The following is a 44,895-nucleotide window of genomic DNA, read 5'->3' as shown; positions in this document are numbered from 1 at the left end:
ACCAAAAAGGCGCACGGGGGCGAAGCCCCTTACTTGCCTTCTGGACGCGTCAGGAATGCCAGAACGGACGCGACCCAGGCGTCACGGGCTTCGATCATCGTCCAGTGTCCGCAGTTGGGGAAGATGTGAACTTCGCCGTTGGGGATGTCGCGCATCGGCAGTATCGCCATGTCCACGGGGCTGACGCGGTCGTCGCGTCCCCAGGTCAACAGCGTCGGCGCCTTGATCTTGTTCAGCTGCGCCCAGTACGGCACGGCGGTCGACGCAGCGGCAGCCGCGCCCATGGCGGCCATGGCCTTGCTGCTGTACATCCGTCGGGCGATCTCGAGCGTCATCGGCTCGGTGGCCAGAGCCCAGCGCTCTTCGATCAACTGCTCGGTGACGACCGCGCGGTCGAAGACCATCGAGTGCAGCCACCGGACCAGAGCTTCGCGGGTGGGGTTGTCGGTGAACTCCATGAGAAGTTTGATGCCTTCACCAGGGCCGGGAGAGAAGGTGTTCTTGCCCATGCCGCCGATGGTGACGAGCTTGCTCACCCGGTGCGGTTCGTCGATCGCGACCTTGGTGGCGACGATGCCGCCCATGGAGTTGCCGATCATGTGGACAGGTCCGAGGCCGAGGCCGTCGAGGAACATCCCCACCGATGCCTGCGCCATCATCATCGGGTGGTCGGGGCCGGGATCGCTGACGCCGAATCCGGGGAACTCGAGAACGTAGCAGTGGAAGTGCTCCGCGAAGTCGGCGAGAACGCCGCGGTAATTGCGCCAACCGGTGACACCGGGGCCCGAACCGTGCAGCAGCAGGAGCGGCGGGCCGTCGCCGGCTTCGTGGTACCGGAGCACACCGAGATCGGTCTGCAGTTCCTTCAGGGTTCCCTCGTAGCTCAGTTCAGTCGTCATGGTCCGAACGGTGCCATCAGTACCGCTGAGCTGCTATGACTCGTCCCGATCAGCGAGACAAGTCGATCAAAATACGTCAGATCCAGTGGTCGGACGACGCTGCCAGCAGGCGATCCATCGTCTCCGCCGAGAACGTATTGGTCGGAACGGGAGGCGTCTTGCGGCCGCGTCGAGGAGCACCCAGTTCGGGGTACAACGTCCGCGAGACCTCGCGAGCCGCGTCGACGACCAGCGGAGCAACTCGCTCGAGCTGAGCGGTCCGCATGTCACCACACAACGCGATGCTGCCGACTGGACCCTCGTGTCCGCGAATTGCCGAAGCCACACATGCGACTCCACGCGCCGACTCCCCGCGTTCGAAGGCCAGTCCCCGACGCTGACGGATGCGGTTCAGTTCCTGATGGAGCACGGCGACGTCGGTGATGGTGTTCTCGGTGCAGCGGGGAAGAGCCGACCCGAACAGAGCGTCGACGCGCTCGGGGTCGATCCATGCCAGCATCGCCTTGCCGCCGGCCGTCGAATGAGCGAGCACTCTGCCGCCGACGCGGGACGGCAGCGCCGCGGCGAATCGTCCGCCGACCTTGTCGAGGTAGACGCTCTCGCGTCCGTCGAGCACCGACAGGTGAACGACCATGCCGGTCTGCAGGTGCAGTTCGTGCAGAAGCGGTGCTGCGGCTTCGCGGATCTGGCTGTGGCCGCCGTCGCCACCACCGAGGCCGAGCGCGCGGCGCCCGAGGCAGTAGCCGAACGATGCGTGATCGACCCAGTCCAGCTTGACGAGCTGATCGAGAATGCGGTGGACGGTGGACCGCGGCAACTGAGTGCGGCACGCGACTTCTTCCAGCGTCAGCCGCGCGGCGCGGCCGTCGAAGGCGTCGAGAATCAATGTCATCCGCTCGACCATCGACGGCGGCAGATCCTTCTTGGGGTGCCCGGCGGCGTTCTGGACGGTGGACAGTGTGTCGTTCATGTCAACGATGGTCATGGACGCCTCCCGAAAACTGGAATTGATTCTACCGACTATAACCCAGGTCACAGTTTCTGGAAAGTGAATCGGTCGTTTCGATCCCGATCAGCGGTAATTCACCCGCCGCCGCGTCGGTGGGAGCGCTATAAACGCCCGATGCACCTGGGAATCGTCACGCCGGTCCTGATTCAGCACCCGAGCACGCGTTCGGAGTGGGAGGCGAGTGCTGACATCGGCGAGATCGCCACAGTGGCTGCCACGGCGGATCGACTCGGTTTCCATCATCTGACCTGCAGTGAACACGTGGCGGTTCCCGAAGAAATTGCCACCGAACGCGGCGGAACCTATTGGGATCCGCTCGCCACGCTGGGTTACCTGGCCGCACGCACGTCGCGGATCCTCCTGGCGACGCAGGTGCTGGTACTGGGTTATCACCACCCCCTCGAGATCGCCAAGCGCTACGGAACGCTTGATCGCGTCAGCAACGGACGCCTGATACTCGGTCTCGGAGTGGGGACTCTGAAACAAGAATTCGATCTCATAAATGCTCCGTTCGTCGACCGAGGAGCACGTGCCGACGACGCTCTGGCAGCACTTCGAGCATCACTGTCGACTCCGACTCCGGAGTATCACGGCGAGTTCTACGACTACTCCGGATTTGTCGTCGAACCCCATGCCGTCCAGAAACGTGTGCCCCTCTGGATCGGCGGCCGGACCAAGAGATCGTTGCGCCGGGCCACCACACACGGCGACGGGTGGGTGCCGTTCGGGCTGCGATTCTCCGAACTGAAGGAAATGCTCGACGCCACGACGCTCCCCGACGGATTCGACGTAGTGCTTCCCGCCGGTGCTCCGCTCGACCCCCTCGGCAATCGCGAATCCGCCCTTCGCGCCTTGACACGCGTCCGTGACGCCGGGGCGACCATAGCCAGTTGCTCGGTCGGCGCTCGAAGCGTCCAGCACTACTGCGAACAACTCGAAGAACTTCACCGAATCGCCCTCGCCGAGGGCTTCGCTTTCACCACCCCATGATTCGTCAACCTTCCTATACAAAGGACGTACCGATGACCGACTCGACCGCCCTGATCGAATCTCTGCTCGCCCGAGTGGAATTGCTCGAGGACAAACTCGCGATCACCGAACTGCTGACCACGTACAGCCCTGCCGTCGACAGTGGATCAGCCGACGAGGTCGCGAACCTGTGGCTCGAGGACGGTGTCTACGACGTCGACACCGGCGCGATGCACGGCCGCGGCGAACTGCGCGCGATGGTTCACAGCGCCTCTCACCAGAACTGGATCATGAACGGCGCGGCTCACATGATGACGCCCGCGCACATCCGCATCGACGGCAACAAGGCCGTCGCGACCTGCCATTCGCAGTTGGTCATCAAGGACCCCGAGAACCCGACGGGGTTCAAGGTCCTCCGCATCACCGCGAACCGCTGGGAACTGATCAAGACCGACGGCGAGTGGAAGGTCGAACTGCGTACCAACGCCCTCCTCGACGGCCGACCCGAGGCCCGCGCTCTCCTGGCCGCCGGGGTGACTGCCTAACCCCTGTGCGCGGTTAGGGACCCTCTGCGGTCGCTGACCGCACACAGCTGTTGAAAGTTCGGCTCCCCGAACTCTATAGTTCACATATTCGAACCAACAGGTCCGAGCACGTGTGACCAGGAGACCGATGAGCACCAGTACGCAAGAGCCGACGACTCCGCGCCGACGACCCACGGGAAGATCCATCGCCCTGCTCGGTCCGGCGTTCGTCGCGGCAATCGCGTACGTCGATCCGGGTAACGTCGCCGCCAACCTGACCGCCGGCGCGAAGTACGGCTACCTCCTCATCTGGGTGCTGGTACTCGCCAATGCAATGGCCGTCCTGGTGCAGTACCTGTCCGCGAAACTCGGGCTGGTCTCCGGCAGATCCTTGCCCGAAATGCTGGGTCAGCGCCTGCGTAAGAACAACCGCCGCGCCTTCTGGCTCCAGGCCGAGATGATGGCGATCGCGACCGACGTGGCCGAGGTCATCGGCGGCGCCATCGCACTCAACCTGCTCTTCAACATCCCGCTCTTCCTCGGCGGGTTGATCACCGGATGCGTGTCGATGGTGATCCTGACGATCCAAAGTCGGCGCGGACAGCGCACTTTCGAGTTCGTGGTCATGGGATTGCTGGCCATCATCACCATCGGCTTCCTGACCGGGCTCGCCTTCACCGACGTCTCCGGCAGCGAAGCGGTCGCCGGACTGGTCCCCCGCTTCGAAGGAACCGAGACCGTACTGCTCGCCGCCAGCATGCTCGGAGCAACGGTCATGCCGCACGCGATCTACCTTCACTCCGCATTGGCACGTGATCGCCACGGCCACATCAAACCCGGGCCACGGTTGCAGCGACTACTCAAAGTCACCCGTTGGGATGTCGTAGTCGCGTTGATCATCGCCGGTGGCGTGAACATCGGCATGCTGCTTCTGGCCGCTTCGGCGCTGCGCGGAGTACCCGGCACCGACACCATCGACGGCGCGCATGCCGCGATCGAGAATTCACTCGGTCCGGGTGTAGCCGTGGTGTTTGCGATCGGACTCCTCGCCTCCGGACTCGCGTCGACCTCCGTGGGGTGCGCGGCCGGCGCCGAGATCATGCATGGTCTTCTGGCCATTCGCATTCCGGTGATCACACGCCGAATCGTCACTCTCATCCCGGCACTGATCGTGCTCGGACTCGGCGTCGACCCGACGCTGGCACTCGTGCTCAGCCAAGTGGTCTTGAGCCTGTGCATCCCCTTCGCGATCATCCCGCTGGTGCGAATGACCTCGGACCCCGAACTCATGGGCGACGCGCGCAATGCCCCGTTCACGACCGTCGCGGCATGGATTGCGGCCGGCTTGATCGTTGCACTCAACGTCGCTCTGCTGGTTCTGACGGTGACAGGCTAGAGCACCAGAGCCACCCAACGCGTCCCTCACAAACGCGCTGGATGGCTCCGGCCGGACTAGGAAACTTGCTCGGCGAGAGTGGCCTTGGCCCAGCGATAGTCGGCCTTTCCGCTGGGAGAACGCCTGATCGACGGAACGTTCATGACGGTGCGCGGCACTTTGTACCGAGCGACCTGCGACGCGCAATGCTCACCGATCTCGGCAGCGTCCGGGACGTCGAAGCCTTCGCGGGTCGTGATGACCGCAGCGACGCGCTCACCGAACTTCGCATCCGGAATTCCCGCGACCAGAGCGTCGAGCACCGCCGGGTGACTCTTGAGTGCCTGCTCGACCTCTTCGGGGTACACCTTCTCCCCGCCGGTGTTGATGCACTGAGAACCACGCCCCAGCAGGACGATCGAGCCGTCGGCTTCCACGCGCCCGACGTCGCCGAGCACCGACATCCGCACCCCGTCGATCACCGGGAACGTAGCCGCGGTCTTGACCGGATCGTTGAAGTAACCGACCGGCACGTGACCACTGCGAGCGATGTAACCGGTCTCGGGCGATCCCGGCTCCAGCGGCCGCATCCTTTCGTCCACGACGCGGGTCTCGTCGCGAGCGGCGATGCGCATCAGGCCGTCTTCGCCGATCTCGAGATTGCCGTCGACGCCCGACTCCGAGGAGCCGAATCCGTCGCGGATCACCAGGTTCGGAAGTATCGACTTGAGCTGCTCCCGCAGTGAGAGCGAGAACAAGGCCCCGCCGGACGAGACCATGCCGACCGTACTGAGGTCGTAATCTGCTGCGTTTGCTGCCAATTCGTCTGCGAGCGGACGGGCCATCGCGTCTCCGACGACGGTGATCGAGACGGCCTTCTCACTCCCGGCGAGCTGCAGGGTCGTCTTCGCGTCGAACCGCGCCATGAGAATTGCGTTGGCGCCCATGAAGAATCCGGTGAACAGCGAGTACGACGCCGCACCGTGCATCAGGGGTGCGGTACTGAGCATGTTCATCGCGGGAACGTTCGGCACCGCGGCGAACAGAGCCTGTGCGGTCGTGTGCGGCGGACCGAACGGATTTCCGCCGGTGAGCGCCGCGAAGTAGAAGTCTTCATGACGCCACATGACACCCTTGGGCATCCCCGTCGTGCCGCCGGTGTAAATGACAAAGAGGTCGTCGTTGCTGCGGGGCGCGAAGTCACGAGTGGCGGGCTGCTCCGCGGCGGCGTCGGCAAATCGAACGACGTCGACGCCTTCGATATCGCGGACGGCTGACTCGCCGACGACAACGACGTGCTTGATGCCGGGCGCGGCCGGGAGAACCGTCTCCACGACGGAAACGAACTCCTCGTCCACGATCAGTGCCACCGACTGCGAATCGTTGTACAGGTAGGTCAGTTCGGCGTCGACGTAGCGATAGTTGACGTTGATCGGGACCGCACGAATCTTGAGGCAGCCGAGCAAACTCTCGACGAACTCGACGCTGTTGCGCATGTGCAGAGCGACGTGATCGCCCGGCCCGACACCGACACTCGCCAAGTGGCGGGCAATGCGGTTCGATCCCTCGTCCAGTTCGACGTAGGTGCGACGACGGCCATCGCACACGAGCGCCGTGCGGTCCGGAATCAGATCCGAAATGCCCTCGTACAGATCTGCCAAATTCAGTGACACTGCTGGTGCCTTCCTTGATGTCCGGCCCGGTGAATTCGGGGCCGACCGTACTGCGTTTTCGGTGAGAACTATCCGACCCTGGAGCCGACGAATGCGGCCGAGAACTGAGCGGATCGGTGGTGACGCAAACGCGTACGCGGTGGGATCGCCGCGTCGACCCAAGGTGGCATGCAGCGCTCGTGACCCAGATCACCGCTCCCGCTGAGTGAGACTGCTCCTCAGTTGGTCAAACTTCTGCTCAAAACTAGAACTAATTCTGATTTCGCTCGAATGATTTTTTCGGAAAGACTGCCGAACTCTCGACTTCAAATTAGAATGAATACTAATTTTGCTGTACCTACCCGGCAGACCGGATCGAAGGAGCACGACATGACGCAATCACTGAGCTTGGAAGGCAAAGTTGCCGCCGTCACCGGCGCCGGCGCCGGCCTGGGTCGCGCCGAAGCACTCGGACTCGCGGCTGCCGGTGCAGCCGTCATCGTCAACGACATGGGTGCAGCGGCCAACGACGTGGTCGACGAGATCAAGGCCGCAGGTGGACAGGCACTCGCCATCACCGGCGACGTCTCCGACTGGTCGCTCGGCGGGCGCATCATCGAAGAGGCTGTCAAGAACTTCGGATCCTTCGACATCCTCGTCAACAATGCAGGCATCCTGCGCGACAAGATGATCTTCAACCTGACCGAATCCGATTGGGACGACGTCATCCGCGTGCACCTCAAGGGCCACGCCGCCACCTCGCACGCAGCCGCAGTCCACTGGCGCGCAGCCAGCAAGGCAGCCGACGCACCGGTCTACGGCCGCATCATCAACACCTCTTCCGAGGCCTTCCTCTTCGGCAGCGCCGGACAGCCCAACTACTCGGCAGCCAAGGCCGGCATCACCGCTCTGACGCTCTCGAGCGCAGCAGGTCTCTCCCGCTACGGCGTCCGCACGAACGCGATCTGCCCCCGTGCCCGCACCGCCATGACGGCAGAAGCCTTCGGCGAGAACAACACCGGCGTCGTCGGCCTCGATCCGCTTGCACCCGAGCGCGTCGCGACCCTGGTCAGCTACCTCGCATCCCCCGATTCCGACGAGATCAACGGACAGGTCTTCGTCGTCTACGGCAAGATGGTGGCGTTGATGGAAGCACCCAAGGTCGAGAACCGTTTCGACGCAGCCGGATCCGCGTTCACCGTCGAAGAACTCGGTGGCCAGCTCTCGTCTTACTTCTCCGGCCGTGGGCCGTACGAAACCTACGCTGCCTACAGCATCGCCGGCCTCGAAAAGATCGCACTTGCAGTCGACGAGACCGCAACAGTTTAAGCAGCACTTACGAAGAGGAGCGTTTTCATGAGGTTGAACGGCAAGGTAGCGATCGTCACCGGCGGCGCCGGTGGAATCGGTCGCGCTATCACCCGAGTCTTCGCCCGTGAAGGCGCGAAGGTCCTGTTCGTCGACATCAACGACGAGCAGGGCCAGGCCCTCGAACAAGAACTGGCCGGCTCCGGCAAGTTCCTGAACGTCGACCTTGCTGCCGCCGGTTCGGCCGAGCAGATCCGTGACGCCGCGCTCGAGGCTTTCGGCAAGCTCGACATCCTGGTGAACAACGCTCACGCGTCCCGTCAGGCTCCGTTGCTCGAAACCACGCAGGACATGTTCGACCTGTCCTTCAACACCGGTTTCTACCCCGTTGTCCACCTCATGCAGGCGTGCCACGACGAACTCGCGAAGACCAAGGGTTCGGTCGTCAACTTCGCATCGGGTTCAGGTTTGGACGGAATGCCCACCCAGACGTCCTACGCTGCGGCCAAGGAAGCTGTGCGAGGCCTGACGCGCGTCGTCGCCAACGAGTGGGCGCCGGAAGGCATTCGGGTCAACGTGGTCTGCCCGTTCGCCGCCACCGAAGGCGTCGTCAAGTGGCAGGAAGCCTTCCCCGAGCGCGCAGCCGCATCGGTTGCCAAGGTACCTCTCGGACGCATCGGTGATCCCGAAACCGACATCGCTCCCGTCGTGGTATTCCTGGCAAGCGAGGATTCCAAGTACATGACCGGACAGACGTTGATGGCCGACGGCGGCAGCATCAAATTGCGCTGAGCGAAATACTTCTCGGTGGGCTCAGCTCACCGAGAAGAGTTTCGCAGCGTTGTCGTGCACGACGGCTCGCAGCCATTCGTCTCCGAGATCGAAGCGCGTAACCGCTTGCAAGGCTGTGAGATACGGGTACGGAATGTTCGGGAAGTCGCTACCGAACAGAATCCGGTCCTGCATGTCGACGAGCCGTGAAACGTCTGCCTTCGGGAAGGCGCACTGCTCTTCCGTGAAATCGGTGAACGCCATGGTCGTATCCAGGCGGACGTTGCCGTAAGCCTCTGCCAGATCGAGGAATTCGCTGTACTCGGGCATCCCCATGTGGGCGACGATCAAAGACAGGCGCGGGTACCGTGCGAGCAGCGAAGCAATGCGATCGGGTCCCGTGTACTCCCCCGGCGCCGGTCCCGATCCACAGTGAATCACGATGGGCGTCTCGGAGTCCTCGAGCTGACCCCAGACCTTGTCGAGCAGAGGGTCGTTCGGATCGTAGTTTCCGACCTGGATGTGGGACTTGAAGATTCGCGCGCCCGACTCCAGGGACTTTCCGACGTACGACGCCGCCGACTCCTCGGGATAGAACGTGGCCGTGTGCAGGCAATCAGGTGTTTGCGCGGCAAATTCGACGGCCCACTGATTGAGCCACTCGGCCATCGCGTGCTTGTGCGGGYAGATCATCGACGTGAAAGCCCGGACACCGAACTCGCGGAGACGGTGTACCCGCTCCTCCTCGGCAAGTCGGTACGCGATCGGCCATGGTCGACCGATCATCGGTCCCGCTGAATCGAAGTAGCCCCACACCTTGTCCATGACGCTCTTCGGCATGAAATGGGTATGGACGTCGATCACGCCAGGAACACCCAACTCGCGCCAGAAAGCCCGAACCTCGGCGATCTCCTCCGGTCCGGTCGATGGGACCTCTTCGGTACACACGTCTGACACCCCTTTCGTTCGCTCGACCATACCGAGTGCCGTCGCGCTCACCGGGACAGGTCGTTGACGGCCCGCGCTGAGCACCCGAATGTGAACCCATCTTGCCGATCACCGTTGGAGGTTGAATGTCTCAGGCCGAGTCCGAAGTGGGATCGATCAGTGCCGTCGAGGAACTGCTCGCAATCGAGGAAATCAAACGTGTCTTCGCCGCGCGCCTACGCTGCATGGACACCAAGCAGTGGCACGTCTACCCAACCCTGCACACCGCAGACGTCGTCAGCGAGACGTGGGGCGGACTCCCGACAGACAAGCAACCCAAGACCGGTGACACCTCGAACCAGGTAGTGGGCATCGACAAACTCACCGCGGCAATTCGGAACATGCTCGACGGCGACATCCCCCTCACCACGGCGCACCACGCACACACTCCCGAAATCGTGCTGACGTCACCCACCACCGCAACCGGTATCTGGGCGATGGAAGACATGCTGTGGTGGAACGACGGCGAGAAAGAACTACACCTGCACGGCTACGGCCACTACCACGAGGAATACCGCAAAGAAGACGGCAAGTGGCTGATCAGCTACCGAACCCTCACCCGGCTCCGTGTCGACCAGGACCCCGGATTCTTCCGATTCATGAAAGCGCTGTGACGAAGTGACCAACCCGCTGTTCCAACCGCTCCGCATCCGTTCGCTCGAATTGTCCAACCGCATAGTCATGTCGCCGATGACGCGCACGTACTCCATCGAGGGCGTGCCTGGCCGCGACGTCGCCGACTATTACCGCCGACGCGCCGAGGGCGGTACCGGACTGATCGTCACCGAAGGCGTCGCGATCGATCACGAGACTGCTGTCGACCACGCCAACGTCCCCAACCTCCACACTCCCGCTGCTCAGGCCGGATGGCGCAAGGTAGTCGACGACGTGCACGCTGCTGGCGGCAAGATCGTGCCTCAGCTCTGGCACGTCGGGCCTCTGTGGGGCGCGATGACGCAGATGGACCCTTCGCTCAAGCCGATGCGTCCCTCGGGCGAGTGGGGTCCGCTCGGCGTCACCTCGTACTCCGCGGCCTACGTCGAACGCGCGCAGGCGAGCACCGAAGCGATGACCGAGCAAGACATCCAGGACGTCATCGACGCGTATGTCCGTAGCGCGAAGCACGCCGTCGAACTCGGCTTCGACGGTATCGCGATCCACGGCGGTCACGGCTACCTCCTCGATTCCTTCTTCTGGGAGGGCACCAACCAGCGCGACGACGCGTGGGGCGGCGACCTGGAGCGTCGAACCGAGTTCCCGGCCGCCGTCGTCGCTGCGATCCGCGCGGCCATCGGACCGGATCTGCCGATCATCTACCGTTTCTCGCAGCACAAGCAGCAGGATTTCACCGCGAAGATCGCGGAGACCCCCGAGGAGTTGGGCGTCATCCTGGGCGCGCTGGTCGACGCCGGAGTCGACGTTCTCGATGCCAGCATCAGGCGCTTCGACGTCCCCGCCTTCGAAGGCAGCGATCTCTCGCTGGCCGGCTGGGCGAAAAAATTGACCGGCGCCGTCACGATGGCCGTCGGCAGCGTCGGTATCGGAAAGTCGCTGCGGGACAGCCGTATCGAAGGCGTCGCCCCTGTCGTCGACAACATCCCACAGCTCGAGGAGCGCATCGGCAGTGGAGAGTTCGATCTGATCGCGATCGGCCGTCTCCACCTCGCCGATCCGGCATTGGCGACAACCCTGCGCGACGGTAGTCCGCTGCCGGCCTTCGATCGAGCGGTGCATGAGGGCAGCTTGATCTAGGGGCTCCGCCCCTGTGTTGATCTAGGGGCTCCGCCCCTGTGCGCCTTTCCGGTAGTTCGCACTACCGAAAAGGCGCACAGGACCGAAGGCCTTTATGTTCGACCCATGACTACTTTCAACGCCTGGGTCGCCCGCGAAAGCGACGGCACCATCGACTTCGCCCCCGAAACCGTCGACGAATCCTTCCTCCCGGCAGGTGAGGTCACCATTCGCGTCGAGTATTCGAGCGTCAACTACAAGGACGCGCTCGCGGTCACGCCGAAAGGCGGGGTGGTCCGCGAGTACCCGATCGTCCCCGGCATCGACGTCGCCGGCGAGGTCATTGCCTCCGAGTCCGACGCATTCGCCCCGGGAGACAAGGTCGTCGCACATGGCTACGAGATCGGGACCGCCCGCAACGGCGGCTACGCCGAGATCGCCCGTTTGCCTGCCGAGTGGGTCGTGAAGCTCGACGGCATTTCCACCGCCGACGCTGCTGCGATCGGCACGGCAGGATTCACCGCAGCCATGAGCGTCCAAGCCATTCTGGCCAGCGGAGTGAAGCCCGCCGACGGTCCCGTCCTGGTGACGGGCGCGAGCGGCGGAGTCGGCACCGTCAGCGTCGACCTTCTGGCAAGCGCAGGCTTCGACGTGGTCGCCTCCAGCGGTAAGCCAGGCGCGGCAGACCTTCTGACGTCACTCGGTGCGTCTTCGGTGATCGGCCGGCTCCCCGAAGATCCCGACGCCAAGCCTCGCCCGCTCGGAAAATCTCAGTGGGCGGCGGCCGTCGACTGCGTCGGTGGAAAGACCCTCGCTCACGTTCTGAGCACGATCAACTACGGCGGTGTTGTGGCCGCCAGCGGATTGACCGGCGGCGCCGCGCTGCCTACGACCGTGCTGCCGTTCATTCTCCGCGGAGTCTCACTGCTGGGCATGGACTCGGTATTGATGCCGATCGAACCCCGTCGCGCGCTGTGGGCCCGTCTGGGCTCCGACTTGGCCCCACGTCATCTGAAGGAGATCACGAACCTCGTTGCCGTCCGTGACGTCGTCTCGGTGATCGATCAGGTACGCGAAGGCAAGTACACCGGCCGGGCACTGGTTCAGGTTGCCGACGGTTTCTGAACCGCTCAGAAAAGTGTGAACAGATCTGCCGGTTCTTCGGCCGTCGTGGACTTCTCCTTGTAAGGGGAGTTCACGGCGGTCGGTTCCTTCTTCACCGGGGCAGCAAGCGGGACCGATGCGATGTCCCCCGAGACGATGGCGCGTGCGGCTTCGCCGGCCAGCTTGTCTGCCATTTCGTTGTAGTGGTTGCCGACGTGCCCGCGCACCCAACGAAAGCGCACCGGACCGACTCGATCGGTGATGGCTCGGTCGATGCTCTGCACCAGTTCCAGGTTCTTGACCGCCCCGCCGCTCGCGGTCTTCCAGCCCTTGCGCTTCCAACTCGGCAGCCATTCCGACGCGCACTTGATGGCGTACTGCGAGTCGGATTCGATGAGCAGAGGATCAGCACCGGGATGGGCGACGACGGCCTCGAAGAGCGCACGCAACTCGGCAATCTGATTGGTGCCGGACGCTTCTCCGCCGGACATGCTCGGACCCTCGTGATTGACCCACGCCCAGCCGATAGCCCCGCCGGGGTTTCGCAGACAGGATCCGTCGGTGCTCACGATGATCATGGCTCGGACAATACGTTGCGCCACCGACACACGCCTTAACGGAGGATGGACGGTGGCGATACGCTGACCTCGATGACGCCGCTATCTCCGGTCGACGAAGTCACGGTGACTTCTCAGCGACCGCTCGATGCCGCGCTGACGCTCAGCCCGCATCAGCGCGGACCCGGCGACCCCGCACATCGACGGTCAGCCGACGGAGCGATCTGGCGAGTTTCCCGCCAACTTTCGGGTCCTGTGACCTACCGCATCACGCAGTCGGATCGCCATACGGTCCGGGTACAGGGCTGGGGTCCCGGCGCCACGGAATTTCTGACCGGCGCCGAAGCTCTGCTCGGTCTCGACGACGAGGCCGAAGATTTTGCGCCCGAGCATCCCAAGCTCGCCGAAGCTCATCGACGCTTCCCTCATCTGCGCATCGGCCGCACCGGACGCGTCATGGAAGCCCTCGTTCCCGCGATCCTCGAGCAACGCGTCCACGGCATCGACGCGTTTGCCGCATGGCGCCGGCTGCTGACCAAATTCGGGGAGCGCCCACCCGGCCCCGCGCCCGACGGAATGCGAGTTCCACTCACCGCGGACCAATGGCGACGAATGCCGTCGTGGGAGTTTCATCGCGCAAATGTCGATCCCGCGAGATCCAAGACGATCGTTCAGTGCGCTCGGGTCGCCGACCGCCTCGAGCAGGCGTCATCGTTCCCCCGGGCCGAAGCGACCAAACGATTGCGAGCGGTGCCCGGCGTCGGGATCTGGACTGCCGCGGAAGTGGCTCAGCGCGCCTTCGGCGATTCGGACGCACTCTCGGTCGGCGACTACCACCTCGCTGCGGTCATCGGCTGGTCGCTCCTGGGTGAACCGATCGACGACGCCCAGATGGTGCAGTACCTCGCTCCCCTCCAACCGCATCGATACCGTGCCGTGAGGCTTCTGCAGGTCAGCGGCCAAGCCGTCAAACCCAAATTCGGTCCGCGAACTGCCGTTGCCGACCACCGCTGGCACTGAGCACCAGGAGATAAAGAATGTCGACCCGATACGCACACATCGCCTTCTCCCCCGCTGCGGTGGAGCGTCAGCGGTCGACCGGGAGTTTCACCGTCTACGGTTCAAAGCTCGATCAGCCCGACGAAGGCCCGATGGAATTCGATTTCCGCGCTCAGGGATTCGTGAAATCCGTGGATTCCTTCTTCATGTCCACTGTGACGCCCGACGGTTGGCCGTACGTCCAACATCGCGGCGGCCCGCGCGGATTCCTGCATGTGTTGGGCCCGAATCGAATCGGATTCGCCGATCTCCCCGGCAATCAGCAGTTCGTGACGCTCGGCAATCTGGAAGAGAACAATCGCATCTCGCTGTTCGTCATCGATTACCCGACGCGAACGAGATTGAAGATCTACGGGCGTGCACACGTGATCGAAGCGGACGAGGACCCTGAACTGCTGCAACAACTCTTGCAGGTCCCCGGCGGCACCATGACAGCAAAAGCGCAGCGCTCCATCGTCGTCGAGGTCGAAGCGTTCGACTGGAACTGCAGTCGAAATATCACACCTCGCTTCGACAAGGAGCGCATGGACGAATCCCTCGCTCTGGCACGCCAACCCCTGCAAGCCGAGGTCGATCGGCTTACTGCCGAGGTCGAAGAATTGCGCGCGCGGTTGTCGAAAAACGAATGAGACTGGGCGGTTTCAGGGCCCCCTGAGTCGGGTAGCCACCAAACACGGCCCGTCGCGCGGAGACGACGGGTCCCGTTGTGCCCGAGGAGGTCCGCACGATCGATCCAGACGGTGGAGTTCAGGCTGACGAACTGCACCGCCACCATTCACGACTGGTTCCACACAGACAGATTGGCCGTCCCCATGAAACTGTCCCGAACTCTCACCATGTCCGTTCTCGTCGTCGCCGCTGTCGGCGCCGGAGCCGGCACCGCGGTCGCAGCGCCCCCGAATGCGGGCTTCGATCCGTCCCAACCCCTACTGACACCGACCGCCGAGTCGAACAGCCAGGCGGCGTTGATGCTCTTCCCCGGTAACGATCCGAAGCAAGCCGCGTTCGACACGATGGCCAACGAGGTCAATATCGGCTGGAACAACGGCGGCGTGCAGTCGACGCTCATCGGAGCCAACCTCGGCGTCGGAATCGGCTGCCTGTCGATCTTCCCGAACTTCATCGCCGGCTGCATCGTCGGTGGAGTCATCGGCACGGTTGCCGGAGTCGGCGCGGGAATCACCAACGGAAACCCGAACGCTGCGCCGGCCGTCGAGAAGTTCTTCGCGACTCCTTGAGAGACGCTCAGCTGTGCGTGTGCCCGGGGGTGGGTGTCTCGTCGTGAAAATGTGTGGCGCCGATCGAATGCAACAGCTGGTGAACGGTGTCGTCTGCCAGTTGGTATCGCATCGATCGGCCGTCGCGCGTCGCGCTCACCCACCCCTGGCTACGCAGTAGCCGCAGCGCATGTGAGACGGCTGTGCCGCTCATCCCCAGCGCCACGGACAGATCCGTGACGCAGATACCCGGTGCGTGGTGAAGGCAGAGCAACAGACGCAGACGGTTGGCGTCGGAGAGAAGCTCGAAGCGACCGGACCAACTGGTGACATCGAGACCCTCGAGTGCAGCCCTGGCGCGACGAACATCCTCGACGCTCAGCGCGCCACTGGTGTCTGCTGCGCCTGCATTCGTCAACCGACTGCCTCCGTAGAACTTCCGATCCCCCGCCGCAAGTGTACCCAGAAGCGAACCTCGTCAGGCAGACTCCACCACGGCTGCCATGCCCTGGCCACCGCCGATACACATGGTCAACAGCGCTTTTCCGCCGCCGCGACGGCCGAGTTCGTGAAGCGCGGTTGTTGCCATACGCGCACCCGTCGCTCCCACGGGGTGCCCGAGCGAGATGCCGGAACCGTTGACGTTCAGTCGATCGAGGTCCTCGAAACCCCATTCCTTCACGACGCCGAGAACCTGGCACGCAAACGCCTCGTTCAGCTCGACCAGATCGAAGTCGGCAAAGCCTGCCCCTGTGCGAGCAAACAGTTTCGAGACGGCGGCAACCGGTCCGAGGCCCATCAGCGCCGGTTCACAACCGGCCGCGGCCCAACTGTCGAGGAACCCGATGGGTTCCAGCCCCAGCTCGTCCAGGCGATCCTCGGCGACCACCAACATCGCTGCCGCAGCGTCATTCTGTTGGCTGGCGTTACCGGCGGTCACGACGCCTCCCTCGGACACCGCACGCAGCCGTGCCAGGGTTTCGAGTGAGGTATCCGGACGGATCCCCTCGTCAGCACGAAACTGTGTGACGTTCCCTTTTCGATCCGTCAGTTCGACGGCGACGATTTCGGCATCGAATCGGCCGGATTCTCTTGCCAGTGTAGCTTTTCGGTGACTCTCGACGGCGAAGGCGTCCGACTCTTCCCGCGTGATCCCGCAGCGTGTCGCGACGTTCTCGGCCGTTTCGATCATTCCGCTGATTCGGCCGAAACGCCACTCGGGTTGCGAGCGCTCTCGACCACGATCGAGGCGGTCGAACAGTTGCAGCCCACCGGATTTGGTGCCCCACCGCGCTCCGGTGGTGTAGTGCTCGATCCCGCTCATCGATTCGACGCCGCCCGCGAGAACCACGTCGGCAGCACCCGTCTGGACCATCATGGCCGCGGTAACGATGGCCTGCAGACCCGTTCCGCATCGGCGATCCGTCTGGAAGCCGGCTACCGAAATCGGCAACCCGGCCTCGAGCGCCGCCCACCTTCCGATGCACGGTGCCTCCGAATTGGCATACGACTGCCCCATCGCGACGTCGTCGATGCGGGACGGATCGATTCCGCTACGACGCACGGTCTCCTTGACGACAGTGGCAGCCAAACTTTCCGCAGGCACGTCACGAAGTGCCCCTCCGAAACGGCCCACCGCGGTTCTGACCGGCGCGACCAATGCTGCTCGTTTCACAACTGACCTCGAATCTCGTTCTGGAAGAATGGAAAAGGATTCAGGAGACCAACAGGCGCACGGTATCCGCCACCAGCGCAGGTTTACCTGCTCCTTCGATTTCGATCGTGTACCGCACGACAATCGTCGCGCCCTTCGCGGTGCGCTCGAAGGAAAGAATCTCCGCACCTGCCCGCACCGAAGAACCGACCTTGACCGGTTCGGGGAATCGCACCTTGTTGCTGCCGTAGTTCACGGTCATGGAGATTCCGTCGACACGCATCACCTGAGCGCCGAGCACCGGCAACAACGAAAGAGTCAGATAGCCGTGGGCGATGGTGCCGCCATACGGACCCTGCGCTGCGCGCTCGGGATCCACGTGAATCCACTGGTGATCCTCGGTGGCGTCGGCGAACTTGTCGATCCGATCCTGTGTGACCGGAAACCACGCGCTGTAGCCCAAGTGCTCACCGACAGCCGTCTCAACTTCGTCGATTCCGTTGAAAATTCGCATAGTTCTCTCCTGAAAGGTGTTGAACAGCAAAGAAAAGTGCAGCGCTAATGTGCGCCGCGGCGCAGCGTGACCCGATACGTGTACTGCTCCGGCAAGAAATAGCTCACCGACAACTCGTTGGCAACGCCCTGCGCGTTGGAGTACAAACGGTCCACCCGCAACATGGCGTGGCCGATCTCGCAATCGACATCCCTGGCAACGTCTGCCGTTGCCGGGGACACCGTGATCGATTGTGCTGCTTCGACAATCGGACTGTCGATCAGCGGTTCCAGCAGACCGATCACCGTATTGGCGCTCACCGCACCGGCCGCCATGGCGGGCAGGTCGATGATCTGCCGAGCTATCGCCTCCGGCAGATGCGCCGTCGTCTGCACGAACGGAACTCCCTCGTGTATCCGTCGGAAGACCACGGTGTACACGACGTCGGTGTCGAGCCGAAGTCGACTGGCCGCCTCGATGTCCACGCGCCGTTGCAGCGGTGACACCACTTCCATCGTCGTGTCCCGCGAAAGGTTCATGAGATCTTCGATGGATCCGAGATGACGGAGGTAGCGGCCGCTGTTCTCGGTCACGAAAGTTCCGCGCCCGGGTACTCGGTACACGATGCCCTCGGCAACAAGATCGTGAAAGGCTCGGCGGACCGTCTGCCGACTCACGCCGTGATGCTGCGCCAGTTCGGATTCGGTGGGCAGTTGAATGCCGTCGCGGTAGGTACCGGCAGAGATCTGCTGACGAAGCTCACGAGAGAGGCGTTGGTACGCCGGCTCCGTCTCTCTTTCCTTACCGCTCATAGCGACATGATCCTACTTGCTCACCGGTCCGTCACAGACCGCCGCGGGCAACCAGCTGCGAAACGATCACGTTGCGCTGAATTTCGTTGGTTCCCTCCCCGACGATCATCAGTGGTGCATCACGGAAATACCGCTCGACGTCGTACTCCGTCGAGTAGCCGTAACCGCCGTGGATGCGGACGGCGGACAACGCGATTTCCATCGCCACTTCGGAGGCGTACAGCTTGGCCATGCCTGCCTCCATGTCGCACCGCTCGCCGCTGTCGTACATCTGCGCCGCGTGCCAGGTCAGCTGCCGCGCGGCCGTCAGCTTCGTTGCCATGTCGGCGAGGTAGTTGCCGATCGACTGGTGCTTCCAGATCGGCTGGCCGAAGCTCTCGCGCTGCTGCGCGTACGCAAGTGAATCTTCGAGTGCGGCCGTGGCGACGCCCAGTGCACGGCAAGCCACCTGGATACGGCCGGTCTCGAGCCCCTTCATCATCTGCCCGAAACCCTTTCCGGGAGTACCACCCAGAATGGCCGACTCGGCGATGCGGTAATTGTCGAAGGACAGTTCACAGCTCTCGACGCCCTTGTATCCGAGCTTCGGGAGGTCGCGGGACACGGTCAGGCCTTCGCCGTGCTCGACGAGAACGATCGAGATGCCCGCATGACGAGGGCTTGCGCTTGGATCGGTCTTGCACAGCAAGGCGATCACGCCGGATCGGCGGGCATTGGTGATCCATGTCTTGGCGCCGTTGACGACCAGATCTGTGCCGTCGCTCTTGGCATTGGTTGTCATGGCCTGCAGATCGGAACCACCGCCGGGCTCGGTGAGGGCCATCGTTGCCCGGATCTCGCCGGTTGCCATTCGCGGCAGGTACTTCACCTTCTGCTCTTCGGTACCGAACAGCGAGATGAGCTTGGCGACCACTGTGTGTCCACCCATCGCTCCTGCCAGGGACATCCATCCGCGCGACAGTTCCTGCGTCACCTGCGCATAACAGGGCATGGACACCGGCGATCCGCCGTACTCCTCGGGAATCGCGAGGCCGTAGATCCCGATCTGCTTCATCTGATCGATCCACTTCTCGGGATACTCGTTCGCGTGCTCCACCTCCTGGACCGTGGGCTTGACCTCTCGGTCGACGAACCGGCGCACGGTTTCGATCAGGAATGTCTCTTCGTCGTTGAGCTTGAGCATGAATCCGCCTCGACTTGAAATAAGTTTGTACGGCCATATTTCGATATTGTTCGCGCAATGTCAATACCGCGCCTTGACATCGATACGCAGCAACTGCCAGCATCGAGGCAGTTCGCTGCACATCAACGCCGTTCACGGCAGCACATCTATTTCGCAACTGGCCGTACATTTGATCACCAGATCGAGGTAATCGACACACTATGGACGAGAACCACTACCGCGCGACCAGACGCCGTGCGTCCCTGGTCGCTCCGGGTTCAGACGAGCGCAAGGCCCGCAAGGCACTCTCTTCGAACGCAGACGAGGTGATTCTCGACCTCGAAGATGCCGTCACTTCGGCGAACAAGGACCTTGCGCGAACCCTCGTGAGTTCCTTGGTGCACGAGTTCGGTAGGGCGCGCACCATCTCGGTCCGAATCAACGGCCTCACCACGCCATGGGCCCGCGACGACCTGATCGCCTGCGGCACCCTCGGAGAATCGCTGACGAGCGTGATCGTCCCGAAGGTCGAGTCCGCCGACGAACTCCTCGAGGCCGAGCGCATTCTCTTCACTGCCGGTGGGCACCACACCACCCTGCAAGCCCTGATCGAAACTCCGCTCGGCGTCCAGAATGCCGACTCCATCGCCCGCGCGACTCCTCGTCTGCAGGCCGCGATCATCGGATACGCCGATCTCGGTGCAGCGCTGGGTCGCTCACGCTCGGCACTGCCGGAACACTGGCTTGCCGTCCAGGACAGAATCCTGATCGCCTGCCGCGCAGCCGGCGTCGCCGCCATCGACGGACCCTTTCTCGGCATCACCGACGACGACGCCTTCCGCCGCGCCGCGCACTGGACCAGCGCTCTCGGGTTCGACGGCAAATGGGTCATCCACCCGGCGCAGATCGACTCGGCCACTACCGCATTCACTCCTTCGGACGACGCCGTCAATGACGCCAGACGGGTATTGACCGCACTCGAAGAAGCCGAAACCCTGGGTTCCGGCGCCGCCCAGCTCGACGGCCAAATGCTCGACGAAGCAGTGGCCGTGGCAGCGCGTCGTACGCTTGCCCGAGCCGAAGGAGTCACCGCATGAGCGAGCACTACGTGGGAGGACCGTACTTCGACGAACTCACCCACGGTCAGATCTTCGACGAAGCACCAGCGGTGACGTTGACCAGTGGACTCGCCGCCTCCCATCAGTCGATCCTCGGTGACCGCATGCGGCTCCCCCTCGACGCACATCTGTCGTCGAGCGTCACAGGTTCCGCTGCACCAGTGGCGAATCCAGGACTGGTCACCGACGTCGCCATCGGCCAGTCAACCGTGGTCACACACCACGTCAAGGCAAACCTCTTCTACCGTGGACTGCGATTCCACCGTTTCCCGGTACTCGGTGACACCCTGTACACGCGCACCGAGGTTGTCGGTCTACGCGAGAACTCGGCCAAGCCGGGACGCGGCGCCACCGGACTTGCCGCGCTACGGATGACGTCCGCTGATCAGAATGGCAACACGGTCCTCGACTTCTACCGCTGCGCCATGCTCCCACTGAACCCCGACCCGATCGAGACGAGAACTCGCCACGCCGACGGCCTCTCCGTGATCGGTCCGTCCGAACCGGCGCCGTACGTATCACCTGACGGTTGGGACCTCGACACATATCGAGATCGGGTACCCGGCAGGCACTTCGAGTCGGATTTGGTGGGCTCGGTATTCCGTAGCAGCGGCGACGTCGTCACCAGTGCACCCGAACTTGCCCGGCTGAGCTTGAACATCGCAGCGACGCACCACGACGATCGCGTCGGCACCCACGGTCGCCTCGTCTACGGCGGCCACACCATCGGAATTGCACTTGCCCAGGCAACTCGCGCTCTGCCCAATGTGGTGACGGTTCTCGGATGGCACTCGTGCGATCACACCGGGCCCGTTCACGAGGGCGACACCCTCACGAGCGAACTGCACGTCGAAAGTTCGTCGCCCCTCGAACACGGAACCGCAGTGCAACTGCGTTCGCTCGTGTTCTCCCACAATGCTTCTGCAACACAGACTCCGGTTCTCGACTGGCGTTTCACCGTGTTGATGGCATGATCGCACACTCTTCTACCACGAAGGATCACAGATGACTCAGACCCAAGGCCCGCTGTCCGGGCTTCGCATCGTCGAGGTCTCGAGCTTTGTCGCCGCACCCCTGTGCGGACTGACTCTCTCCCAGCTCGGCGCCGAGGTGATCCGGATCGACCCGATCGGAGGTGCCTCCGATTACAAACGCTGGCCCGTCACCGACACGGGTGAAAGCATCTACTGGACCGGACTCAACAAAGGCAAACGGTCACTGTCAGTGGACATGCGCGCCGAGCGCGGTCAAGAACTGATTCGCCAACTGGTCACGGCTCCGGGACCTGGCGGCGGAATCCTGGTCACCAATGCCGGCGGTCGCACCTGGATGAGCTACGACTCCCTGGCCCAGTTGCGTAGCGACGTCATCACCCTCGAGGTTCTCGGACGCCGCGACGGCAGCCCCGGGGTCGATTACACGGTCAACGCCGCGTTGGGATTTCCACAGATCACCGGCCCCGCCGACTACGCCGGAGTTGTCAACCACGCACTGCCCGCCTGGGACGTCGCCTGCGGGCTCTACGCCGCCCTGTCGATAACTGCCGCAGTGCGCCAACGTGACTCGACCGGACACGGCACGCAGATCACGCTGCCACTCGAAGACGTCGCATTGGCCACCGCGGGAACCCTCGGCTACCTCACCGAAGTCCAAGTGAACGGTCGCAGTCGCGAGTCCGGCGGAAACGCCGTCTACGGCACGTACGGAATCGATTTCGTCTCCAGCAACAACGAACAGTTCATGATCGTTGCACTCACTACCCGCCATTTCCGCGACCTTGCGTCGGTCACCGGCACCACGGCGGCTGTCGACGCCGTCGAAGCTGCACTCGGAGCCGACTTCTCCACCGAAGCGGATCGCTACCGTCATCGAGAGGTACTCACTGCTCTGTTCTCACATTGGTTCCGGGAACACAGCGGCGCCGAGATCGCTGCAGCGCTGGACACATCGTCGGTTCTGTTCGAGAGGTACCGCAGTTTCGAGGAAGTGGTGAATTCCGGTGAACTGGAGAACAACCCGATGTTCTCTGCACTCGATCAGCCTCGAATCGGAAGTTATCTGGCTGCCGCGAACCCAGCCTCGTTCGACGGCGCCCACCTGCTCGGAACAAATGTTCCGAGGCCGAAAACATGTCGAGAGTGCGTCAGAGACCAAGATCCTTCGCGATGATGGTCTTCATGACTTCACTTGTGCCACCGTAGATTCGTGTGACACGCGTGTCTGCGTAAAGACGCGCGATGGGATACTCGGTGATGTAGCCGTACCCGCCGTGCAATTGGAGGCACTTGTCGATCACTCGACCTGCCGCCTCGGTGCAGAACAGTTTCGCCTTCGCGGCGTCGGGAATCGTCAGAGTGCCGCGGTCATGACATTCGAGTGCGTTGTCGGACACCAGCTGGATGGCATCAACCTCGGTAGCACATTCGGCCAGAACGAATTTGGTGTTCTGGAATGCCGCGACGGGCTTACCGAACACCTTGCGGTCCTTGACGTAGTCGATGGCAAAGCGAAGCGCTGCAGTGGCAGTGGCGGCCGCTCCGAAAGCGATGGTCAATCGCTCCTGAGCGAGGTTGTGGGTCAGATAGCTGAATCCGTCGCCCTCTTCTCCGAGCCGGTCCTCGACGGGTACCTGTACGTCGACAAACGAAAGCTCCGCAGTGTCGGAGGTCTTGAGACCGATCTTGTTGATCTTGCGCCCCACCGAGTATCCGGGCGACGACGTGTCGACCACCAGGATCGACAGCCCGGTGCGTCGGTTCTCCGCCGTGCTGGGCGCGGTGCGGCACACCACCAGGACGCGATCGGCAAGTACCCCGCCGGTGATGAACGTCTTGGAACCATTGACCACGTAGTGCGTACCGTCCTCCGACAGCTTGGCCGTCGTCGCGATGTTCGCCAGATCCGACCCTGTTCCCGGTTCGGTCATCGCAATCGCGAACATCAGATCGCCGGAGGCGAAGCCCGGCAACCAGCGGCTCTTCTGCTCGTCGTTCGCGTACTCGAGCAGGTAGGGCAGGATCAGGTTCGTATGCACCGACTGCGAGCCGAAAGACGCCCCGGCGGCAGCAACCTCCTCGGCGACGACGACGTTGAACTTGAGCGACTTCTCGCCGCCTCCGCCGTATTCCTCCGGCACCTGAATTCCGAGTACGCCAAGCTCTCCGAGTCGTCGGTAGAAGTCGCGGGGCGGGTGACCGTCCCCTTCCCACTTCTCGTGGACCGGGGTTACTTCCTTCGCGATGAAATCGCGGACGGTAGCCCGGAATGCCTCGTGATCCTCGTTGAACACGGTGCGCTGCATGTATGAACTCCAGTCGGTCAAGGGAACAGGGTGATCCTGATCTCACCTTGCCTCAAGGCTCCGCATTCGATCCAACACTCATCGGCTATGCGTCCGATAGGGCGTACCAATATGGCCTGACCTGCGATACATAGGCAACCGCTATCGTTCCGATCATCGACGCGACATTGCTCAAAGTGATCCAGAACACGTTGAATGGGTCAGCCGGCAAACACAACACCATCGATCGCTTCGAGGCCGCGCTTCGAGCACGATCGCATCCGCCCACCAGTCTCGAAGGGACGCCACGTGACCCCCATCGCGCCACAGCGTAACGACGTCCAGCCCGAAGCAACAGCAACGCCAGATTCGTCAGCAGTCCCCGTCTTCGGTACCCGCAAGCGTGCGTGGACGATGACCGGGCTCGTCGTCTTCCTCTACATCGTCAACTACGCGGACAAAGCAGTCCTCGGAATCATCGCTCAGCCCCTCGCTCGCGAGCTCGGACTGAAGTCTTCGCAAATCGGCATGGTCGGCTCGCTGTTCTTCCTGATGTTCTGCATCGGCGGATTTCTCGCCGGACCGCTCAACAAGTACCTGACCCTACGTTGGGCGCTGTTGATCCTGGCCGCAATCTGGTCCGTGGTCATGCTCCCCCTCGTTCTCGGTGCCAGCCTCGCGATGTTGATCGTCTCGCGCATGCTCCTCGGATTCGCCGAAGGCCCCAGCTCGGCGCTGATGCACACCGCCGCGTACTCGTGGCACCCGCCGGCCAAGCGCGGCCTTCCCGGTGCAATGCTCGCCGGATCCGCCTCCGTCGCGAAGATCGCCCTCGCGCCCGTACTGACCTTCATCGCCGTTCACTACGGCTGGCGCGCAGCGGTTCTCTCGCTCTCTGTCCTCGGACTCGTGTGGATGGGTTGCTGGCTGGCCGGTTGGTCCGAAGGCCCGTACACGAGCAAGGCCGTCAAGGCGACCAAGACTGCAGATACAGAAGCAACCGAGGCGACCGGGACGGCAACGAAGGCAGTCACCGAGCCCAACGTTCCGTGGCGCAAGATCCTGCTCTCCCGCACCTTCGTCAGCTGCTGCTTCCTCATCGCCACCATCTACGCACTGACCACCGTCGTTCTCACCTGGTTGCCGTCGTACTTCGAGGTCGGCCTCGGATACAGTGCGATGCAAGCCGGTTCGATGTTCGCGCTGCCCTCGATCGTCGGCCTTGTCCTCATGATCACCTCCGGTTCCGTCACGGACAAGTTGATCGGCCGCGGCTTCACCTCTCGCACGGTTCGCGTCATCGTTCCCTGCGTCGGCGTTCTGATCTGCGGATCGATTCTCCTGTTCCTGCCACAGATCTCCACTCCCATCGTCGCTGTCGCCATGGTCTCGATAGGCTACGGATTCTCGGCAATCACCTTCCCGCTCATCAACGCTGCGATCTCCGAACTGTGCCCGCCGCAGCAGACTGCAGGCACCATGGGATTCTTCCTCGCCATCATGTCGATCGGCGGCCTGATTGCTCCCTACGCAACGGGAGTCATCGTGGACAACGCAGCAACCCCGGCCGACGGTTACGCCCAGTCCTTCCAGGCAATCGGCATCATCGGAGTCGTCGCCGCGGTTCTGGTCCTCGTCTTCGCCAATCCCGAGCGCGATCGCAAGCTCATCCGCGGCTGAATGCTCCACGTATAGCCATTCGCTAACAAAGCCATTCACCGAAAGACATTGCCGGGTCGACCCGCTCGTGATCGACTCGAGGTACGCCCCGACCGCACAATCGCAACACCGGGCACGAACAGCAGGAGAGATACATGCGAGATGCCGTCATCGTCGACGCAGTACGTACACCGATCGGCCGTCGAGGACGCGCCCTCTCGGAGATCCATCCGGCCGAACTGTCCGCACATGTACTGCGTGCACTCGCTGAACGGACCGGACTCGACGCGGCCACGGTCGACGACGTGATCTGGGGATGCGTCAGTCAGGTCGGCGAACAGGCCGGAAGCATCGCCCGCACAGCGGCACTCGCCGCCGGCTGGCCCGACAGCGTTCCCGGCGTCACATTGACCCGGGCCTGCGGATCGAGCCAGCAGGCAGTTTCCTTTGCTGCGGCCACCGTCATCTCCGGTCAGAACGACGTGGTCGTAGCCGGAGGCGTCGAATCGATGTCGCGAGTTCCGATGGGAACCGCCAGCAAGAACGGTGAGCATTTCCCGGCTTCGGTACTCGAACGCTACGGTGTGGACAGTTTCAGCCAGGGGACCGGCGCCGAGATGATGGCCCGGAAATGGGCGCTCACACGAACGGCTCTGGACGAATATTCCCTCCGCTCACACGAACTCGCGGCCAGCGCCACCGATGCTGGAGCATTCACCGGGCAGATCACTCCGATCGCCGGGTTGTCCCAGGACGAAGGCATTCGGCGAGGCGGAAGTCTGGAGTCGCTCGCGAAGTTGCCCCCGGCCTTCGACGCCGACGGTGTCATCCACGCCGGCAACTCTTCTCAGATCTCCGACGGGGCGGGCGCCACACTCGTCACGACCAGCGAGTACGCCCGGGCACGCGGTTGGAAGCCGCTCGTTCGTATTCACACCGCAGTGGTCGCAGCCGACGACCCGGTCATCATGCTCACCGGTCCGATTGCCGCCACCGCAAAGGCACTGGACCGCTCCGGGTTGTCCATCGACGACATCGGCGCCTTCGAGATCAACGAGGCATTCGCCCCCGTCCCGCTTGCCTGGCAGGCTGAAACCGGCGCAGCCATCGATCGTGTGAATCCGCTCGGCGGCGCTATCGCGGTCGGCCACCCACTCGGCGGATCAGGTGCGATCTTGATGACTCGCCTGGCACATCACATGCGCGACAACGGAATTCGATACGGTCTCCAGTCGATGTGCGAGGCCGGCGGCATGGCCAATGCGACCATTCTCGAATTGATCTGACCCGACAACGCTTTCGGGCCGACACGTCATCCAGCAGGAAAGAAGAATTGATCCATGAAACTCGAGGGACTTTCCACCGCGATCACCGGCGGCGCTTCAGGTCTCGGCCTGGCAACCGCTCGACGGCTGCTCGACGCCGGAGCGCAGGTCACGTTGATCGATCTGCCTTCGTCCGACGGTAAGCAGGTGGCGGCCGATCTCGGAGCTGCCGCGCAATTCGCCCCGGCCGACGTCACCGACAGCGAACAATTCGCCGAAGCACTCGACGCGGCGCACGAGCGCGGCGGCCTTCGCGGCGTCGTCCACTGCGCGGGTGCCGGGCGTCGCATGCGCATTCTCGACAAGGACGGAAAAGCCGGATCGGTCGAAGATTTCGAGTTCGTCGTCAAATTGAATCTTGTCGGTTCGTTCAACGCACTCCGTCTCGGCGCCGAGCGGATGGCAGAACTCGATGCCGCGGACGGTGAGCGAGGTGCCATCATCATGACGGCGTCGGTCGCAGCATTCGAAGGTCAGATCGGTCAGATCAACTACACAGCATCCAAAGCCGGCATCGTCGGTATGACGGTCACCGCTGCCCGCGATCTCGCCAGCCGCGGAATCCGCGTCAACACCATTGCTCCCGGCATCATGGACACTCCCCTGCTGGCGCGCCTGCGCGAAGATGTGCGCACGGCCCTCGAAGCCTCGGTTCCCAACCCCTCACGGCTGGGTCGCCCGGACGAGTTCGGCCAGCTGGCCGTCTCGATGCTCGAGAACGGCTATCTCAACGGCGAAACCATCAGACTCGACGGCGCTATCCGAATGGCTCCCCGGTGACGGGCATCAGCGTGATCGCCAATCCTCAACTGCGCCACAACATGCACTACCCGGACACCACCATGGCCTACTGGGCACCCAGCATGGCGGCGCTCTACGGTGATCGCCTCGCCGTCGTGGACGGCGAGCGCACGTGCACGTTCCGCGAACTCGGTCAGCGCAGTGCACAATTCGCCGGCGCACTGCGGCAGGCCGGGGTCGGCGTCGGCGACGTCGTGTTGCTACACCTCGGCAACTGCGTCGAGTTCCTCCAGGCCTACTACGGCTGCCTGCAGGCCGGGACGACCGTTACATTGGTCAATCCGCTGCAGCCAGAACTTGGACTGCGCAAGCAGATCGAGGAGACGTCCGCCGTTGCTGCGGTCACTCAGAGTTCGCAGCTGCACACACTGCTCGCGGCCTCTTCCGGAACCTCCGTACGTACGATCGTGATGGTCCAGGACACCGAGGGTGCGCTCGACACACCGGAGTCGGTCGTCGCGTTCGACGCCTTCATCGCCGATCTACCCACCGAATTCACCCCTGCCTCCGTCCGAAGCGACGACATCGCACACATCGCGTTCACCGGCGGAACCACCGGAGTATCCAAAGGTGTTCGTGTTCTTCACCGCAACGTCGTCGGCAACATCACGCAGATGTGTGGGTGGAGAACCGGGCACGAGTTGGAGGCAGGTCCGGACGGTCTCGTCACGCCTCGACGCATCGACGGCCTCGACGTGCTCGGTCCGACGCCGGGAACAGGGGCGACCATCGTGGTCTCACCTCTCTTCCACGCACATTCGTTGCTCAACACGTCGTTCCTGTTGATTTCCGGTCTCACCCAGGTATTTGCCGGTCGGTTCGAACCCGGCCGGATGCTCGAACTGATCGAAAAGCACGAGGCCACCTATCTCACCGGGTCTCCCGCCATGTGGCATGCACTGTCGGTTCATCCCGACGCTACGGTGCGCAACACCGACAGCGTGTGCGTCGTCTCTTCGGGCGCTGCCCCGATCGACAGCGTCACGCTCGCCGCACTCCGCCGGGCATTTCCCAAAGCGCTCGTCGTCGAGGGGTACGGGCTGACCGAGGCCACCTGTGTGGTCACGGCAGCTCCGCTGATCAACGGCTCGGAATACCGGCAGAGCAGCGTCGGCCTCCCGATCTTCGACACCGAAATCCAGATTCGCGATCAGCTGGACCGGAAGACCGTTCTGGGCGAGAACGAACGCGGCGAACTGTGGGTGCGTGGGCCTCAAGTCACCGACGGCTATCTCGGACACCCGGAAACCACCGCAGAACAGTTCGTCGACGGCTGGTTGGACACGGGTGACATCGCGTACCTGGACTCGGACGGATACCTCTTCATCTGTGACCGGGCGAAGGACATGCTCATCTACAAGGGGTACAACGTCTATCCGCGTGAACTCGAAGAGATTCTGGTTTCGCACCCGGCGATCTCGACTGCCGCGGTTGTCGGCCGCGAAGTGGGGAGCAACGGCCAGGAGCCCGTAGCCTTCGTGGTGATGATTCCGGGCGCCGAGTTCGACGCCGAGCAGATCAAGGCGTTTGTCGCCGAGCAGGTGCTGCYGTACAAGAAGATTCGCGAGGTCGTCGAGGTAGAACTCCTTCCGACATCGGCTGCCGGTAAGGTCCTCAAGACCGACCTCCGCTCGAGACTTCTCGAATCCGTCGATCAGAAAGGCGGTTCCAGGTGACGACCTTCGCAGACCTGACGTCGCAACTGCGTGTCCCGGTTCTCGCTTCACCGATGTTCATCATCTCGACTCCTGACCTCGTCATCGCGCAGTGCACCGCTGGGGTCATCGGGTCCTTCCCGGCACTGAATGCTCGTCCGCAGTCGGCACTTCGGGATTGGCTCAAACTGATCACGGTCGCTCGTGAGGACCATGATCGTGAGCACCCGGAAAATCCGTCGGCGCCATTTGCCGTCAACCTCATCGTCCACCGGTCCAACAACCGCCTGGAAGAGGACCTGGCGACCATCGCCGAGTTCGAGGTTCCGATCGTCATCACGTCCCTCGGCGCTCGCACCGACATCAACGACGCCGTCCACGCATACGGTGGAATCGTTCTTCACGACGTCATCGACAATCGCTTTGCACGCAAGGCGATCGAGAAGGGCGCCGACGGACTGATCGCGGTAGCTGCCGGGGCCGGTGGTCATGCCGGTAGGCAGTCGCCGTTTGCCCTGATTCGGGAGATTCGTGAGTGGTTCGCCGGTCCACTGCTGTTGTCAGGTGCCATCGCTCATGGTGATTCGATTCTCGCTGCGCTCGCGGCCGGAGCCGATTTGGCATACGTCGGATCAGCTTTCATCGCAACCGAAGAGGCTAACGCGGATCCTGCGTACAAGGAGATGATCGTGGGTTCAGGGGCCTCCGACATCGTCTATTCCAACCTGTTCACCGGAGTACACGGAAACTACCTGCGGGGCAGCATCGTTGCCGCCGGCTTGGACCCCGACAACCTAGCCGAATCCGATCCTTCCGCAATGAGTTTCGCGACCACCGACACCGATACCAAGGCGTGGCGCGACATCTGGGGCGCCGGACAGGGCATCGGAGCGATCGACGCCGTACTTCCGACGCATGCAGTAGTAGAGCGTCTCGCCGCCGAGTACGCTGCCGCTCGAGAACGCATCTGCCGACTCTAGTGCTGTGACCGGTGTTCGTCAGAGAGGGATTCGTCGGACAGGTACTCGTGGATCAGGTTCACGAATACCTGTCCCACCGGCGACAACGTCGAGGGGTCGAAGGCGAGACCGTACGCACGCAGGAATCTCGGCTCGCAGGCCCGTTCCACGACCTGACCAGGCATCGATTTCGCCACCGAGCGCTCGACCAACGAACCGCCGAGGCCGGCGATGACCATCGGGAGCCGTGACTCCCGTTGCTCGGTCACCACCGCGAGTTCCGTTCTAATACCGGCCTTTCGGATCGAATCTTCGATCGCGTCGCCCATCGCTGCCCCGCGAGGAACGAATACCATGGGAATGTCCGGCATTTCCGAAAGGCGTACCGGCCCCTCGGGCAGTTCGGTTCCCGCCGGGTAGACCAGGCGGTACTCCTGCTCCCCCAATTCGACGATCTCGAGCCCTTCGCCCGCTTCGAGTGGCAGATGAGCCACCGCGAATTCGCAGTGGCCGTCCCGGATGAGACTTTCCAGATTGTCCTCACGCTCGAGTTCCGAGAATCTGACTCGTGCTTGCGGATAGCGTCGACAGAACTCCGCAATCAGATCGACGATCGTCCCCGAGGTCAGTGCAGGGAAAGCCATGATGTCGAGGCGTCCGACGATGGCGCCATCGGATGCCGTCAACTGTTCAGCCGCCGAAGCTACGTCTCGCAAAACCTGTCGACTCGGGCCGACCAGGCTGCGACCGGCCGCACTGAGCACCATGCCGCGCCCGATGCGATGGAAAAGCCTCACTCCCAGTTCACGTTCGAGCCCGCGCAACGCTTGTGACACGGTCGGCTGAGCAACTCCCAATGCAGCTGCGGCGCCGTTGATTCCCTTGTTTTCGACGACCGCGAGGAAGTACTCCATCTGCCGGAATTCCACAGTTCACTCCTCTTCCTTGGACGGAACGGCGGAGGTGGCCATTTCCGCAGCCGTCGCGATGAATGCGGCGGCGGCCGGGGATTGCTCGCCCGAGCGATAGACGATGCCGACGTCGCGTGTCAGCGGCGGATCGAAGGAGAAGGCGCAGACGTCTGTCATCTGCTGCTGTGCAACCCTTCTCGGCACGACAGTGGCGCCGATTCCGCGGCGAACCAGTTCCCACGTGGTCACAGGGTGGACACAGTCCACGACTACGTTCTCGGCGCCTTCGCTCAGTAGACCCCGGAACTGATTCGATTGATCACCGAGATCGACCACCAGCGGCAAACTGTGCAAGAGGGCTCGCGGAACCGGATCCGCCAACGGCGTTGCAAGCCGGCCGGACAACGACGCATGGGTGGCGAGTACCAACTCCTGAGCGGCAATCGGAGCCGTGACCAAACCTTCGTACCCGATACTCAGATCGCTGACGCCGACCTCGGCCGACCCTCGCCGTAACGCATTGTCGACCCCGGCCGGGCCGTAGGTGTCGAGGACGCGCACGACGATCTTCGGAAAGTTGGCCCGGAATCGACGAACCAACTCGACCATCGGATCGATGGAGAACGCCGAGTACGAGACGACGTCCACCCGGCCGAACTCGAGTTCGCGAACGGCGGTCACTTTAGCCTTCGCGCGCTCGACGTCGGCAAGGATTCTCCTGGCCGCGAGATCGAACGTGCGGCCCGCGTCGGTAAGAACCAACCGCCTGCCGGTCCGATCGAACAGCGTGGCGCCGAGTCGACGCTCGAGCGTGCGAATTGCCTGTGACAGCGAGGGCTGCGAAATGTAGAGAGCCTGAGCGGCCTTCGTTATCCCACCGTGGTCGACGACAGCGACGAAGTAGGTGACGAAATGCAGATCCACTCATCCATCATACGACCAGCGATCTGACGCTCACTCCACTCGAGTTAGCCCTGGTACGGCCCACTCTCCGGTGAAGACCGGCTCCCGCTTTTCCACGAAGGCACGAACCGCGTCGGTAGCATCCGTCGCAAAATTGACCGCTTGCGCCCTCGCCTCGTTGTCCAAGGCTTCCCGCAACGAGAGTGAAGTGTGATGTTCGAGCATGGCGGCAGACTGACTCAGTGCGGCTGGCGGACCGTCAGCGAGCCGCTGCGCAAGCTTCGACGTGTGTTCGTCCAGTTCACCCGGTTCGACCAGATAGGTCACCAGCCCGAGCTCGTAGGCTTCCTGTGCGTCGATCGTCTCGGCGAGAATCACCAGTCGCTTCGCTTGCTGGAGGCCGACCAGTCTCGGCAGGATCCACGAACCCCCGAAGTCGACAGACAACCCCCGTTTGGCAAAGATCTGGCTGAACTTCGCGCCCTTGGCTGCTACGACGAAGTCGCAGAGCAACGCCATGTTCCATCCGGCTCCGACGGCAAACCCGTCGACCTTCGCCACCAGAGGCTTGGGAAACTCACCCAGTGCGATCGCCGTTGCGTTGATGACACGCATGCGATCGAGCGGGTGCGACGAGCCGCGTTTGTCCAGATCGGAGCCCGCACAGAAGGTCCCGTCCGCGCCGGTCAGGATCACAGAGCGAATCTGCGAATCCTCTTGAAGTTCGAGGACTGCTTCACGTAGAGCGATCCAGGCGTCGAGATCGAGAGCGTTGCGGCGGTGCGGCCGACAGAGAACAATCGTCGCGACAGCACCATCACGTTCGATGCTTACGGCCGCGCGCTCGATCGTCTCGGCACTCATGAGCCACTCCACACGGGAGAGCGCTTCTCGGCAAACGCCGTTGCACCTTCCTTGGCGTCACGTGAGGTGAAGACCGGGTCGATGAATTCGCGTTGCGCGACAAAGGCATCCGGATCGGTGTACTTGGCGGACATCGCCAGTACCTGCTTGGTCGCGCGAACAGCCAGTGGACCGTTTGCCGCTACTCGGGCCGCAAGCTCGCCTGCGACGGTCAGTGCCTGTCCCGGTTCGGCGAGCCGATTGACCAAGCCGTGATGATGCGCCACGGTGGCACTGAGCGGATCCCCAGTGATCGCGATTTCCATGGCCAACTGGTACGGGAGGATCTTGGGCAGACGCAAAAGGCCACCGGCGGCCGCGGCAAGTCCCCGCTTCACTTCGGGCAAGCCGAATTTCGCGTCGGTGGATGCCACGATCAGATCGGCCGCCAACGCAAGTTCGCACCCGCCGGCGAGGGCCCACCCCTCGACGGCTGCGATCAGCGGCTTCGACGGCGGAGCCTCGGTCAGACCGGCAAAACCACGACCCGGCAGCGATGGCCGTTCCCCGCGCGCAAAACCCTTGAGATCCATACCAGCGCAGAAGGTTCCACCAGCTCCGGTCAGAATACCGATGGTGAGGTCCGACCTGTTCTCGAACTCGTCGATGGCCGCAGCCAAGGCTTCGGCAAGTTCGAGATTGACCGCGTTCTTGGCCTCGGGACGATTGAGGGTGATGACGGCAACGCCCTCGGCGAAGTCGGTGAGCACGACGCTCATGTTCGGTTCCTACTTCCGTGATGAGATTCTTGAAAGGTCACTGCGCGCGAATGCTCCAGCGCACGGGTGTGCCGCCGGACGGTGTCACGATCTCCCGCTTGGCCAAAACAACGAGATGAGCATGGGTTTCGCGGACTGCCAAGCGAAGTAGTCGCGGCGACATCTGTTCGAACGGGCGAGACCAGGAGATCGTGCGTGAGAGTTCCCAGGCCGTGGATTCGGGCTCATCCTGCACCGCAGCCACGATCTCCGCCAATCGCTCCTCGTGGTGCCCCATCAATTGACGTGCACGATCGGCGATCCCACGGAATCGATATTCATGTGCCGGAAGCACTTCGCATTCGCCCAGTGTTGTCGTCGCCTCGAGCGAGAGAAGATAACGATGAAGCGGGTTCTCGAGTTCACCGGGAATCGTGGAGATGTTCGGGCTGATCCTCGGCAGCATGTGATCGCCGCTGAACAACAAGCCTCTGTCCTCTTCCACGAAGCAGAGATGTCCGGGAGTGTGCCCCGGTGTCCACTGGGCCCGGAGATTCCACCCGGGAAGATCGAGTGAATCACCGTCTCCCAGAACAATGTCGATGGTTTCGTGCTCGGCGAACCGCACCAGGTCGACCCGAGACGCGTCGAGCACTTCGGCCGGTGCGCCGAGTTCGGACAATTGCAGGTTCCAGCCACTGATGTCGTCGCGGGTCTGCTCGGGACCGTGGTATCCGAGGAGCGTCGCGTCGGCCACGTGCATCGCAAGCGTTGCGCCGCTGACCTGCCGAAGACGCGGCGCCAGACCGAAGTGATCGGGATGCAGGTGCGTGATTGCCGCATAGCGCACTTCGGAAACGTGGTATCCGATCGATGCTATGCCGTCGACGAGAGCCTGCCACGACTGTTCGTGATCCCAACCGACGTCGATGAGGGCAAGTCCGTCGTCGAGCGCGAGTGCGTAGACGAGCACGTAACGCAAAGGGTTGTCCGGCATGGGAACAGGGATCGACCACAATCCGTCCCGCACCTGTTCGACCGGTGGAAGGACTTTGTTCGCCCACGCCTCACGTTGTGCGACACCGACGTCTTCGGTCACGATCATGATGCTTCTCCGCTCGCGTTCAGCATGGTCCGCAGGCTCGACTTGAGCAGTTTCCCGCTCGCGTTGCGAGGTAGGGAGTCCACGAAATGGATCTGGCGAGGTTTCTTGTACGACGCCAACTTCGCTGTACTGAACGCGATCAACTCGTCGATGCTCGGCACGTCGGCACCGTCGACCAGTTTGACCACCGCGGTGACGGATTCACCCCAGCGCTTGTCCGGAACCCCGACCACAGCGACCTCGGCAACCGAGGGGTGTTCGGCCAGAATGGATTCCACCTCGATCGGATAGACGTTCTCACCGCCGGTGATGATCATGTCCTTGAGGCGGTCGGTGACGAACAGATACCCCTCGTCGTCCAAATGGCCGGCGTCGCCTGTTCGGAGAAAGCCGTCCTGAGTGAACAATTCCGCCGTCTCTCGTTCACGTCGCCAGTACCCGCGAGTGTTGTTTCTGCTGCGCGCAACGATCTCACCGGATTTGTTGGGCGGCAATACCTCACCAGTTGTGACGTCTCGAATGGAGATCTCGACGCCGATCATGGGTTTTCCCGCAGATCGGAGCAACTCCGAACGCGGTCCGCTCACATGATGGTCGAAGGCACGAAGGACGGATACCGAACCCGTTGTCTCGGTCATCCCGTATCGCTGGACGAATTTGCAGTTCAAGACAGTCATCGCATGAGCGAGGAGTGCCGGAGTGATCGGAGACGCCCCATAGGCGACCACCTCCAGGCTCGCCAGATCGAAACTGTCGAGAGTGGGCAGATCTACCAGCGTCTGAATGACGGCAGGCACCAGAAATGCATGGGTGACGTGGTGAGTCGCGATGGCATCAGCGACCCGAGCCGGCGCCATGTCTCCGAGCAGCACCAAAGGCACTCCGGCCGACAAGCACGTACTCATCCAGCCGGCGCCGGCGATGTGAAAGAGGGGAAGTGCGTCGAGTGCGACTGCATTCGAACCGAATTCGTAGACATCGAACCCCTCTGGCTCGTTGTACAGATTCCGGTGCGTGGCCACGACGCCCTTGGGCCGGCCGGTTGTCCCGGAGGTGTACAGCTGCAGAACTGCTGCGTCCGGATCGTGCCCCTGTCCGGGGTCGACGCCGTTCCCGGAGGCCACGAACTCCGCCCAGGTTCGCGAATCCGGCAGGCCCCCTGCAGCTCCCACGGTTATGACCTCGATCTCCGGCAACGCTGCGGACATCGCCGCCGCCCCCGCGGCGAACTCGTCATCGACGATCAAGACGTCGAGCTCCGCATCCTCGGCGATGTCGACGAGTTCGAGTGGGTTGAGCCGCCAGTTCAACGGGATGAACACAGCGCCTGCCTTCGCACACGCGATGAAGGTTTCCGCACCTTCGAGCCCCATCCGCAGTAACGCACCGACGCGAGCACCGGCTGCGGTCACTTCTGCCAGCGCGCTCGCCAAGGTACTGGTCTCGCCATCCAGCTCAGCCCATGTCAAAGTTCGGTCGCCGCACGTGATCGCCGGATCGGACGGCCGTGTCGACGCCGAGTGGCGTATCCGGTTGGGTAGGTGAAGCTCGCTCACATCACGCTCCTGTGTTCCAGGTACTCACCGAGCACGAACCGCGGTCGGTGGTACTGGAACAGTCGACCATCGCTATGGCCTGCGCCACAAAGACGAGAAGGCGCACAGAGCCATAGCTGAGACCTATGTCTGCAGGTCGCAGCAAGTCGCAGGCGCCAAGGCGTCGTCATCTGCGAGAATTTGTCAGATGCTGGCACCCGGGATGGACATACGCAGCGCGCAGTATCTCGTCGCCGTCGTCGATCACGGCAGCGTCACCGCCGCCGCGGACGTCCTGCGTATCTCGCAACCGTCACTCTCGCAGGCCGTACGCAACCTCGAACGAGCACTCGGAGCCACACTCTTCGAGCGCACCACTCGCGGTCTGGCTCCCACCACAGTCGGACTGGCAATTACCGATTCTGCACGTGCGTTGCTCGCCGACGTTGCTCGGGCCGAAGCCGCGGTGGCCGCAGTAACCGCTTTGCGCGCCGGCGAACTCGCCATAGCTGTTCAGTCCGATCTTGCCATCGACCCTGTCGCAGAGGTCGCGGGACGCCTCCATCTGACGGCGCCCGGCATTCGGTTCTCCACGAACGCCGTCCCGAACGCACAGGACGTGCGCGCGCTGGTCAGAGCGGGCACGTGTGAACTCGGGTTTCTCGAGACCCACCCGGGTACCGATGTCTCCGACGGGCTTCGAGAAATTGCCGTGAGTACCCAGGAAACGGTCTTGTCGATCCCCGTTCGCCTGGCCACAGACCTACCCGATCCGGTTCCGCACGCCGTGGTTGCGCGCCTGCCGATGGTGGTCGAGGCATCGACATTTCGGCGCGGGCGTTCGATCGACGGCGATCTGGAGCTCACCAACGTCGTCGTGGAAGTACCTGATCGCCTTGCCGTCCGGGAAATGGTCGGGCAAGGTGTAGGCGCCGCGCTGCTGCCCAGATCGATCGCCGAACAAGACTCCCCAGCATCTGAGGTTCGCTCGCTTTTCCCACCGATCACGCGGCAGACGATCTTGGTCTACCGCGACGGCCCGCTCTCGCCGGCCGGGTCTGCGTACATCGAGAACGTCTCCACACGTCACAAGCCGCCTACGAACAGCCTGCCCAACGGCGAGAGCGTCTCCGGATCGAACTCGATGCCGTAATTCAGTGAGATCGCCGGCTCCACCGGAAATATCTCCGCGCCGGACGCGACCGATCTCTCGGCCAACGAACGCTCCATGAATGCCATGCCCAAACCCGCAAAGACGAACGCGCCGACGGTCTCCCGCTGCGCCAACTCCGTCGACATCCGAGTCCGGGCCCCGGCGGCCTGCAGAGACGACTCGATGGCAAGCCGAGCCCGCGAGTGTTTGAGCACACCCACCACGGGGAGATCGGGCAACGCCGTCAATGACACCGGCTCTCCCGCAGCGGGTTTCACACCATTCGGCCAGACGTCAGGATGAACCCCCGACGGCACTGCCAGCCAGTATTCGTTCACCCCGATCACTTTCGTGGACAGCGCCGACATGTCGGGTGGCCAATAGCTGAAGACCACCTCACATGCGCCGTCTGCCAACACCTGCTCAGACGTTGCGCCCTGCGGCAGTTCACCGACCCGAACGGTCACAGCAGGCCACCGCTCACGAAAGTCCGCCACGATGCGTGCGATCGGACCTTCGAGACCATGTGCCGCGGAGCAGATGTCGAGCCGCCCACGAGGCTCGTCGGCCGTCCCGGTCGCGACATTGAATGCGGCCGCACTGCTGCGCATCATCTGCCTCGCCGGCCCTACCAACGCCCGACCTGCCGCCGTCAGAACCAAACCGCGACCGACACGGTGAAACAGTTCGACTCCGAGTTCACGCTCGAGACCACGAATACCCTGCGACAACGACGGCTTGGTGACCGACAGATTCTGCGCAGCCGTCGACAAGGACTCCCCACCGGCAACGGCAAGGAAGTACTCGATCTGACGTAGGTCCACGCCATCGACTTTGCCATAAGCGCAGCCGACAGTACCGCCGGCAAGCGCGGACGGTGTTCATACACGCTTCACTAGTCGGACATACAGGACACACCTTTTTCTACCCGGCGCCACCTAGCGTAATTGGTCCAGACCAATTACGAATGGGTCTGAACCACCGCGTCGAAGACAAGGAATCCTCGTGAGACGTACGACCATCGCGATAGCAGCCGTGACCGCGGCTCTCGCCGTTCCCGGCATCGCCCCCGCCGAATCCCAAGCCGAACCCAGCTGGGGCAGTTCGTCCTTCGAATGGGGTAGCTCTTCGGGCGAGAGCAACACGCCGCCCGCAGCGCCCGGCGTCAGCGTCCCCGGCGGACGGTACGAGCACCCTGTCGATCTGACCTTCACCGCCGAGCGCGGCGCCACCGTCCGCTACACCTTGGACGGAACGACACCCACCACCGACAGCCAAGCTGCCACACCGGGACGTCCGCTGCAGATCGCACAGGACACCAACGTCACTGTCGCCGCTTTCCGCGGCGATCACGCGAGCGCGGCCGTCTCGTTCGGCTACCTGATCAAGACCTCGGAGAAGCCGCTGGCTCAGGTCGTCGTAATGTCCGACGTCCACGTCGGCGACCACGCGAACAACGMCAAGAAGTACGAAAGCTTTTTCGACACAATCGGTTCCATCTTCCCGAAACCCGACGCGATCCTCTCCAACGGCGACATGATCAACGACAACGGAGACGGCAAGGGGCCTGACCACAAGATCGTCGCAGAAATCTTCCAGGCAAACCTCGCCAGGAAGGGCATGAACGACACACAACTCCTGATCTCCAACGGCAATCACGATGCAAGTCTCGCGGCAATCAGAGCCGGATATCCGGCGGAGTGGTTCCCGGATTCCGGTGGCGGATACTACGAATCCGATGTCAGCGGTGTCCATCTCTTCACGGTCAACACCGAGACATACAACAATGATTCAGCGCAACGTAATTGGCTGAAGTCCCGCCTGACCGAAATCACCGCGGAGTCCGGGAACCTGACCAAGCCGATCCTGGTCCAGGGACACCGGCCGGCAAGCAACACAGCCATGGACGGCCAGCAGGCGTCGAACCCTCGACTGACCGAAGACTTGAGCGCCTTCCCTCAGGCAATCTTCTTCTCCGGGCACTCACATCTGAACAACAACGACGACCGGTCGATCCATCAACGCGACTTCACGTCGGTCAACGACGGCTCGATGTCCTACATCGAAATCGATCACGGCTACCAGATGGTGACCGAGTCCGGTCTCGCGAACCGTTTCGAATCACCCACTGCCCAAGCGCTCTTCGTGGAGGTCTACCAGGACCGCACGGAAATCAACCGCATCAACATGGCGGCAGACAAGCACGACATCTACACCGGAGGCGCGTGGTCAGCCAACTGGCAGCCGCCGTACTCGAGCGCGGGCACGCTGAGCGGCTCGGGTTGGACGGTCGAGCTCGACGGGTCGACCAACCAGCAGATCAAGGACAACTTCCGCTACACCTCGGGCGCACGGAACACGCACGCGCCGGAGTTCACCTCGAGCACTCCGCTCTCGGTGACGACCGGCGAAAACGGTGCGACCGCACTGAGGATCGCGCAGGCCAAGGACGATCAGATGGTGCACCACTACGCCGTCGAGGTCACGGACACAGCCACCGGAGCGAAGGTGGTCTCGTCGAAGGTGCTCTCGGACTTCTACTTCATGCCGCGGCCGAACAGCCTCGACATTCCGATTCCCGATGCCGCAGCGGGCACCGCATACGAAGCCCGCGTCGAAGCCGTTGACGCATACGGCAACCGGTCACCGGTGACGACCTTGACCTTCACCCGCTGATATTTACCCACTGACGTCCACCCGCTGATCCGACACGACAAAACGGCACCGCGCATGTTCGCGGTGCCGCTTGTCGGCTCAGTTGTAGGTGCGCAACAAGCCCTTGCTGATGATCTGCTTCTGGATGTCGCTGGTGCCTTCTCCGATCAGAAGGAACGGCGCCTCACGCATCAACCGCTCGATCTCGTATTCCTTGGAGTAGCCGTATCCACCATGGATACGGAAACTGTCCTGCGTGACCTCCGAGCAGAATTCACTCGCCAGATACTTCGCCATACCCGCTGCGACGTCGTTGCGCTCACCCGAGTCCTTGAGCCTGGCTGCGTTGACCATCATCAGATGTGCCGCTTCGACTTTGGTGCCCATTTCGGCGATCCGGAACGCGATGGCCTGATGCTCGGCGATCGGCTTGCCGAACGTCTCGCGCTGCTTGGCGTAGGTGACAGCCAGTTCGAAAGCGCGCTGGGCGATTCCGCACGCACGCGCGGCGACGTTGACCCGGCCGACCTCGACGCCGTCCATCATGTGCCGAAATCCCAAGCCGGGAGTGCCACCGAGAACCTCTTCGGCTCCGATCTCGAAGCCGTCGAAAATCATCTCCGTGGTGTCGATTCCCTTGTAGCCCATCTTCTCGAGCTTGCCCGGAATGGTCAGGCCCGGGAGTACCTCGCCGAAACCTGCGGGCTTCTCGATCAATATCGTCGTCAGATTGTTGTGCGGCTTCTCCGCGCCCTCGTCCGTCTTGACAAGGACTGCCACCAACGTCGACGAACCACCGTTGGTCAGCCACATCTTCTGGCCGGTGATCACGTAATCGCCGGACTCCGCACGCTTCGCCTTGGTCGATATGGCAGCAACATCGGAACCCAGGGCCGGTTCCGACATGGAAAATGCGCCGGTGAGTTCCCCGGACGCCAGACGTGGCAGGTACTTCGCCTTCTGTTCCGGCGTCCCGTGCGCGGAGATCATGTGAGCCACGATGAAATGCGTGTTGATGACGCCGGACACGCTCATCCATCCACGGGCCAGCTCTTCGACGCACAGCGCGTAGGTGAGCAATGATTCGCCGATACYCCCGTACTCGGGGTCGATGGTCAGTCCGAACAGACCCATGTCCTTCATCTGCTTGACGATGTCGGTCGGGTACGTATCGGAGTGTTCGAGCTCCTGCGCCGCGGGGATGACCACACGATCGACGAACTCGCGTACCGCCCCGACGATGTCGCTCTGGGTCTCGGTCAATCCCGCCGTCTGCGCCAAACGAGTCACTGTTCCACCTGTCTGTCGGTACTTCGTGCTCTCCTGTCGACGAAACTGATTCGACTCCAGGAACTTTCACCCCACCGCGACATGTGTGCGGCAGAGACGCTGCATCCATTCAATCCCCGAACGGTATATGTGTCAAAGTCGATTTCGCATACGAACCGTATGGCGGAAACTATGTCCGAACAGGTCGTTCCTGCTGTTGACAACCGCGCCACGCGTGCTGGATATTCGAGTGGCCAGGTCGCTATGGGGCCCTTCGATCGGCCCGTTCACGCGACGCATTCCCCACCTCTCCTCGAGACAGGCGCATTCCATGCACGACGCAGTCATCTGTGAACCCGTTCGCACCCCGGTGGGCGGATTCGGCGGAGTCTTCAAGGACGTTCCCGTCACCACTCTCGCCAGCACTGTTGTGCGTGGCCTCGTCGAACGAACCGGCATTGCGTCCACCGATGTCGACGACGTCATCTTCGGTCAGGGTTACGCCAACGGAGAGGCCGCGGCCATCGGGCGAATCGCGGCACTCGACGCCGGTCTGGACGTGTCCGTTCCCGGAATACAACTCGATCGCCGTTGCGGTTCGGGATTGCAGGCGATCATCTACGCCGCGATGCAGGTACAGACCGGGATGAGTGATCTGGTCATCGCCGGCGGCGCCGAGAGCATGAGCGGAACCGAGTTCTACTCCACCGACATGCGTTGGGGCACAAAGCGCCCTTCGGTCGAGTTCCACGACCGATTGGCCAAACCGCGCACGAACTCCGGCGGAGTCAACTTCCCAGTCGAAGGCGGCATGATCGAGACCGCCGAGAACTTGCGCCGGGAGTACTCGATCACCCGCGACGAGCAGGACCGATACGCGGTGCGATCGCACGAACGGGCCGTTCATGCCCAGGACAGCGGGTATTTCGACGACGAGACCATTCCCGTTTCGGTGCGCGGGCGCCGTGGTGAGCAGACAGTCGTCACTCGCGACGAGCATCCACGCCGAGGGATTCAGCTGTCCGATCTTGCTGCACTGCGCCCCATTCGAGGTCGAGTCGACCCCGAAGCCACAGTCACCGCCGGAAACGCCTGCGGCCAGAACGACGCCGGAGCCGCGGCCATCGTCACCACTGCGGCCAACGCCGAACGCCTTGGCCTGCGACCGTTCGCGAAACTGGTCAGCTGGGGTGTGGCGGGTGTGGAGCCGAACCGGATGGGCATCGGACCGGTGCCTGCCGTGGCGAAAGCTCTCTCCCGTGTCGATCTGTCGCTGGACGACATCGACCTCATCGAAGTCAACGAGGCATTCGCCGCACAGGTTCTCGCGTGCGCCAAGGCCTGGGGATTGAGCGCGCAGGACATCGAGGAGCGCTTCAACGTCAACGGTTCCGGGATCTCGCTCGGACATCCTGTCGGTGCCACCGGTGGGCGGATCCTCGCCAATCTGCTGCGCGAACTCGACCGGCGCCAGGGACGGTACGGGATCGAGACCATGTGTATCGGTGGCGGACAAGGGATTGCAGCGGTGTTCGAGAACCTGCGACGCTAGAAGCGTCAACCGATCGATCCGTCGCGGCGAAGGTCCGCGATCTGGTCGCCCGTACGCCCCAACTCGGCCAGTAGAGAATCCGTCTGCTGGCCGAGGGCCGGAACGTCACCCATGCGCATTTCGACGTCCGAGTACGTCATCGGAGGCAGCACGGCATCGATCGGTCCGTTTTCGGTGCCCACGGACCTCCACCTGGCACGCTTCTCCAACTGCGGATGTTCCAGTAGACCTGCCATGTCGTTGAGTGCAGCGGCCGGGACACCGGCGGCGGCAAGGCGTTGATCCAGATCTGCCGTCAAATACAGACGAGTCAGGGAACCCACCAATTCGTCTACCTCGCCGCGATTTTCGACGCGCACGATGTTGGTGGAAAAGCGCGGATGGTCGACCAGATCCTCTCGCTCGAACACGTCCACCATCAGTGCACGCCATCCACGATCGTTCTGGACGCCGATCAGGATCTCGCCGTCGGCCGTGGGATACGAATCGTAGGGAACGATCGCCGCATGGCCGAGCCCGACCCGCGGAATCTGCTTTCCTGCATACATTTTCATGTACATCGGATGCCCGAGCCACTCGACGGTGGAATCGAACATCGAGACCTCGACGAGCGCTCCCTTACCCGTTCGCTCTCTACGGAACAGGGCGCTCAGAATCGAAGTCAGCGCGTACATTCCAGCGGCGATGTCCGAGACCGGGATACCCGTCTTGGTGGCCGTCTCCGGTGTGCCTGTCACGGAGATCATTCCGGTCTCGGCTTGGACCAGCATGTCGTACGCCTTGCGCTCACGCCGTGGGCCGGCACTGCCGTATCCGGACATATCGATCACGATGAGCTGTGGGAACTTCTCGCGCAGTTCCTCCGCGCCGAACCCCAGTCGCGCAGCTGCGTCAGGTGCCAGATTCTGTAGGAACACATCGGCTCGCGCGACAAGATCGAGAACGATTTGCCGGCCGGATTCCGACTTCACGTCGACAGCGATCGATTCCTTGGAACGGTTGAGCCACACGAAGTGTGACGCCTGACCATGAACCGCCCGGTCGTAGTGACGCGCAAAATCGCCCTCGCCGACGCGTTCTATCTTGATCACCCGCGCACCCATGTCCGCGAGATGCCTGGTGGCGAGCGGTGCCGCCACCGCCTGTTCGAGTGCAACCACGGTGATTCCGTCGAGCGGAAGATCCGAGTTCGGCTGTCCCATGTCAGTAGTCACCCCAGAAGTTTTACACCCAGAAGTTTTACACTCTGAATTCTTGCACTCGAACAGGACGGGTCAGATGTGGCGGCCGCCGGTGATCTCGAGAACCGTGCCCGTCATGTAGCTCGAGAGGTCGCTCGCGAGGAACAGTACAACCGAAGCAACCTCCGAGGGCTCGGCCGCACGCCCCATCGGGATCTCGGCAAGCTTCTCGTTCCAGATCCGTTCGGGCATTGCCTCGGTCATCGCCGTGCGGACAAGTCCGGGCTGAACGGCGTTGACGCGAACGTTCTTGAACGCGACCTCCTTTGCCGCGGCCTTCGTCAGACCGACGATGCCGGCCTTGGCGGCCGAGTAGTTGGTCTGCCCGAGCATGCCCACCTTGCCGGAGATCGACGAGATGTTCACGATTGCGCCCGTCTCACGCTCGCGCATGCGGGCGGCGGCAGCGCGTGTTCCGTTCCAGGCACCCTTGAGGTGAACGGCGATCACGTCGTCGAAGTCCTGCTCGGTCATCTTCCGCATCGTGGCGTCGCGCGTCATGCCGGCGTTGTTGACCATGACATCGACTGGGCCGAAAGCACTTTCGGCCAGATCGAGCATGGCCTCGACCTGTCCGGAATCACGCACGTCGCAGGAAGCGAAACGGGCGACCGACTCTCCACCGAGTTCGGCGACCGCAACCGTTCCGACGGTTTCGTTGATGTCGCCGAGAACGACGGTCGCGCCTTCCTTGATGAAGGTGCGCGCAATTTCGAGCCCGATGCCCTGCGCTCCGCCGGTCACTACCGCAACCTTGCCGTCCAACAATCCCATGTCCACTCCGTTCGTGAGGTTAAAGCTCGTCAGGTAAAGGTGTCAGCGCTGGTTTTGCTTTTTCGCTTGCGCCACGAGCCCACCGCCGAGAATCAGTCGCTGGATCTCGCTGGTTC

The 44,895-nt window shown here is 62.8% G+C and carries 44 protein-coding genes (1 of these 44 cut by a window edge); 22 read left to right on the top strand and 22 right to left on the bottom strand.

Annotated elements, in window-relative coordinates:
* Window positions 1-29 precede the first annotated feature (29 nt).
* Together AC1DWA_RS18015 and AC1DWA_RS18010 are read right to left on the bottom strand one after the other, a co-directional pair.
* Entirely contained in the window at window positions 30-899 is an 870-nt protein-coding gene (locus tag AC1DWA_RS18015) for an alpha/beta fold hydrolase (protein ID WP_477846496.1), read from the bottom strand.
* A gap of 76 nt (window positions 900-975) precedes the next feature.
* Window positions 976-1,884 (bottom strand): IclR family transcriptional regulator, encoded by a 909-nt coding sequence (locus tag AC1DWA_RS18010; protein WP_195790777.1) that lies wholly within the window; start codon window positions 1,882-1,884, stop codon window positions 976-978.
* Between the two features lie 138 nt (window positions 1,885-2,022).
* Here AC1DWA_RS18010 and AC1DWA_RS18005 point away from each other — a divergent pair, with 138 nt between their 5' ends.
* From AC1DWA_RS18005 to AC1DWA_RS17995, 3 genes are all read left to right on the top strand, one after another.
* Window positions 2,023-2,898 carry a TIGR03619 family F420-dependent LLM class oxidoreductase gene (locus AC1DWA_RS18005; protein WP_046379321.1) on the top strand — a complete coding sequence of 292 codons (876 nt, stop codon included), beginning with the start codon at window positions 2,023-2,025 and terminating at the stop codon, window positions 2,896-2,898.
* 32 nt (window positions 2,899-2,930) lie between these two features.
* Window positions 2,931-3,422, top strand: coding sequence for a nuclear transport factor 2 family protein (locus AC1DWA_RS18000; protein ID WP_003939809.1), 492 nt, complete (start codon window positions 2,931-2,933; stop codon window positions 3,420-3,422).
* Between the two features lie 127 nt (window positions 3,423-3,549).
* Window positions 3,550-4,797, top strand: a complete 1,248-nt coding sequence (locus AC1DWA_RS17995; protein WP_021345600.1) for an Nramp family divalent metal transporter — start codon at window positions 3,550-3,552, stop codon at window positions 4,795-4,797.
* 56 nt (window positions 4,798-4,853) lie between these two features.
* Here AC1DWA_RS17995 and AC1DWA_RS17990 read toward each other — a convergent pair whose 3' ends face one another.
* On the bottom strand, window positions 4,854-6,449 hold the full coding sequence (locus AC1DWA_RS17990) for an acyl-CoA synthetase (RefSeq protein WP_020909202.1): 1,596 nt from the start codon (window positions 6,447-6,449) through the stop codon (window positions 4,854-4,856).
* A gap of 369 nt (window positions 6,450-6,818) precedes the next feature.
* Here AC1DWA_RS17990 and AC1DWA_RS17985 point away from each other — a divergent pair, with 369 nt between their 5' ends.
* Both AC1DWA_RS17985 and AC1DWA_RS17980 read left to right on the top strand, forming a co-directional pair.
* Complete coding sequence (locus tag AC1DWA_RS17985) at window positions 6,819-7,757, top strand: 3-oxoacyl-ACP reductase (protein ID WP_007729451.1); 939 nt, start codon at window positions 6,819-6,821, stop codon at window positions 7,755-7,757.
* A 27-nt stretch (window positions 7,758-7,784) separates the two neighbouring features.
* The gene (locus tag AC1DWA_RS17980) at window positions 7,785-8,528 is read left to right on the top strand and encodes an SDR family NAD(P)-dependent oxidoreductase (RefSeq protein WP_019745385.1); all 744 of its coding nucleotides are present in this window, start codon (window positions 7,785-7,787) and stop codon (window positions 8,526-8,528) included.
* A 21-nt stretch (window positions 8,529-8,549) separates the two neighbouring features.
* Here AC1DWA_RS17980 and AC1DWA_RS17975 read toward each other — a convergent pair whose 3' ends face one another.
* Window positions 8,550-9,455, bottom strand: a complete 906-nt coding sequence (locus AC1DWA_RS17975) for an amidohydrolase family protein (protein WP_477916875.1) — start codon at window positions 9,453-9,455, stop codon at window positions 8,550-8,552.
* A gap of 125 nt (window positions 9,456-9,580) precedes the next feature.
* Between AC1DWA_RS17975 and AC1DWA_RS17970 the strand changes: the two genes are divergently transcribed.
* From AC1DWA_RS17970 to AC1DWA_RS17960, 3 genes are all read left to right on the top strand, one after another.
* Complete coding sequence (locus AC1DWA_RS17970; protein WP_019745387.1) at window positions 9,581-10,108, top strand: nuclear transport factor 2 family protein; 528 nt, start codon at window positions 9,581-9,583, stop codon at window positions 10,106-10,108.
* 4 nt (window positions 10,109-10,112) lie between these two features.
* On the top strand, window positions 10,113-11,246 hold the full coding sequence (locus AC1DWA_RS17965; RefSeq protein WP_283384135.1) for an oxidoreductase: 1,134 nt from the start codon (window positions 10,113-10,115) through the stop codon (window positions 11,244-11,246).
* A 105-nt stretch (window positions 11,247-11,351) separates the two neighbouring features.
* Entirely contained in the window at window positions 11,352-12,350 is a 999-nt protein-coding gene (locus AC1DWA_RS17960) for an MDR family oxidoreductase (RefSeq protein ID WP_019745389.1), read from the top strand.
* A 5-nt stretch (window positions 12,351-12,355) separates the two neighbouring features.
* Here AC1DWA_RS17960 and AC1DWA_RS17955 read toward each other — a convergent pair whose 3' ends face one another.
* Complete coding sequence (locus AC1DWA_RS17955; RefSeq protein WP_007729467.1) at window positions 12,356-12,907, bottom strand: ribonuclease H family protein; 552 nt, start codon at window positions 12,905-12,907, stop codon at window positions 12,356-12,358.
* Window positions 12,908-12,952: 45 nt separating this feature from the next.
* Here AC1DWA_RS17955 and AC1DWA_RS17950 point away from each other — a divergent pair, with 45 nt between their 5' ends.
* The 3 genes from AC1DWA_RS17950 (at window position 12,953) to AC1DWA_RS17940 (ending at window position 15,183) form a co-directional block, all read left to right on the top strand.
* Window positions 12,953-13,906 (top strand): DNA-3-methyladenine glycosylase family protein, encoded by a 954-nt coding sequence (locus AC1DWA_RS17950; RefSeq protein ID WP_477846495.1) that lies wholly within the window; start codon window positions 12,953-12,955, stop codon window positions 13,904-13,906.
* Window positions 13,907-13,923: 17 nt separating this feature from the next.
* Window positions 13,924-14,574 (top strand): pyridoxamine 5'-phosphate oxidase family protein, encoded by a 651-nt coding sequence (locus tag AC1DWA_RS17945; protein ID WP_019745391.1) that lies wholly within the window; start codon window positions 13,924-13,926, stop codon window positions 14,572-14,574.
* A gap of 111 nt (window positions 14,575-14,685) precedes the next feature.
* Window positions 14,686-15,183, top strand: a complete 498-nt coding sequence (locus tag AC1DWA_RS17940; RefSeq protein ID WP_020970854.1) for a hypothetical protein — start codon at window positions 14,686-14,688, stop codon at window positions 15,181-15,183.
* Window positions 15,184-15,190: 7 nt separating this feature from the next.
* On the opposite strand, the gene AC1DWA_RS17935 is transcribed toward AC1DWA_RS17940, so the two are convergent.
* From AC1DWA_RS17935 to AC1DWA_RS17915, 5 genes are read right to left on the bottom strand one after another with little or no spacing between them, the layout of a single operon-like run.
* Entirely contained in the window at window positions 15,191-15,580 is a 390-nt protein-coding gene (locus tag AC1DWA_RS17935) for an ArsR/SmtB family transcription factor (RefSeq protein ID WP_019745393.1), read from the bottom strand.
* A gap of 60 nt (window positions 15,581-15,640) precedes the next feature.
* Window positions 15,641-16,837, bottom strand: coding sequence for an acetyl-CoA C-acetyltransferase (locus AC1DWA_RS17930; RefSeq protein ID WP_069145568.1), 1,197 nt, complete (start codon window positions 16,835-16,837; stop codon window positions 15,641-15,643).
* Window positions 16,838-16,877: 40 nt separating this feature from the next.
* Window positions 16,878-17,330, bottom strand: a complete 453-nt coding sequence (locus AC1DWA_RS17925) for a MaoC family dehydratase (protein WP_003940415.1) — start codon at window positions 17,328-17,330, stop codon at window positions 16,878-16,880.
* Window positions 17,331-17,374: 44 nt separating this feature from the next.
* Window positions 17,375-18,121 (bottom strand): GntR family transcriptional regulator, encoded by a 747-nt coding sequence (locus AC1DWA_RS17920; RefSeq protein WP_003940169.1) that lies wholly within the window; start codon window positions 18,119-18,121, stop codon window positions 17,375-17,377.
* 31 nt (window positions 18,122-18,152) lie between these two features.
* On the bottom strand, window positions 18,153-19,304 hold the full coding sequence (locus AC1DWA_RS17915) for an acyl-CoA dehydrogenase family protein (protein ID WP_019745395.1): 1,152 nt from the start codon (window positions 19,302-19,304) through the stop codon (window positions 18,153-18,155).
* Between the two features lie 200 nt (window positions 19,305-19,504).
* Here AC1DWA_RS17915 and AC1DWA_RS17910 point away from each other — a divergent pair, with 200 nt between their 5' ends.
* Genes AC1DWA_RS17910 through AC1DWA_RS17900 form a run of 3 tightly spaced genes read left to right on the top strand, consistent with a single transcriptional unit; the run spans window position 19,505 to window position 22,570 of the window.
* Window positions 19,505-20,380, top strand: a complete 876-nt coding sequence (locus AC1DWA_RS17910; RefSeq protein WP_477846494.1) for an HpcH/HpaI aldolase/citrate lyase family protein — start codon at window positions 19,505-19,507, stop codon at window positions 20,378-20,380.
* Complete coding sequence (locus tag AC1DWA_RS17905) at window positions 20,377-21,375, top strand: MaoC family dehydratase (RefSeq protein ID WP_477846493.1); 999 nt, start codon at window positions 20,377-20,379, stop codon at window positions 21,373-21,375. Before AC1DWA_RS17910 ends, AC1DWA_RS17905 begins: the two co-directional genes overlap by 4 nt.
* A gap of 31 nt (window positions 21,376-21,406) precedes the next feature.
* Window positions 21,407-22,570 (top strand): CoA transferase, encoded by a 1,164-nt coding sequence (locus tag AC1DWA_RS17900; RefSeq protein WP_477916873.1) that lies wholly within the window; start codon window positions 21,407-21,409, stop codon window positions 22,568-22,570.
* Here AC1DWA_RS17900 and AC1DWA_RS17895 read toward each other — a convergent pair.
* Window positions 22,545-23,702, bottom strand: a complete 1,158-nt coding sequence (locus AC1DWA_RS17895) for an acyl-CoA dehydrogenase family protein (RefSeq protein WP_046379328.1) — start codon at window positions 23,700-23,702, stop codon at window positions 22,545-22,547. The two genes, AC1DWA_RS17900 and AC1DWA_RS17895, sit on opposite strands and share 26 nt — an antisense overlap.
* Before the next feature lie 195 nt (window positions 23,703-23,897).
* On the opposite strand from AC1DWA_RS17895, the gene AC1DWA_RS17890 reads away from it, so the two are divergent.
* The 5 genes from AC1DWA_RS17890 (at window position 23,898) to AC1DWA_RS17870 (ending at window position 30,101) form a co-directional block, all read left to right on the top strand.
* Window positions 23,898-25,361 (top strand): MFS transporter, encoded by a 1,464-nt coding sequence (locus AC1DWA_RS17890; RefSeq protein ID WP_019745400.1) that lies wholly within the window; start codon window positions 23,898-23,900, stop codon window positions 25,359-25,361.
* Between the two features lie 134 nt (window positions 25,362-25,495).
* Window positions 25,496-26,626 carry a thiolase family protein gene (locus AC1DWA_RS17885; RefSeq protein WP_046379329.1) on the top strand — a complete coding sequence of 377 codons (1,131 nt, stop codon included), beginning with the start codon at window positions 25,496-25,498 and terminating at the stop codon, window positions 26,624-26,626.
* Between the two features lie 54 nt (window positions 26,627-26,680).
* On the top strand, window positions 26,681-27,445 hold the full coding sequence (locus AC1DWA_RS17880; RefSeq protein ID WP_477846491.1) for an SDR family NAD(P)-dependent oxidoreductase: 765 nt from the start codon (window positions 26,681-26,683) through the stop codon (window positions 27,443-27,445).
* 41 nt (window positions 27,446-27,486) lie between these two features.
* On the top strand, window positions 27,487-29,142 hold the full coding sequence (locus AC1DWA_RS17875; RefSeq protein WP_477916877.1) for a class I adenylate-forming enzyme family protein: 1,656 nt from the start codon (window positions 27,487-27,489) through the stop codon (window positions 29,140-29,142).
* 53 nt (window positions 29,143-29,195) lie between these two features.
* The gene (locus AC1DWA_RS17870; RefSeq protein ID WP_477846500.1) at window positions 29,196-30,101 is read left to right on the top strand and encodes an NAD(P)H-dependent flavin oxidoreductase; all 906 of its coding nucleotides are present in this window, start codon (window positions 29,196-29,198) and stop codon (window positions 30,099-30,101) included.
* Here AC1DWA_RS17870 and AC1DWA_RS17865 read toward each other — a convergent pair.
* From AC1DWA_RS17865 to AC1DWA_RS17840, 6 genes are read right to left on the bottom strand one after another with little or no spacing between them, the layout of a single operon-like run.
* Window positions 30,098-31,009, bottom strand: a complete 912-nt coding sequence (locus tag AC1DWA_RS17865; RefSeq protein WP_113682594.1) for a LysR family transcriptional regulator — start codon at window positions 31,007-31,009, stop codon at window positions 30,098-30,100. The two genes, AC1DWA_RS17870 and AC1DWA_RS17865, sit on opposite strands and share 4 nt — an antisense overlap.
* A gap of 3 nt (window positions 31,010-31,012) precedes the next feature.
* Window positions 31,013-31,915, bottom strand: coding sequence for a LysR family transcriptional regulator (locus AC1DWA_RS17860; protein ID WP_133727135.1), 903 nt, complete (start codon window positions 31,913-31,915; stop codon window positions 31,013-31,015).
* Between the two features lie 30 nt (window positions 31,916-31,945).
* A complete protein-coding gene (locus AC1DWA_RS17855) occupies window positions 31,946-32,758 on the bottom strand; it encodes an enoyl-CoA hydratase/isomerase family protein (protein ID WP_477846490.1) in 813 nt (270 codons plus the stop codon).
* A complete protein-coding gene (locus AC1DWA_RS17850; protein ID WP_477846489.1) occupies window positions 32,755-33,516 on the bottom strand; it encodes a crotonase/enoyl-CoA hydratase family protein in 762 nt (253 codons plus the stop codon). Before AC1DWA_RS17850 ends, AC1DWA_RS17855 begins: the two co-directional genes overlap by 4 nt.
* Before the next feature lie 37 nt (window positions 33,517-33,553).
* Window positions 33,554-34,600 (bottom strand): MBL fold metallo-hydrolase, encoded by a 1,047-nt coding sequence (locus AC1DWA_RS17845; RefSeq protein ID WP_003940131.1) that lies wholly within the window; start codon window positions 34,598-34,600, stop codon window positions 33,554-33,556.
* Window positions 34,597-36,156 carry a long-chain-fatty-acid--CoA ligase gene (locus tag AC1DWA_RS17840; RefSeq protein WP_477846488.1) on the bottom strand — a complete coding sequence of 520 codons (1,560 nt, stop codon included), beginning with the start codon at window positions 36,154-36,156 and terminating at the stop codon, window positions 34,597-34,599. The genes AC1DWA_RS17845 and AC1DWA_RS17840 overlap by 4 nt, the downstream gene beginning before the upstream one ends.
* A 187-nt stretch (window positions 36,157-36,343) precedes the next feature.
* Between AC1DWA_RS17840 and AC1DWA_RS17835 the strand changes: the two genes are divergently transcribed.
* Window positions 36,344-37,288 (top strand): LysR family transcriptional regulator, encoded by a 945-nt coding sequence (locus AC1DWA_RS17835; RefSeq protein ID WP_477846487.1) that lies wholly within the window; start codon window positions 36,344-36,346, stop codon window positions 37,286-37,288.
* Here AC1DWA_RS17835 and AC1DWA_RS17830 read toward each other — a convergent pair.
* On the bottom strand, window positions 37,222-38,112 hold the full coding sequence (locus tag AC1DWA_RS17830) for a LysR family transcriptional regulator (protein ID WP_021331928.1): 891 nt from the start codon (window positions 38,110-38,112) through the stop codon (window positions 37,222-37,224). The genes AC1DWA_RS17835 and AC1DWA_RS17830 overlap by 67 nt on opposite strands.
* Before the next feature lie 181 nt (window positions 38,113-38,293).
* Between AC1DWA_RS17830 and AC1DWA_RS17825 the strand changes: the two genes are divergently transcribed.
* On the top strand, window positions 38,294-39,964 hold the full coding sequence (locus AC1DWA_RS17825; RefSeq protein WP_477916871.1) for a chitobiase/beta-hexosaminidase C-terminal domain-containing protein: 1,671 nt from the start codon (window positions 38,294-38,296) through the stop codon (window positions 39,962-39,964).
* A gap of 78 nt (window positions 39,965-40,042) precedes the next feature.
* Here AC1DWA_RS17825 and AC1DWA_RS17820 read toward each other — a convergent pair whose 3' ends face one another.
* Window positions 40,043-41,233, bottom strand: coding sequence for an acyl-CoA dehydrogenase family protein (locus AC1DWA_RS17820; RefSeq protein ID WP_477916869.1), 1,191 nt, complete (start codon window positions 41,231-41,233; stop codon window positions 40,043-40,045).
* Window positions 41,234-41,543: 310 nt separating this feature from the next.
* Between AC1DWA_RS17820 and AC1DWA_RS17815 the strand changes: the two genes are divergently transcribed.
* Window positions 41,544-42,764: an acetyl-CoA C-acetyltransferase gene (locus AC1DWA_RS17815; protein ID WP_020909227.1), complete on the top strand. Its 1,221-nt coding sequence runs from the start codon at window positions 41,544-41,546 to the stop codon at window positions 42,762-42,764.
* Window positions 42,765-42,769: 5 nt separating this feature from the next.
* On the opposite strand, the gene AC1DWA_RS17810 is transcribed toward AC1DWA_RS17815, so the two are convergent.
* The 3 genes from AC1DWA_RS17810 to AC1DWA_RS17800 all read right to left on the bottom strand — a co-directional run.
* A complete protein-coding gene (locus AC1DWA_RS17810) occupies window positions 42,770-43,966 on the bottom strand; it encodes a CaiB/BaiF CoA transferase family protein (RefSeq protein WP_020970874.1) in 1,197 nt (398 codons plus the stop codon).
* Window positions 43,967-44,038: 72 nt separating this feature from the next.
* Window positions 44,039-44,779, bottom strand: coding sequence for a 3-oxoacyl-ACP reductase FabG (gene fabG, locus AC1DWA_RS17805; RefSeq protein ID WP_477846484.1), 741 nt, complete (start codon window positions 44,777-44,779; stop codon window positions 44,039-44,041).
* A gap of 42 nt (window positions 44,780-44,821) precedes the next feature.
* Window positions 44,822-44,895: the 3' end of an acyl-CoA dehydrogenase family protein gene (locus tag AC1DWA_RS17800; protein ID WP_477916867.1), read on the bottom strand. The gene runs 1,093 nt beyond the window's last position; 74 of the gene's 1,167 nt are visible here — the last part of the coding sequence; its start codon lies off the right edge, out of view — the gene reads right to left on this strand; it ends in the stop codon at window positions 44,822-44,824.

The organism is Rhodococcus sp. P4_F3_2 (assembly GCF_056401335.1).
Note: the sequence above shows the minus strand (reverse complement) of the source record. Positions and strands in the feature narration are given on the sequence as shown.

Coding starts and splice junctions, on each gene's coding strand:
- AC1DWA_RS18015 (WP_477846496.1), bottom strand. CDS start 899: ATGACGACTGAACTGAGCTACGAGGGAACCCTGAAGGAACTGCAGACC.
- AC1DWA_RS18010 (WP_195790777.1), bottom strand. CDS start 1,884: ATGACCATCGTTGACATGAACGACACACTGTCCACCGTCCAGAACGCC.
- AC1DWA_RS18005 (WP_046379321.1), top strand. CDS start 2,023: ATGCACCTGGGAATCGTCACGCCGGTCCTGATTCAGCACCCGAGCACG.
- AC1DWA_RS18000 (WP_003939809.1), top strand. CDS start 2,931: ATGACCGACTCGACCGCCCTGATCGAATCTCTGCTCGCCCGAGTGGAA.
- AC1DWA_RS17995 (WP_021345600.1), top strand. CDS start 3,550: ATGAGCACCAGTACGCAAGAGCCGACGACTCCGCGCCGACGACCCACG.
- AC1DWA_RS17985 (WP_007729451.1), top strand. CDS start 6,819: ATGACGCAATCACTGAGCTTGGAAGGCAAAGTTGCCGCCGTCACCGGC.
- AC1DWA_RS17980 (WP_019745385.1), top strand. CDS start 7,785: ATGAGGTTGAACGGCAAGGTAGCGATCGTCACCGGCGGCGCCGGTGGA.
- AC1DWA_RS17970 (WP_019745387.1), top strand. CDS start 9,581: ATGTCTCAGGCCGAGTCCGAAGTGGGATCGATCAGTGCCGTCGAGGAA.
- AC1DWA_RS17960 (WP_019745389.1), top strand. CDS start 11,352: ATGACTACTTTCAACGCCTGGGTCGCCCGCGAAAGCGACGGCACCATC.
- AC1DWA_RS17955 (WP_007729467.1), bottom strand. CDS start 12,907: ATGATCATCGTGAGCACCGACGGATCCTGTCTGCGAAACCCCGGCGGG.
- AC1DWA_RS17950 (WP_477846495.1), top strand. CDS start 12,953: ATGGACGGTGGCGATACGCTGACCTCGATGACGCCGCTATCTCCGGTC.
- AC1DWA_RS17945 (WP_019745391.1), top strand. CDS start 13,924: ATGTCGACCCGATACGCACACATCGCCTTCTCCCCCGCTGCGGTGGAG.
- AC1DWA_RS17925 (WP_003940415.1), bottom strand. CDS start 17,330: ATGCGAATTTTCAACGGAATCGACGAAGTTGAGACGGCTGTCGGTGAG.
- AC1DWA_RS17920 (WP_003940169.1), bottom strand. CDS start 18,121: ATGAGCGGTAAGGAAAGAGAGACGGAGCCGGCGTACCAACGCCTCTCT.
- AC1DWA_RS17915 (WP_019745395.1), bottom strand. CDS start 19,304: ATGCTCAAGCTCAACGACGAAGAGACATTCCTGATCGAAACCGTGCGC.
- AC1DWA_RS17910 (WP_477846494.1), top strand. CDS start 19,505: ATGGACGAGAACCACTACCGCGCGACCAGACGCCGTGCGTCCCTGGTC.
- AC1DWA_RS17905 (WP_477846493.1), top strand. CDS start 20,377: ATGAGCGAGCACTACGTGGGAGGACCGTACTTCGACGAACTCACCCAC.
- AC1DWA_RS17900 (WP_477916873.1), top strand. CDS start 21,407: ATGACTCAGACCCAAGGCCCGCTGTCCGGGCTTCGCATCGTCGAGGTC.
- AC1DWA_RS17895 (WP_046379328.1), bottom strand. CDS start 23,702: ATGCAGCGCACCGTGTTCAACGAGGATCACGAGGCATTCCGGGCTACC.
- AC1DWA_RS17890 (WP_019745400.1), top strand. CDS start 23,898: ATGGGTCAGCCGGCAAACACAACACCATCGATCGCTTCGAGGCCGCGC.
- AC1DWA_RS17885 (WP_046379329.1), top strand. CDS start 25,496: ATGCGAGATGCCGTCATCGTCGACGCAGTACGTACACCGATCGGCCGT.
- AC1DWA_RS17880 (WP_477846491.1), top strand. CDS start 26,681: ATGAAACTCGAGGGACTTTCCACCGCGATCACCGGCGGCGCTTCAGGT.
- AC1DWA_RS17870 (WP_477846500.1), top strand. CDS start 29,196: ATGTTCATCATCTCGACTCCTGACCTCGTCATCGCGCAGTGCACCGCT.
- AC1DWA_RS17855 (WP_477846490.1), bottom strand. CDS start 32,758: ATGAGTGCCGAGACGATCGAGCGCGCGGCCGTAAGCATCGAACGTGAT.
- AC1DWA_RS17850 (WP_477846489.1), bottom strand. CDS start 33,516: ATGAGCGTCGTGCTCACCGACTTCGCCGAGGGCGTTGCCGTCATCACC.
- AC1DWA_RS17845 (WP_003940131.1), bottom strand. CDS start 34,600: ATGATCGTGACCGAAGACGTCGGTGTCGCACAACGTGAGGCGTGGGCG.
- AC1DWA_RS17835 (WP_477846487.1), top strand. CDS start 36,344: ATGCTGGCACCCGGGATGGACATACGCAGCGCGCAGTATCTCGTCGCC.
- AC1DWA_RS17815 (WP_020909227.1), top strand. CDS start 41,544: ATGCACGACGCAGTCATCTGTGAACCCGTTCGCACCCCGGTGGGCGGA.
- AC1DWA_RS17810 (WP_020970874.1), bottom strand. CDS start 43,966: ATGGGACAGCCGAACTCGGATCTTCCGCTCGACGGAATCACCGTGGTT.
- fabG (WP_477846484.1), bottom strand. CDS start 44,779: ATGGGATTGTTGGACGGCAAGGTTGCGGTAGTGACCGGCGGAGCGCAG.